51 protein-coding genes and 1 pseudogene (1 of these 52 only partly in view) are annotated in these 56,420 nt (G+C 63.3%); 19 read left to right on the forward strand and 33 right to left on the reverse strand.

What is annotated here, in order from left to right; genetic code table 11:
• Positions 1-26: 26 nt before the first annotated feature.
• The 9 genes from ACTJKT_RS13875 to ubiE form a co-directional block, all read right to left on the reverse strand.
• On the reverse strand, positions 27-734 hold the full coding sequence (locus ACTJKT_RS13875) for a 16S rRNA (uracil(1498)-N(3))-methyltransferase (RefSeq protein ID WP_440787499.1): 708 nt from the start codon (positions 732-734) through the stop codon (positions 27-29).
• Complete coding sequence (gene tatC, locus ACTJKT_RS13880; protein ID WP_440787500.1) at positions 731-1,525, reverse strand: twin-arginine translocase subunit TatC; 795 nt, start codon at positions 1,523-1,525, stop codon at positions 731-733. Before tatC ends, ACTJKT_RS13875 begins: the two co-directional genes overlap by 4 nt.
• A complete protein-coding gene (gene tatB, locus ACTJKT_RS13885; RefSeq protein ID WP_440787501.1) occupies positions 1,522-1,962 on the reverse strand; it encodes a Sec-independent protein translocase protein TatB in 441 nt (146 codons plus the stop codon). Before tatB ends, tatC begins: the two co-directional genes overlap by 4 nt.
• A gap of 10 nt (positions 1,963-1,972) precedes the next feature.
• Positions 1,973-2,251, reverse strand: coding sequence for a twin-arginine translocase TatA/TatE family subunit (locus ACTJKT_RS13890; RefSeq protein ID WP_440787502.1), 279 nt, complete (start codon positions 2,249-2,251; stop codon positions 1,973-1,975).
• Between the two features lie 25 nt (positions 2,252-2,276).
• Positions 2,277-2,609, reverse strand: a complete 333-nt coding sequence (locus ACTJKT_RS13895; protein ID WP_007925883.1) for a phosphoribosyl-ATP diphosphatase — start codon at positions 2,607-2,609, stop codon at positions 2,277-2,279.
• Positions 2,610-2,611: 2 nt separating this feature from the next.
• The gene (hisI, locus tag ACTJKT_RS13900) at positions 2,612-3,004 is read right to left on the reverse strand and encodes a phosphoribosyl-AMP cyclohydrolase (protein ID WP_007925882.1); all 393 of its coding nucleotides are present in this window, start codon (positions 3,002-3,004) and stop codon (positions 2,612-2,614) included.
• Positions 3,005-3,085: 81 nt separating this feature from the next.
• Complete coding sequence (ubiB, locus tag ACTJKT_RS13905) at positions 3,086-4,690, reverse strand: ubiquinone biosynthesis regulatory protein kinase UbiB (protein ID WP_440787503.1); 1,605 nt, start codon at positions 4,688-4,690, stop codon at positions 3,086-3,088.
• Positions 4,687-5,310, reverse strand: coding sequence for a ubiquinone biosynthesis accessory factor UbiJ (locus tag ACTJKT_RS13910; RefSeq protein ID WP_440787504.1), 624 nt, complete (start codon positions 5,308-5,310; stop codon positions 4,687-4,689). The genes ubiB and ACTJKT_RS13910 overlap by 4 nt, the downstream gene beginning before the upstream one ends.
• Positions 5,310-6,080 (reverse strand): bifunctional demethylmenaquinone methyltransferase/2-methoxy-6-polyprenyl-1,4-benzoquinol methylase UbiE, encoded by a 771-nt coding sequence (gene ubiE / locus ACTJKT_RS13915; RefSeq protein ID WP_007925879.1) that lies wholly within the window; start codon positions 6,078-6,080, stop codon positions 5,310-5,312. The genes ACTJKT_RS13910 and ubiE overlap by 1 nt, the downstream gene beginning before the upstream one ends.
• A gap of 155 nt (positions 6,081-6,235) precedes the next feature.
• Here ubiE and ACTJKT_RS13920 point away from each other — a divergent pair, with 155 nt between their 5' ends.
• From ACTJKT_RS13920 to ACTJKT_RS13930, 3 genes are all read left to right on the forward strand, one after another.
• Complete coding sequence (locus ACTJKT_RS13920) at positions 6,236-6,511, forward strand: polyhydroxyalkanoic acid system family protein (RefSeq protein ID WP_007925878.1); 276 nt, start codon at positions 6,236-6,238, stop codon at positions 6,509-6,511.
• A 209-nt stretch (positions 6,512-6,720) separates the two neighbouring features.
• Complete coding sequence (locus tag ACTJKT_RS13925; RefSeq protein WP_025808212.1) at positions 6,721-7,143, forward strand: phasin family protein; 423 nt, start codon at positions 6,721-6,723, stop codon at positions 7,141-7,143.
• A gap of 10 nt (positions 7,144-7,153) precedes the next feature.
• Positions 7,154-7,981: a phasin family protein gene (locus ACTJKT_RS13930; RefSeq protein WP_440787505.1), complete on the forward strand. Its 828-nt coding sequence runs from the start codon at positions 7,154-7,156 to the stop codon at positions 7,979-7,981.
• Between the two features lie 75 nt (positions 7,982-8,056).
• Here the strand turns inward: ACTJKT_RS13930 and ACTJKT_RS13935 are convergent, their stop codons facing one another.
• From ACTJKT_RS13935 to ACTJKT_RS13980, 10 genes and pseudogenes are all read right to left on the reverse strand, one after another.
• On the reverse strand, positions 8,057-8,677 hold the full coding sequence (locus tag ACTJKT_RS13935; RefSeq protein ID WP_440787506.1) for a TetR/AcrR family transcriptional regulator: 621 nt from the start codon (positions 8,675-8,677) through the stop codon (positions 8,057-8,059).
• 57 nt (positions 8,678-8,734) lie between these two features.
• Positions 8,735-10,417, reverse strand: a complete 1,683-nt coding sequence (phaC, locus tag ACTJKT_RS13940) for a class II poly(R)-hydroxyalkanoic acid synthase (protein ID WP_440787507.1) — start codon at positions 10,415-10,417, stop codon at positions 8,735-8,737.
• 108 nt (positions 10,418-10,525) lie between these two features.
• Positions 10,526-11,383, reverse strand: a complete 858-nt coding sequence (gene phaZ / locus ACTJKT_RS13945) for a poly(3-hydroxyalkanoate) depolymerase (protein WP_025808208.1) — start codon at positions 11,381-11,383, stop codon at positions 10,526-10,528.
• A 96-nt stretch (positions 11,384-11,479) separates the two neighbouring features.
• Positions 11,480-13,159 carry a class II poly(R)-hydroxyalkanoic acid synthase gene (gene phaC / locus ACTJKT_RS13950; protein WP_097305947.1) on the reverse strand — a complete coding sequence of 560 codons (1,680 nt, stop codon included), beginning with the start codon at positions 13,157-13,159 and terminating at the stop codon, positions 11,480-11,482.
• A 258-nt stretch (positions 13,160-13,417) separates the two neighbouring features.
• Positions 13,418-13,798: a gamma-butyrobetaine hydroxylase-like domain-containing protein gene (locus ACTJKT_RS13955; protein ID WP_009041814.1), complete on the reverse strand. Its 381-nt coding sequence runs from the start codon at positions 13,796-13,798 to the stop codon at positions 13,418-13,420.
• Between the two features lie 144 nt (positions 13,799-13,942).
• A complete protein-coding gene (gene hslU, locus ACTJKT_RS13960) occupies positions 13,943-15,283 on the reverse strand; it encodes an ATP-dependent protease ATPase subunit HslU (RefSeq protein WP_440787508.1) in 1,341 nt (446 codons plus the stop codon).
• A gap of 57 nt (positions 15,284-15,340) precedes the next feature.
• Positions 15,341-15,871: an ATP-dependent protease subunit HslV gene (gene hslV / locus ACTJKT_RS13965; RefSeq protein WP_025808204.1), complete on the reverse strand. Its 531-nt coding sequence runs from the start codon at positions 15,869-15,871 to the stop codon at positions 15,341-15,343.
• 187 nt (positions 15,872-16,058) lie between these two features.
• Positions 16,059-16,770 (reverse strand): annotated as a pseudogene (locus ACTJKT_RS13970) (SPOR domain-containing protein).
• Between the two features lies 1 nt (position 16,771).
• Positions 16,772-18,508, reverse strand: a complete 1,737-nt coding sequence (argS, locus tag ACTJKT_RS13975; protein WP_440787509.1) for an arginine--tRNA ligase — start codon at positions 18,506-18,508, stop codon at positions 16,772-16,774.
• Between the two features lie 181 nt (positions 18,509-18,689).
• Positions 18,690-20,909: a primosomal protein N' gene (locus ACTJKT_RS13980; RefSeq protein ID WP_440787510.1), complete on the reverse strand. Its 2,220-nt coding sequence runs from the start codon at positions 20,907-20,909 to the stop codon at positions 18,690-18,692.
• Between the two features lie 169 nt (positions 20,910-21,078).
• On the opposite strand from ACTJKT_RS13980, the gene rpmE reads away from it, so the two are divergent.
• The 3 genes from rpmE to ACTJKT_RS13995 all read left to right on the forward strand — a co-directional run bounded on the left by rpmE (position 21,079) and on the right by ACTJKT_RS13995 (position 23,574).
• Positions 21,079-21,297 (forward strand): 50S ribosomal protein L31, encoded by a 219-nt coding sequence (rpmE, locus tag ACTJKT_RS13985; RefSeq protein WP_007925855.1) that lies wholly within the window; start codon positions 21,079-21,081, stop codon positions 21,295-21,297.
• Positions 21,298-21,338: 41 nt separating this feature from the next.
• Positions 21,339-22,121, forward strand: coding sequence for a thermonuclease family protein (locus ACTJKT_RS13990; protein WP_440787511.1), 783 nt, complete (start codon positions 21,339-21,341; stop codon positions 22,119-22,121).
• A gap of 184 nt (positions 22,122-22,305) precedes the next feature.
• Positions 22,306-23,574 carry a malic enzyme-like NAD(P)-binding protein gene (locus tag ACTJKT_RS13995; protein WP_025808196.1) on the forward strand — a complete coding sequence of 423 codons (1,269 nt, stop codon included), beginning with the start codon at positions 22,306-22,308 and terminating at the stop codon, positions 23,572-23,574.
• A 136-nt stretch (positions 23,575-23,710) separates the two neighbouring features.
• On the opposite strand, the gene ACTJKT_RS14000 is transcribed toward ACTJKT_RS13995, so the two are convergent.
• Entirely contained in the window at positions 23,711-26,146 is a 2,436-nt protein-coding gene (locus ACTJKT_RS14000) for a penicillin-binding protein 1A (protein ID WP_440787631.1), read from the reverse strand.
• Between the two features lie 216 nt (positions 26,147-26,362).
• Here ACTJKT_RS14000 and ACTJKT_RS14005 point away from each other — a divergent pair, with 216 nt between their 5' ends.
• The 12 genes from ACTJKT_RS14005 to ACTJKT_RS14060 all read left to right on the forward strand — a co-directional run bounded on the left by ACTJKT_RS14005 (position 26,363) and on the right by ACTJKT_RS14060 (position 42,599).
• Positions 26,363-27,415, forward strand: coding sequence for a pilus assembly protein PilM (locus tag ACTJKT_RS14005; RefSeq protein ID WP_440787512.1), 1,053 nt, complete (start codon positions 26,363-26,365; stop codon positions 27,413-27,415).
• Positions 27,415-27,981 (forward strand): PilN domain-containing protein, encoded by a 567-nt coding sequence (locus ACTJKT_RS14010; protein ID WP_440787513.1) that lies wholly within the window; start codon positions 27,415-27,417, stop codon positions 27,979-27,981. The genes ACTJKT_RS14005 and ACTJKT_RS14010 overlap by 1 nt, the downstream gene beginning before the upstream one ends.
• On the forward strand, positions 27,978-28,595 hold the full coding sequence (locus ACTJKT_RS14015; protein WP_440787514.1) for a type 4a pilus biogenesis protein PilO: 618 nt from the start codon (positions 27,978-27,980) through the stop codon (positions 28,593-28,595). Before ACTJKT_RS14010 ends, ACTJKT_RS14015 begins: the two co-directional genes overlap by 4 nt.
• A complete protein-coding gene (locus ACTJKT_RS14020; protein ID WP_440787515.1) occupies positions 28,592-29,119 on the forward strand; it encodes a pilus assembly protein PilP in 528 nt (175 codons plus the stop codon). The genes ACTJKT_RS14015 and ACTJKT_RS14020 overlap by 4 nt, the downstream gene beginning before the upstream one ends.
• A 13-nt stretch (positions 29,120-29,132) precedes the next feature.
• Positions 29,133-31,205: a type IV pilus secretin PilQ gene (gene pilQ / locus ACTJKT_RS14025; RefSeq protein WP_440787516.1), complete on the forward strand. Its 2,073-nt coding sequence runs from the start codon at positions 29,133-29,135 to the stop codon at positions 31,203-31,205.
• Between the two features lie 4 nt (positions 31,206-31,209).
• Positions 31,210-31,728 carry a shikimate kinase AroK gene (gene aroK / locus ACTJKT_RS14030; protein WP_440787517.1) on the forward strand — a complete coding sequence of 173 codons (519 nt, stop codon included), beginning with the start codon at positions 31,210-31,212 and terminating at the stop codon, positions 31,726-31,728.
• Between the two features lie 148 nt (positions 31,729-31,876).
• Entirely contained in the window at positions 31,877-32,977 is a 1,101-nt protein-coding gene (gene aroB, locus ACTJKT_RS14035) for a 3-dehydroquinate synthase (protein ID WP_016704447.1), read from the forward strand.
• A gap of 10 nt (positions 32,978-32,987) precedes the next feature.
• Entirely contained in the window at positions 32,988-34,577 is a 1,590-nt protein-coding gene (locus ACTJKT_RS14040) for an SPOR domain-containing protein (protein ID WP_053277125.1), read from the forward strand.
• A gap of 350 nt (positions 34,578-34,927) precedes the next feature.
• Positions 34,928-39,373, forward strand: coding sequence for a glutamate synthase large subunit (gene gltB / locus ACTJKT_RS14045; protein WP_440787518.1), 4,446 nt, complete (start codon positions 34,928-34,930; stop codon positions 39,371-39,373).
• A 33-nt stretch (positions 39,374-39,406) separates the two neighbouring features.
• On the forward strand, positions 39,407-40,825 hold the full coding sequence (locus tag ACTJKT_RS14050; protein ID WP_007925837.1) for an FAD-dependent oxidoreductase: 1,419 nt from the start codon (positions 39,407-39,409) through the stop codon (positions 40,823-40,825).
• Between the two features lie 226 nt (positions 40,826-41,051).
• Positions 41,052-42,119 carry a uroporphyrinogen decarboxylase gene (hemE, locus tag ACTJKT_RS14055; protein WP_025808180.1) on the forward strand — a complete coding sequence of 356 codons (1,068 nt, stop codon included), beginning with the start codon at positions 41,052-41,054 and terminating at the stop codon, positions 42,117-42,119.
• A gap of 132 nt (positions 42,120-42,251) precedes the next feature.
• Positions 42,252-42,599, forward strand: coding sequence for a YgiW/YdeI family stress tolerance OB fold protein (locus ACTJKT_RS14060; RefSeq protein ID WP_440787519.1), 348 nt, complete (start codon positions 42,252-42,254; stop codon positions 42,597-42,599).
• A gap of 85 nt (positions 42,600-42,684) precedes the next feature.
• Here ACTJKT_RS14060 and ACTJKT_RS14065 read toward each other — a convergent pair whose 3' ends face one another.
• Positions 42,685-43,953 (reverse strand): MFS transporter, encoded by a 1,269-nt coding sequence (locus ACTJKT_RS14065; RefSeq protein ID WP_440787520.1) that lies wholly within the window; start codon positions 43,951-43,953, stop codon positions 42,685-42,687.
• 121 nt (positions 43,954-44,074) lie between these two features.
• Here ACTJKT_RS14065 and ACTJKT_RS14070 point away from each other — a divergent pair, with 121 nt between their 5' ends.
• Positions 44,075-44,968: a LysR family transcriptional regulator gene (locus ACTJKT_RS14070; protein WP_025808177.1), complete on the forward strand. Its 894-nt coding sequence runs from the start codon at positions 44,075-44,077 to the stop codon at positions 44,966-44,968.
• A 419-nt stretch (positions 44,969-45,387) separates the two neighbouring features.
• Here the strand turns inward: ACTJKT_RS14070 and ACTJKT_RS14075 are convergent, their stop codons facing one another.
• The 12 genes in view from ACTJKT_RS14075 to ACTJKT_RS14130 are tightly spaced (at most 40 nt apart) and all read right to left on the reverse strand, a layout consistent with a single transcriptional unit that may run on beyond the window.
• Positions 45,388-45,834 carry an excinuclease gene (locus ACTJKT_RS14075; protein ID WP_440787521.1) on the reverse strand — a complete coding sequence of 149 codons (447 nt, stop codon included), beginning with the start codon at positions 45,832-45,834 and terminating at the stop codon, positions 45,388-45,390.
• 40 nt (positions 45,835-45,874) lie between these two features.
• Entirely contained in the window at positions 45,875-46,321 is a 447-nt protein-coding gene (locus tag ACTJKT_RS14080) for a hypothetical protein (protein WP_025808173.1), read from the reverse strand.
• A 23-nt stretch (positions 46,322-46,344) separates the two neighbouring features.
• On the reverse strand, positions 46,345-47,574 hold the full coding sequence (locus tag ACTJKT_RS14085) for a beta-ketoacyl-ACP synthase (RefSeq protein WP_097305916.1): 1,230 nt from the start codon (positions 47,572-47,574) through the stop codon (positions 46,345-46,347).
• Positions 47,574-48,302, reverse strand: a complete 729-nt coding sequence (fabG, locus tag ACTJKT_RS14090) for a 3-oxoacyl-ACP reductase FabG (protein ID WP_038582689.1) — start codon at positions 48,300-48,302, stop codon at positions 47,574-47,576. Before fabG ends, ACTJKT_RS14085 begins: the two co-directional genes overlap by 1 nt.
• Positions 48,299-48,772 carry an ApeP family dehydratase gene (locus tag ACTJKT_RS14095; protein WP_440787522.1) on the reverse strand — a complete coding sequence of 158 codons (474 nt, stop codon included), beginning with the start codon at positions 48,770-48,772 and terminating at the stop codon, positions 48,299-48,301. Before ACTJKT_RS14095 ends, fabG begins: the two co-directional genes overlap by 4 nt.
• Positions 48,769-49,965, reverse strand: a complete 1,197-nt coding sequence (locus ACTJKT_RS14100; protein WP_440787523.1) for a beta-ketoacyl-[acyl-carrier-protein] synthase family protein — start codon at positions 49,963-49,965, stop codon at positions 48,769-48,771. The genes ACTJKT_RS14095 and ACTJKT_RS14100 overlap by 4 nt, the downstream gene beginning before the upstream one ends.
• Positions 49,962-50,447 carry a hypothetical protein gene (locus ACTJKT_RS14105; protein ID WP_440787524.1) on the reverse strand — a complete coding sequence of 162 codons (486 nt, stop codon included), beginning with the start codon at positions 50,445-50,447 and terminating at the stop codon, positions 49,962-49,964. Before ACTJKT_RS14105 ends, ACTJKT_RS14100 begins: the two co-directional genes overlap by 4 nt.
• Entirely contained in the window at positions 50,444-51,190 is a 747-nt protein-coding gene (locus tag ACTJKT_RS14110) for a class I SAM-dependent methyltransferase (protein ID WP_440787525.1), read from the reverse strand. The genes ACTJKT_RS14105 and ACTJKT_RS14110 overlap by 4 nt, the downstream gene beginning before the upstream one ends.
• Complete coding sequence (locus ACTJKT_RS14115) at positions 51,187-52,434, reverse strand: NAD(P)/FAD-dependent oxidoreductase (protein ID WP_440787526.1); 1,248 nt, start codon at positions 52,432-52,434, stop codon at positions 51,187-51,189. Before ACTJKT_RS14115 ends, ACTJKT_RS14110 begins: the two co-directional genes overlap by 4 nt.
• A complete protein-coding gene (locus ACTJKT_RS14120; RefSeq protein ID WP_440787527.1) occupies positions 52,421-53,596 on the reverse strand; it encodes a sodium:proton antiporter in 1,176 nt (391 codons plus the stop codon). The genes ACTJKT_RS14115 and ACTJKT_RS14120 overlap by 14 nt, the downstream gene beginning before the upstream one ends.
• Entirely contained in the window at positions 53,593-55,932 is a 2,340-nt protein-coding gene (locus tag ACTJKT_RS14125; protein ID WP_440787528.1) for an MMPL family transporter, read from the reverse strand. Before ACTJKT_RS14125 ends, ACTJKT_RS14120 begins: the two co-directional genes overlap by 4 nt.
• On the reverse strand, positions 55,916-56,420 hold the 3' portion of the coding sequence (locus ACTJKT_RS14130) for an outer membrane lipoprotein carrier protein LolA (protein ID WP_440787529.1). Its footprint extends 188 nt past the window's final position; the window shows 505 of its 693 coding nt (coding positions 189-693); the start codon falls outside the window, past its right edge; it ends in the stop codon at positions 55,916-55,918. Before ACTJKT_RS14130 ends, ACTJKT_RS14125 begins: the two co-directional genes overlap by 17 nt.

The following is a 56,420-nucleotide window of genomic DNA, read 5'->3' on the forward strand; positions in this document are numbered from 1 at the left end:
CGCTCCTACGGGAGTGGTGGGGCTGATTAGAAGAGGCGGGCGAGAAGGGCGGTGACAGCGGTTTCGACCCGCAGGATGCGCTCGCCGAGCTGCACCGGTTGCAGGCCGGACTTGCCCAGCAGGTCGATCTCGTAGGGGATCCAGCCGCCTTCCGGGCCAATGGCCAGGGTCACCGGCTCATCCAGGCCACGAGGGCAGGCCGGATACTGGCCGGGATGGCCGACCAGGCCGAGGGTGCCCTCGACCAGCGCTGGCAGACGGTCTTCGACGAAGGGTTTGAAGCGCTTTTCGATGACCACTTCCGGCAGCACGCTGTCGCGGGCCTGTTCCAGGCCGAGGATCAGTTGCTCGCGAATCGCCTCGGGTTCGAGGAAGGGGGTTTGCCAGAAGCTTTTCTCGACCCGGTAGCTGTTCACCAGCACCAGCCGGGGCACGCCCATGGCGGCGACGGTTTGCAGCACCCGCCGGAGCATTTTCGGGCGGGGCAGGGCCAGCACCAGGGTCAGGGGCAGCTTGGTCGGCGGTGGCTGGTCGAGGCTGACTTGCAGTTCGGCCTCCTGGGCTTCCAGGCGCAGCAGTTCGGCCGAGCCCATCAGGCCGCCGATACGGCCGACCCGCAGGCTGTCGCCCACCGCGGCACGATGGACTTCCTGCATGTGGGTCAGGCGGCGATCGCGCAGGATCACCCGGTCGGCCGCGATGAAGTCGGCCTCCTCGAGCAGCAGCAGGTTCACGCTTGGGTCGCTGGCGGCTGGTCGTTGTGGTCTTCGGCCGGCTGGTCGTCCGGATGGTCGCCGCGCTTTCTGATCAGGCTGCCGAACAGGATGCCGATCTCGAACAGCAGCCACATCGGTACTGCCAGCAAGGTCTGGGAGAAAATGTCCGGTGGGGTCAGGATCATGCCGACCACGAAGCAGCCGATGATCACGTACGGGCGGATCTTCTTCAGGTAGGCGACGTCGACCACGCCGATCCACACCAGCAGCACCACCGCCACCGGGATCTCGAACGCCACGCCGAAGGCGAAGAACAGGGTCATGACGAAGTCGAGGTAGCTGGTGATGTCGGTCATCATTTCCACGCCGGCCGGGGTGGCCGCGGCGAAGAACTTGAAGATCAGCGGGAACACCAGGAAGTAGGCGAAGGCCATACCGATGTAGAACAGCAGGATGCTGGAGACCAGCAGCGGTACGGCAATGCGCTTTTCATGCTTGTACAGGCCGGGGGCGATGAAGCCCCAGATCTGGTGCAGGATCACCGGGATCGCCAGGAACAGCGAGACCATCATCGTCAGCTTGAGCGGGGTCAGGAACGGCGACGCCACGTCGGTGGCGATCATCGTTGCGCCCGCCGGCAGGTACTGGCGCAGTGGCGTGGAGACGATGGTATAGATCTGCTGGGTGAAGGCGAACAGCCCGCCGAAGATCAGGAAGATCGCCGCCACGCAGCGCAGCAACCGGGTGCGCAACTCGGTGAGGTGCGACACCAGCGGCATATGTTGGTCGTTTTCCGGAATATCGCTCATGGGGCTCGCGGCGGCAAAGTAGGGTCGTGGGGGGCTGGCGTGACAGGCGTGGTCACGGGCGCAGCCGGTTCGGCCGGTGCAGTTGCGGCAGTGGAACTCGCCGTGGTCGCGCTGGCTGGCGCTTCAGGCGCCGCGGCGGGGGCATGAATGCTCTGCTCGGCCACGGGCTCGACCGGTGTCGGCTGTTGCTGGGTCGGATTGAGGATCTTCCGCGCTTCCTGTTCCAGCGACAGAATGTGTTCGTTGTGCAGTTGCCGACGAATGTCATCGGCACCGATTTCCCGTTCAACTTCCTGCTTGATCGCATTGAAGCTGCGCTTCAAGCGGCCGACCCACAGGCCTGCCGTGCGCGCGGCGCCCGGCAGACGCTCGGGGCCGAGCACCAGCAGGGCCACCAGGCCGACGAGCAGCAGTTCAGAGAAGCTGATACCAAACATTAGTCAGTGCTCACGAGTCTTTGCGGGTCGGCTCTTCGACTTTTTGCGCCTGCACGTCGATGGTGTGCGGCTGGTTCAGCGGAGCGCTTTGCGGCTGGACCGGCGGAGCAGGCTGGGCGGTTGGTGGCACGCCAGGCTCGGCGGGTTTTTCGTCGTCGTTCATGGCCTTGCGAAAGCCTTTGATCGATTCGCCGACGTCGGTGCCGAGGTTTTTCAGTTTCTTGGTGCCGAACACCAGTACCACGACAACCAGGATGACGACCCAGTGTTTCCAGTCAAAAATGCCCATGCTGCGTTTCCTCTCTAAATGATGTTCAGGCGGACGGACGCGAGGCTTTCTCGGCGTGTCCGGACAAACCGAAGCGCCGGTCCAGTTCATCGAGAACGGCCTGCGGATGCTGCCCCAGCTGGGCGAGCATGACCATGGTGTGGAACCACAGGTCGGCGGTTTCGTAGATCACATCGCTGCAGTCGCCGCTGTGGGCGGCGTCCTTGGCGGCGATGATGGTTTCCACCGATTCCTCGCCGACTTTTTCCAGAATCTTGTTCAGGCCCTTGTGGTACAGGCTGGCGACATAGGAAGTGTCGGCGGCGGCGCCTTTGCGCTCTTCCAGCACCTGGGCCAGACGGGTCAGGGTATCGCTCATGCTCAGTGTCCTGCTTGATATATTGCGTGCGGGTCTTTGAGTACCGGATCGACCGTTTTCCAGTCGCCGTTTTCATAGACACGGTAGAAACAGCTCTGGCGGCCTGTATGGCAGGCAATGTCGCCGATCTGTTCGACCATCAGGATGATGACGTCGGCATCACAGTCCAGGCGCATTTCATGAAGCTTTTGCACATGCCCGGACTCTTCTCCCTTGCGCCATAGCTTGCCACGCGAACGTGACCAGTAGATGGCACGGTTTTCGGCAGCGGTCAGGCTCAGCGCCTCGCGGTTCATCCAGGCCATCATCAGCACGCGCCCGGTCTTGTGATCCTGGGCGATGGCTGGCACCAGGCCGTCAGCGTCCCATTTGATCTCGTCCAGCCAATCTTTCATCTTCGACTCCGACAACAGGGCTCGACGCGCTCGTCGAGCCTCGGCGATGGGAAACAGTGTGCCAGCCGCTAGCCCGGCTGGCTATCGGCGCACGACCAGATACAAGCCCACGGCCATCATGATGCCGGCCGGCCAGTGACCCAGTTCGTTCAGCGGTCCGCCGGCCGCGAGGATAGCGCCACCACCCAGGTGCGCCGCGCCGAGAAGACGCAGGAACCAGTCGTCCTTGCGCCGTTTCCAGGGGGGCGAAGGGTCCTGGGCATGGGGCTGGGACATGCGTTCGAGCAGGTCGCGGGTCATGTTGGCCAGGTGCGGCAGTTGCTCGACCTGGCTGTGCAGGTTGCCCAGCAAGGCTTTCGGGCTGACGCGTTCGCGCATCCAGCGTTCGAGGAACGGCTGGGCGGTGTTCCACAGGTCCAGCTCCGGGTACAGCTGGCGGCCCAGGCCTTCGATGTTCAGCAGGGTCTTTTGCAGCAGCACCAGCTGCGGCTGCACTTCCATGTTGAAGCGGCGAGCGGTCTGGAACAGGCGCATCAGCACCTGGCCGAAGGAAATATCTTTTAACGGTTTTTCGAAGATCGGCTCGCACACGGTACGGATCGCCGCTTCGAATTCGTTGAGTTTGGTCTCTGCCGGCACCCAGCCCGAATCGATGTGCAACTGCGCCACGCGCCGGTAATCGCGCTTGAAGAAGGCGAACAGGTTGCGGGCCAGGTAGTCCTGGTCTTCCGGGGTCAGGCTGCCGACGATGCCGCAGTCGATGGCAATGTATTGCGGGCTCCAGGGCTGCAGGGTGCTGACGAAGATGTTGCCCGGGTGCATGTCGGCGTGGAAGAAGCTGTCGCGGAACACCTGGGTGAAGAAGATCTCCACGCCGCGCTCGGCGAGCATTTTCATGTCGGTGCGCTGGTCGGCCAGGGTGGCCAGGTCGGTCACCTGGATCCCGTAGATACGCTCCATGACCAGCACTTTCGGCCGGCACCAGTCCCAGTAGACCTGCGGCACGTAGAGCAGCGGCGAACCGTCGAAGTTGCGCTTGAGCTGGCTGGCGTTGGCCGCTTCGCGCAGCAGGTCGAGTTCGTCGTAGATGGTCTTTTCGTAATCGCTGACCACATCCACCGGGTGCAACAGGCGGGCGTCGGCCGAGACCTTTTCGGCGGCGCGGGCAAGGATGAACAGCCAGGCCAGGTCCTGGGCAATGACCGGCTTGAGGCCCGGGCGGATGACCTTGACCACCACTTCTTCGCCGCTCTTGAGCTGGGCGGCGTGGACTTGCGCCACCGAAGCGGAGGCCAGGGGCTCGATATCGAAGCGGCTGAACACATCGCTGATTTTCTTGCCCAGTTGCTCCTCGATCAGCGCCACCGATGTCTTCGAGTCGAAGGGCGGCACGCGGTCCTGCAGCAGCATCAGCTCGTCGGCGATGTCTTCGGGCAGCAGGTCGCGACGGGTCGAGAGAATCTGCCCGAACTTGATGAAGATCGGCCCCAGGTCCTGCAAGGCCAGGCGCAGACGGGCGCCGCGGGTCAGTTCCAGTTGCTTGCGCGGGAACCAGCGCCAGGGCAAGGCGTAGCGCAGTGCCAGGAGGAACCAGGGCAGGGGCAGGGCGAACAGCAGGTCATCGAGGCGGTAGCGGATCACGACGCGCTGGATGCGCAACAAACGGCGGACGGCAAGCAGCTTCATGCGTTATCGCTTGGGTCAAGGGATCGGGAAAGGCGCTCGAAGCGCGCCTCGAGGCGTTCCAGGTCGAGCTTGACCCGGTCCAGTTCACTGAAACGGGCTTCGGCTTCGCGTTGGCCCACCAGGGTGCGCGACTCTTCGGCCAGGTACTCGGCGAGGTTCTGGTTCAGGCTGGCGAAACCCTGGCGATACCAGCGTGCGCGGCTGCGTATATGGCCACTGAACAGCTGGGTGGCCACTGGGCCGAGCCAGCGCGAGAGTTCGTACTCCCAGTCCAGCTCCAGGTCCTGGAGGATGGCCGCCAGTTCCAGCAGCACACCGCTGTCGCCTTCCAGCTCGACTTCGGGACTGTGCAGCACTGAAGTCTTGTCCTGGCTCAGGGCCAGGCGCACCAGGCTCGAAGCCGGCGCCCGCAGGGTGCAGTTGGCGTCGGCGGCCCAATGCGTGGCGAGGGTCAGGCCCTCGTCACCGGGAATGACGAACAACTGCACGCTCGGGCTGCGGCAATCGACGGCGATGACCTTGCCGTTCAAATGCTGCAAGCGTGGCAAAGCCGTGCTGTCGAGACGCAGTACACGGTTGAGGCCGTGTTCGACGCTGGCAAGCAGGCCGCTGAACAACATCAGGGCTTGATGCCGCGGTGCAGGGCAACGATGCCCGCGGTCATGTTGTGGTAGGTCACACGATCGAAACCGGCCTCGACCATCATCGACTTCAGGGTTTCCTGGTTCGGGTGCATGCGGATCGATTCGGCCAGGTAGCGATAGCTTTCCGAGTCGTTGGTGATCAGCTTGCCGGCCAGCGGCATGAAGGCGAACGAGTAGGCGTCGTAGACCTTGGACATCAGCGCGTTGGTCGGTTTGGAGAACTCCAGCACCAGCAGACGGCCACCGGGCTTGAGCACCCGCAGCATCGAGCGCAGGGCATCTTCCTTGTGGGTCACGTTACGCAGGCCGAAGGCGATGGTCACGACGTCGAAATGGTTGTCCGGGAACGGCAGCTTTTCCGCGTCGGCCTGAACGAACTCGATGTTGCCGGCCACGCCCTTGTCGAGCAGACGGTCGCGACCGACCTTGAGCATGGAGGCGTTGATGTCCGCCAGCACCACCTGGCCGGTAGGGCCTACCAGGTGGGAGAACTTGCGGGTCAGGTCACCGGTGCCGCCGGCGATGTCCAGCACGCGATTGCCAGGGCGAACGCCGGACAATTCGATCGTGAAGCGTTTCCACAGGCGATGCATGCCACCGGACAGTACGTCGTTCATCAGGTCGTACTTGGCGGCTACCGAGTGGAACACCTCAGCGACTTTTTCCGCCTTCTGGCTTTCCGGAACGTTTTTGAAGCCGAAGTGAGTGGTGGGTTCGGCATCGCTGCCTTTGCGCTGATCAGTCATATCGCTGTCACCAAAAGAGAATGCGGGACATTCTAATCCCGGTGGCGGTCTTTGTCTTGGCAAGGCTGAATGTAAGATAGTGAAGCGCCGGGGCGTTTTGACGCAGCGCAGCTCAAGACGCTTCAGGCAAGTCCCGATAAAGCAGGAGTCATTCAATGGCCCGTATTAGTGTTGAGCGTGCCCACGGCCTGGGTAAGGAAGCAGCCCGCGAAAAGGCTGACCAGTTGGCGCAGAAACTGGCCGATCAGTATGGCCTGGAGCCGCAGTGGTCGGGCGATACCCTGAACCTCAAGCGTTCGGGGGTCAAAGGTGCGGTGCAGGTGGGCGACGATTCGATCAGAGTCGATGTCGAGCTGGGCCTGTTGATGTCCGCCATGAGCGGAATGATCAAGTCGGAAATCGAAAAGGCGCTGGATAAAGCCCTGGTCTGAACCGCTTTCACAGAAGTCGGCTTGCCGGTGATTTCGGGTGTGGTCATGACGCCTGGAAAAACATCGCTGGCGAGCCGGTTATCTCCAGTAACCCCTCCACCTTTTTATGACATTGGTTAGGGTGCCGATTCTAATTTTTCTCACTACTTTGTGCATGAGCCCACTTTCCTGCGGGCAGTTCCTCAAACCTTCTGCGCGTGAGGTGCACCATGGCCAAAGCAATTCTGAAGAAAAAAGTTGATGCTGCATCAACCACTCTGAGTGAAGTCAAATCCTATGCCCGCAAGATCTGGCTGGCAGGCCTGGGTGCCTACACCAAGGTCGGCCAGGAGGGCGGCGAGTACTTTCAAGAGCTCGTTAAAGCCGGTCAAACTGTTGAAAAGAAAGGCAAAAAAGTTGTGACTGAACAACTTGAGGCCGCCAACAGTCAGATTGATAGCGTGAAGGGGGATGTCACCAGTCTCAAAGGCAAAGTCGAAGTGCAGCTGGATAAAGTCGAGAAGGCTTTTGACACGCGCGTCGCAAGTGCCTTGAATCGCATCGGCATTCCGTCTAAACATGACGTTGAGACACTCTCTGCTAAGCTCGATGAGCTGACGGCATTGCTCGAACGTGTCGCGCGTAAACATTAAGGAGAACGGGATGGCTGGTAAAAAGAATACTGAAAAAGAAGGCAGCTCGTGGATCGGGAAGGTCGAAGACTACTCCCGTAAAATCTGGCTTGCTGGTTTAGGCGTGTACTCGAAAATCGACACTGACGGCAGCAAGCTTTTCGAGTCGCTGGTCAAGGATGGCGAGAAAGCCGAGAAGCTCACCAAAAGCGCTGTCGGCAAAACCGTCGACGCCGCCAAGGACTCCGCGAGCTCGGCTAAATCGCGCATCAGTGGTGTCAAGGACCGCGCGCTGGGCAAGTGGGACGAGCTGGAAGGTGCATTCGACAAGCGCTTGAACAGTGCCATTTCGCGTCTGGGCGTGCCTAGCCGCAATGAAGTGAAGGCGCTGCACAGCAAGGTCGACACTCTGACCAAACAGATCGAAAAACTCACAGGCGCCAAGGTGACTCCGATCGCGGCCAAGACTGCAGCGGCCAAACCGGCGGCCAAGCCTCTGGCTAAAGCAGCAGCCAAACCGGCAGCCAAGGCGCCGGCCAAAGCAGCAACCAAGCCTGCCGCGAAACCGGCAGCCAAAACTGCGGCGGCCAAGCCGGCTGCAAAACCTGCCGCCAAGCCAGTAGCCGCCAAGCCAGCGGCAAAACCAGCGGCCAAGCCCGCTGCGAAACCGGCGGCCAAACCGGCGGCGAAAAAACCAGCAGTGAAAAAACCGGCAGCACCCAAGGCCGCAGCACCGAAGCCAGTGGTTGCCGCCAAGCCGGCAGTACCGGTCAGCCCTGCGAACTCTGCAGTGGCGCCAACCCCTGCCGTTACCCCGACTGCCGCGCCAACACCAGCGACGCCAACCAGTCAGTCCTGAGTTTTTCGGGACATACAAAAACGCCCGGCCTGCAAAGGTCGGGCGTTTTTGTTTGTGGGGTTCTTGCGGCGCCGATCAATCCTGCTCGTCGAGGTAACGCAGGGCCATCTGTTCGGTGGCCAGTTTCGCCGGTGGCAGCAGGTGCGGCGCCACCAGCATCATGATCTGGTAGACCACCACCCGTACCTCGCCCTCGCGATCGAGAATGCGCTGGTAGTCCAGCGAGAACAGCAGGGTCATGGTGATCTGCTCCACCAGTTGCCCCAGCGCCTGGGTATCGCTGACCAGTTGTCCCGAAGCCTTGAGCCTGGCCAGCAGCGAGGCCAGGGTGCGCTTCAGGGCGTTGAGCAGGTTGCGAATCCCCTTGGCCAGTTTCGGCAGGCGTCCGGCCAGGTTGGACAGGTCCTGGAACAGGAAGCGGTAGTGCGCCAGGCGCTCGACGATCAGGTGCAGGAACAGCCAGTAGTCTTCGGGAGCCAGGTGTACATCGGCGGGTGGATCGAGCAGGGGCGTCAGCTCATTCTGGAAGCGCTCGAACAGCCCGAGGACCAGCGGCTCCTTGCCGTGAAAGTGGTAGTAGAGGTTGCCGGGGCTGATCCCCATTTCGTTGGCAACTTCCATGGTTGAGACATTGGGTTCGCCCTTGTGATTGAACAGCTGCAGGGCACATTCGAGTATCCGGTCGCGGGTTTTCATCCAGTCTTCTTGGTTGTTCAGTCAGGCCGCGACCCTTGGGCCGCGGCGCGGGGAAATTCAGCGGACGCGCACGTAGGTGCCAGGCGCCGCCTCCATCGGTGGGTAATTCTGGTTGCCCAGGGTCATCAGGGTTTCGCGCTGGGCGCCGGAACGCTCCTGGATCCACTCCAGCCATTGCGTCCACCAGCTGCCGTCGACGTGCTTGGCGTCGTAGTACCAGGCTCGCGGGTCGCTGCTGAGCTTGCCGTTTTCGACGTAGTTGGCCTTGGGGTTGCTCGGCGGGTTGAGGATGCTCTGCACGTGTCCGCTGTTGGACAGCACGAAGCGTTTTTCGCCGCCCAGCAGCAGGGTCGAGCGATACACCGCATCCCAGGGGGTGATGTGGTCGTTGATTCCGGCGACGCTGAAACTGTCGACCGTGACTTTTTGCAGGTCGATTGGCGTGCCGCACACTTCCAGGCCACCGGGATGACCCATAGGGTTGTGCTTGAAGAAGTCCAGCAGATCGCCATGAAAGGCTGCCGGCAGCCGGGTGTTGTCGTTGTTCCAGTAGAGGATGTCGAACGCCGGCGGCTCCTTGCCCAGCAGGTAGTTGTTGACCCAGTAATTCCAGATCAGGTCGTTGGGCCGCATCCAGGCGAACACCTTGGCCATGTCACGACCGTCGAGCACGCCCCGTTGATAGGAGCGGCGCTTGGCTGCCTCCAGGGTCTGTTCGTCGGCGAACAGGGTCGCCGGGCTGTCCAGCTGGCTATCCAGCAGGCTGACCAGGTAGGTGGCGCTGGAGATCCGGCGCAGTTGCCGCTTGGCTTGCAGGTGGCCTTGCAGGGCGGCAATGGTCAGGCCGCCGGCACAGGCTCCCATCAGGTTCACGTCACGACTGCCGGTGATCGCCCGGCAGACATTCATGGCTTCCTCCACGGCCTCGACGTAGCTCGACAGGCCCCATTCGCGATGCCGGACATCGGGATTGCGCCAGCTGATCATGAAGGCCTGCAGGCCGTTTTTCAGGGCGAACTGCACGAAGCTGTTGGCGGGGCTGAGGTCGAAGATATAGAACTTGTTGATCTGCGGCGGCACTATCAGCAGGGGCCGGGCGTACTGTTTTTCGCTCATCGGCTTGTACTGGATCAGTTCCAGCAGCTCGTTGCGAAACACTACCGAACCGGAGGAGGTGGCCAGGTTCCTGCCGACCTCGAAGGCCTGTTTGGTGACCTGGCTGGGCAGGCCATTGTTATGCAGCAGGTCGTCGACCAGATGACCGATGCCACGGATCACGCTGCTGCCGCCGGAGTTGAAGATTTCCTTGATCGCCAGCGGATTGAGCAGGGTGTTGGACGGTGCCACCGCATCGTTGAGCAGGTTGAAGGCAAAGTGCGCGCGGGCCCGGTCGTCCAGGCTCATGCCGCTGTCGTCGATCCAGCTTTTGATTTGCTTCTGCCAGCTGAGGTAGGCCTGCAGGCCGCGTCGGTAAAAGGGGTTCAGGCTCCAGGTCGGATCGGAGAACCGGCTGTCCTGAGGGTTGGGTTTGTGCAGTGTTTCACCCAGCAGTACACGGCCCAACTGGCCACCCAGCGCCACGGCATGGCGGGCACTGTGCACCGGGTTGCGCAGGCCGTAGGTAGCCACGCTGCGCAGAGTCGACAGCAAGTCACGGCCGCGCAGGCCGGTGATGGCGCTCTGGGCGGTGATGTAGGTGGAGGACGTGGGCAACGAGCCCGCCGTTGGTTTGTCTCGCATGCTTCAACACTCCTTCGTCAAGACATCAACAAGCACACCAAGACAAACACCATAGTCGGTCCTGAACCATCCTGCGCGCGCGACGATCCTGTCGGCAGACGCTTTTTGCTACGCACCGCTGAACGGTGTCGGATGCGGGTGCATCACTGCCCGTTGTCGCTCTTCCTCGAGGAATTTCATGATGATTGGCGCGACGGCTTCGGCCCGGGTAATCAGGAACAGATGCCCGTCGTCGATGATGTGCAGCTGGGCGTTGGGAATTCGCCACGCCAGCATGCGCATGTTGATCAGCGGGATCAGCGGGTCGTCGTCGCCGGCCAGCACCAGGGTCGGCTGATGAATCTTGTGCAGCCAGTGGATGCTGGTCCAGCCGAGGCCGGCGAACAGCTGCCAGTAGTAGCCCAGCTTGCCCGCTGAACGGACCTTGCTGGCATGCTCGGCGGCGAGGTTGGGATCGCGGCGGAACGAGCCGCCGTAGATCAGGGGGGCGATGCGGATCACATGGGAGGGCTGGATGTAGCGCCTCGGGCTGGCCATCATCCACAGCACCTTGGGTTTGCCCGGCACCATGAAGGCGCCTGCGGCGGTGGCGGCCAGCACCAGTTTCTTGCAGCGTTCGGGGTAGTCGTAGGCGAACTGCTGGGCCAGTGCCCCGCCCCAGGACACACCCACCACATTGACCTGCCCATAGTCGAGGTAGTCGAGCATGCGCGCGGTCAGCTTGGCCAGGCCGGGAAAACGGTAGGGGTGGCTCGGCGTCGAGGAGCCGCCAACGCCCGGTACGTCGAAGGCGATGACTTCCAGGTCCGGGTCCAGAGCCTGGACGAACGGAAACACCAGCTCCAGGTTGGCGCCGATACCATTGAAGATCAGCAAGGGTGTCAAGTGAGGCTTGCCGGGACGTACCGCAGTACGGATGGTCTGGCCATCCAGGTCGACGGTGCGGAAGATGAACGGTTGAGGCATGCCTTGGCCCTGTCGGTGGAATCGTTGCCTGCAGGAAAGAGTCGCTTGCGCAGCAGCATGATCGCAAGCGACTCGTTCCTACAGGCCTGCTATCGGTTAACGTTCATGGACATAAGTACCCGGCGCCGCCTCGGCCGCTGGGTACGCCTTGTTGCCGAGAATGCTCGGCGTCTTTTTCAGTTTGCCCGAGCGCTCCGCCTGCCAGGCCTGCCAGTGCAGCCACCAGGAGTCGGTGTGCTTGGTCGAGTTTTCCTGCCAGTCGTCGGCGTTGGCCGGCATCTCCTCGCTGGTCATGTAGCGCGCCTTGGGGTTGCCCGGCGGGTTGAGGATGCTCTGGATATGCCCGCTGTTGGACAGCAGGAACTCGATCTTGCCGCCGAACAGTTGGGCCGACTTGTAGCAGGACTTCCACGGGGTGATGTGGTCGTTGGTGCCGGCCACGGAGAAGATGTCGGCGGTGACCTGCTTCAGGTCGATCGGCGTGCCGCACACTTCCAGGGCGTTGGCGCGGATCAGTGGGTTGTTTTTGAACATTTCGATCAGGTCGCCGTGGAAGGCCGCGGGCAACCGGGTGGTGTCGTTGTTCCAGAACAGGATGTCGAACACCGGCGGTTCGTTACCCAGCAGGTAGTTGTTCACCCAGTAGTTCCAGATCAGGTCGTTGGGCCGCATCCAGGCGAACACCTTGGCCATGTCGCGGCCTTCCAGCACGCCAGCCTGATAGGAGTGACGCTTGGCGGCCTCCAGGGTCTGCTCGTCGACGAACAGCGCCACCTGGGTATCGAGGGTAGTGTCGAGCACGCTGACCAGCAGGGTCAGGGCGTTGACCTTCTTCTCGCCCAGGGCCGCGTAGTGCCCCAGCAGTGCGGTGCAGGTGATGCCGCCGGAGCAGGCACCGAGCATGTTCAAGTCCTTGCTGCCGGTGATGGCGATGACCACGTCGACCGCTTCTTTCAGCGCTTCGATGTAGGTCGACAGGCCCCACTCGCGCTGCGCCTTGGTCGGGTTGCGCCAACTGACGATAAAGGTCTGCACACTGTTGCGCAGGCAGAAACGCGCCAGGCTCTTGTCCGGGCTGAGGTCGAAGACGTAGAACTTGTTGATCTGTGGCGGGACCACCAGCAGCGGCCGCTCGTGCACCTGCTCGGTCACCGGGCGGTACTGGATCAGTTCCAGCACGTCGTTGCGAAACACCACCGCGCCTTCACTGGTGCCCAGGTTCTTGCCGATCTCGAAGGCGTCCATGTTGACCTGGCTCGGCATGCCGCCGTTGTGCACCAGGTCCTTGGCCAGATGGGAGAGGCCATCGAGCAGGCTTTTGCCGCCGGTCTCGAAGAAGCGTTTGACCGCTGCCGGGTTGGCGGCGGTGTTGGTCGGCGCCATGGCTTCGGTCATCAGGTTGATGACGAAGTGGGCGCGACTGATGTCCTGTTCGGAGAGGTTGCTGTGGCCGATCCAGTCGTGAAGCTCCTTGCGCCACGCCAGGTAGGTTTGCAGATAACGCTTGTACAGCGGGTTCTGGCTCCAGGCCGGATCGCTGAAGCGACGGTCATCGCTCTCCGGTTGCAGTGTCGATTTGCCGAACATCACGTTCTTCAATTCGACGCCGAAATGGGCCACATGTTTGGCGCTGTGCAGCGGTTGTTTGATGGCCTGGGTCAGCACCATACGAGCAGAGGTAAGCAGATCTTTCCGACGTAAACCGATGACAGGATTCAGGCCCAGAGTGTTTTCCGAGGCTTGGCGTTTCAGGTCATCGTTATTCTTGTTACTCATCTACGACGCTCCATTGTCCTGAGACGAGTACCGGACCTGCTGTGTAGTCACACAGCAAAGATGCCAGGTACTACTGCTCGGGTGACCGTTGATTCTGCATTACTGCTTTTTTGTTCAGAGAACACTGCAGGGAACTTGCCAGCTCCATTGGTTACCCGAGTTTAATTTTTTTCGCAAGCAGGCCAATCGTTGGCCATGCAGCCCAGCATTCAAACAGATGAATCTAGAAAATGCCCTCTAAAGCGTTAGAGGTCCGATCTAGAGCATCAGCTTGACGATAGACTCATTTGGGTCGCGGGACTTACCGGCGGCTTGAAGTTCAGCAAGATAATCCTTCCACAGATCGTCCTGACGCACCGCCAACTGGTACAGGTAGTCCCAGGTGAACAGGCCGCTGTCATGCCCGTCGTCGAAGGTCAGTTTCAGTGCGTACTGACCGGCCGGTTCGACCTTGGTCAGGCCGACGCCGATCTTGCCAAATTGCAGGATGGGTTTGCCGTGGCCCTGGACCTCGGCGGAGGGGGAGTGCACCCGCAGGAATTCGGCGGGCAGGTGATAGACCTCGTCTGGCGCGTAAGTCAGCGTCAGGGTCTTCGAGGCTTTGTGCAGGTTGATGGCGGTGGGAAGTCGAGTGGTCATGGGGCAGCCTGCGGTCCGTCTGTACAAGAAACCCTCTTGTGTAGGAGCGAGCTTGCTCGCGATGGATTCAAAGACGCCGCGTCCCTCCAGGGGCACGGNGATACCTATCGCGAGCAAGCTCGCTCCTACGCAGAGAAGTGCTCGTTACAGGATATAACGGGACAGGTCTTCGTTCTGCGCCAATTCGCCCAGGTGGCTGTTGACGTAGGCGGCGTCGATGCGGATCGGCTCTTCGTTGTGGGCGCTGGCCAGATCGCCGGCGCTGAACGACACCTCTTCGAGCAAGCGCTCGAGCAGGGTGTGCAGGCGACGGGCACCGATGTTCTCGGTCTTCTCGTTGACCTGCCAGGCAATCTCCGCCAGGCGCTTGATGCCGTCCGCCTGGAACTCGATGGTCAGGCCTTCGGTTTTCAGCAGTTCGCAGTATTGCTCGGTCAGGGAGGCGTGAGGCTCGCTGAGAATGCGCTCGAAGTCTTCCGGCGACAGCGCCTTGAGTTCGACGCGGATCGGCAGGCGGCCTTGCAGCTCGGGCACCAGGTCGCTCGGCTTGCTCAGGTGGAACGCGCCGGAAGCGATGAACAGGATGTGGTCGGTCTTGACCATGCCCAGCTTGGTGTTGACGGTGCAGCCTTCGATCAGCGGCAGCAGGTCGCGCTGCACGCCTTCGCGAGAGACGTCGACGCCACCGGAGTTGCCACGCTTGGCAACCTTGTCGATTTCGTCGATGAACACGATGCCGTGCTGTTCGACCGCTTCCAGGGCCTTGGCCTTGAGTTCTTCATCGTTGACCAGGCGGCTGGCTTCTTCGTCGCGGATCAGCTTGAGCGCGTCCTTGATCTTGAGCTTGCGGTTCTTGCGCTGGCCCTTGCCCATGTTGGCGAAGAGGCTCTGCAGCTGGTTGGTCATCTCTTCCATGCCCGGTGGAGCCGAGATGTCGACGCCGCTGATTTCAGCCACTTCGATCTCGATTTCCTTGTCGTCCAGCTGGCCTTCGCGCAGGCGCTTGCGGAACAGCTGGCGGGTGTTGGAGTCCTGGGCCGGGGCGGCGTCTTCGTTGCTGAAGCCCATGCGCGCCGGTGGCAGCAGGGCGTCGAGGATGCGTTCTTCGGCAGCGTCTTCGGCGCGGTGGCGGACGCGGGTCATTTCCTGTTCGCGGAACAGTTTGATCGCAGCGTCGGCCAGGTCGCGGATGATGGATTCAACGTCGCGGCCGACATAACCGACTTCGGTGAACTTGGTCGCTTCGACCTTGATGAACGGAGCGTTGGCCAGCTTGGCCAGGCGCCGGGCGATCTCGGTCTTGCCGACGCCGGTCGGGCCGATCATCAGGATGTTCTTCGGGGTCACTTCGACACGCAGCTCTTCAGGCAGCTGCATGCGGCGCCAGCGGTTACGCAGCGCGATGGCGACGGCGCGCTTGGCATCGTCCTGGCCGATGATATGGCGGTTGAGTTCGTGGACGATTTCGCGGGGAGTCATGGGCATAGTAATTGGCGGTCCTCAAGCAAGAATGAATGCCGTGGCGCGATGGCCGAAACAGGCTTATTCCGCGAGATCCTGCTCCTCAATGGTCTGGGTGTGGTTGGTGAATACGCAGATGTCGGCGGCGATGCCCAGGGCGGTTTCGACGATTTCGCGGGCCGACAGGTCGGTTTTCTTCAGCAGGGCGCTGGCCGCGGCCTGGGCGTAGGCGCCGCCGGAGCCCATGGCGATCAGGCCGTCTTCTGGTTCGACCACGTCACCGTTGCCGGTGATGATCAAGGATGCGTCCTTGTTGGCGACCGCGAGCATGGCTTCGAGGCGGCTGAGGGAGCGATCGGTGCGCCATTCCTTGGCCAGTTCGACGGCGGCGCGTACCAGGTGCCCCTGATGCTTCTCAAGCTGGCCTTCGAAACGTTCGAACAGGGTGAAGGCGTCAGCCGTGGCCCCGGCAAAGCCGGCGATGACCTGGCCGTGATACAGGCGACGAACCTTTTTCGCGTTGCCTTTCATCACGGTGTTGCCGAGGGAAACCTGGCCGTCGCCGCCCATGACGACTTTGCCGTGGCGGCGGACTGAAACGATGGTGGTCAAGGGGAGAGTCTCCACGCTGCGGGGCGAAAATGCCCTGATGGAAACTCATATGGGGGTGACGTGGGGTTTTTCAACTGCGGCGGGGGCTGTGGGACGAGCGGTCTTTGCTGCTGGGGGAGGCGCTGCCAATGAGGACGCCATCGCGAGCAAGCTCGCTCCTACAAGGCCTGNCTCGCGATCAGCCGCTTTAGCGGCTCTGGCGCTGTTGTAACAGCAGGTTGCTGAAGCCGGCGCCGGACAATTGCTTCTGCGCGGTGGTCAGCTGTTCGCGGTTGCTGAACGGGCCGACCAGTACGCGGTACCAGGTCTCGTCCTTGACGGTGCCGGACTCGACGGACACCGATTGCCCCAGCAGGATGATCTGCGCGCGGACCTTGTCGGCATCGGCCTGCTTGCGGAACGAACCGGCCTGCAGGAAGAACTTGGTTACCGGCGCGGCCTTCGCCACCTGCGCNCGCGGGCGGCGGGGTGATGCCGGCCAGGGCGGCCTGGGCCCGCGCGGTGTCGATCTTCGCCGCTTCCGCCGGGGTCACCGGCGTGGTCGGAACCACTGGCGCGGTCTGCGGCGTTGGCAGGGTTTTTTCCGGCACGGCTTCCGGCGGCACTATCACTTCCGATTCCGGCAGCAGGGTGTAGAAGTCGTACTTCGGCTTCACCGGTTGCTGCGGGCTCGGCGGGGTCTTGTTGGCCTCGGCGATCTTGGTGGTTTTCTGTTGCTCCAGCCGCTCGCGCTTGACGCTGTCACCGCCCTTGCCTGGCTCCAGCTTCATCAGGAACACGATGAAGGCGCCCACGGCCAGACCGATGGCCATCCACAACCAACCCGGGATCGGTTGCTTTGCAGGAGCTTGGTAACGGCTGGCGCCACGCTTGGGTGCAGGTTTTTTCTTGGCAGCCAACTTACATTTGCTCCAGAACTTTCAGGCCCAGCAACTCCAGACCTTGCTTGAGGGTACGACGGGTCAGCTCGGTGAGGCGCAAGCGGCTCTGCATCTGCGTCGGCGATTCGGCACTGAGGATCGGGCAGTTCTCGTAGAAGCTGGAGAACAGCCCGGCCACGTCGTACAGGTAGGTGCACAGGATGTGCGGCGTACCCTTGTCGGCCACGCCGTTCAGCACTTCGCCGAACTGCGCCAGCTTGGCCGCCAGTTCCAGCTCGTGGGCGGCTTCGAGGGTGATCTGGCCCTGTACTTCGCTGAAGTCCTTGCCCAGCTTGCGGAACACACCGGCGGCGCGGGTGTAGGCGTACAGCAGGTAAGGCGCGGTGTTGCCTTCGAAGTTCAGCATCAGGTCGAAGTTGAAGCTGTAGTCGCTGGTGCGGTGCTTGGACAGGTCGGCGTATTTCACCGAGTCGATGCCCACTACCTTGGCGATGTTGCGCAGATCGGCCTCGGCCAGCTCCGGGTTCTTTTCCTTGACCAGGCTGTAGGCGCGCTCTTCGGCTTCGGTCAGCAGGTCGATCAGCTTCACGGTGCCGCCGTCGCGGGTCTTGAATGGACGGCCGTCGGCGCCGTTCATGGTACCGAAGCCCATGTGTTCCATTTCCATCGGGTGGGTCACGAAGCCGGCCTTGCGGGCCACCGCGAACACTTGCTGGAAGTGCAGGGCCTGACGCTGGTCGACGAAGTACAGCGCGCGGTCGGCCTTGAGTTTGCCGCTGCGGTAGCGCACGGCGGCCAGGTCGGTGGTGGCGTACAGATAGCCGCCATCGGCTTTGACGATGATCACCGGCAGCGGCTCGCCTTCGGCGTTCTTGAACTCGTCGAGGAACACGCACTGGGCGCCGTTGCTCTCGACCAGCAGGCCCTTGGCCTTGAGATCCTTGACCACATTGATCAGGTCGTCGTTGTAGGCGCTTTCGCCCATCACGTCGGCCATGGTCAGTTTGACGTTCAGCAGTTCGTAGATCTTCTGGCAGTGGGACAGGGAGATGTCCTTGAACTTGGTCCACAGCTCCAGGCAGTCCGCGTCACCGGCCTGCAGCTTGACCACCAGGCCGCGGGCGCGGTCGGCGAACTCTTCGGATTCGTCGAAGCGCTGCTTGGCGGCGCGGTAGAAGTTCTCCAGGTCCGACAGCTCATCGCTGGTGATCGGGTTTTCCTGCAGGTAGGCCATCAGCATGCCGAACTGGGTGCCCCAGTCGCCCACGTGGTTCTGGCGGATCACTTCGTCGCCGAGGAACTCCAGGACCCGCGCCACGCCGTCGCCAATGATGGTCGAGCGCAGGTGGCCGACGTGCATCTCTTTGGCCAGGTTCGGTGCCGACAGGTCGACCACGGTGCGCTGCGACGCGCCGGCCTTGCGCACGCCGAGGTGGGCATCGGCCAGGGCGGCGTCCAGGCGGGTGGCCAGGGCCTGGGTGTTCTGGAAGAAGTTGATGAAGCCGGGGCCGGCGATCTCGGCCTTGCTGACCTGCTCGTCGGCGGGCAGGGCGGCGATGATTTTTTCCGCCAGGTCGCGCGGTTTCATGCCGGCCGGCTTGGCCAGCATCATGGCGATGTTGCTGGCGAAGTCGCCGTGGGTCTTGTCGCGGGAGTTTTCTACCTGGATCGCCGGCGTCAGGCCTTCTGGCAACACACCTTCGGTGACGAGTTGGGTGATGGCTTGCTGGATGAGCTGGCGAATGGTGTCTTTCATGGTCTTCTCTTTCAACCGCTGGCGCGGCGGCGCTTCGATGCGCAGGTGGAAAAACTGGGCATTATCCGTTGCGAAGACGGGCTTGCCAACTATAGCCGGCTGTGCGGTGGCTATTCGGGCCTTATCGCGGGCAAGCCTCGCTCCTACAGAAGTGTGCTGGCCCGAGATGGCGGTTTTTCTATCAATACAGGTCCACAGGGTCAACATCCAGCGACCAGCGTACCTGGCGCCCGCTGGGCATCTGTTCCAGGACCAGCAGCCAGTGACTCAGCAGCTTGTGCAGCGGCGCCCGGGCATTGGCCTGTAATAACAGTTGCGCGCGATAACGCCCGGCCCGGCGCTCCATGGGTGCCGGCACCGGCCCCAGCAACTCGATGCCGCCCAGGTTCATCTGGGCCAATAAACGCTCGGCCTCGCTGCAGGCTTCGTCGAGGAAACCTTCGGCCTGTCCCGGCTTGTGGGCCTCGGCGCGCAGCAGGGCCAGATGGGCGAACGGCGGCAGGCCGGCGGCGCGGCGCTCGCTCAAGGCCTGTTCGGCAAAGGCGAAGTAGCCCTGTTCGGTCAGCTGCACCAGCAGCGGATGGTCGGCCAGGTGGGTCTGGATGATCACCTTGCCCGGCTCTTCGGCCCGCCCGGCCCGGCCAGCCACCTGGACGATCAGCTGCGCCATGCGTTCGCTGGCGCGGAAGTCGCCGGAGAACAGGCCGCCGTCGGCATCGAGGATCGAGACCAGGGTCACCCGCGGGAAGTGGTGCCCCTTGGCGAGCATCTGGGTACCGACGAGGATGCAGGGCTGGCCCTTCTGGATAGTGGCGAACAACTGGTTCATCGCGTCTTTGCGCGAAGTGCTGTCGCGGTCGACCCGCAGTACCGGGTAGTCCGGGAACAGGATCGCCAGCCGTTCTTCGGCGCGCTCGGTACCGGCACCGACCGGGCGCAGGTCGACCTTGCCGCATTTCGGGCAATGCCGCGGCACGCGTTCGGAGTGGCCGCAATGGTGGCAGCGCAGCTCGCCATAGCGCTGGTGCACGGTCATCCGCGCGTCGCAGCGTTCGCACTCGGACATCCAGCCGCAGTCATGGCACAGCAGGGTCGGCGCGAAGCCGCGGCGGTTGAGGAACACCAGCACCTGCTGGCCTGCCGCCAGGGTCTGACCGATAGCTTGTTGCATGGGGCCGGAAATGCCGCTGTCCAACGGCCGGCTCTTCACGTCCAGGCGCAGGAAACGCGGCTGCTTGGCGCCGCCGGCCCGCTCGTTCAGGCGCAACAGGCCATAGCGACCGGTGTAGGCGTTGTGCAGGCTTTCCATCGACGGGGTGGCGGAGCCCAGCACGATGGGGATGTTTTCCTGGCGGGCGCGGACCAGGGCCAGGTCGCGGGCGTGGTAGCGCAGGCCTTCCTGCTGTTTATAGGAGCCGTCGTGCTCTTCATCGATGATGATCAGCCCGGGGTTCTTCATCGGCGTGAACAGCGCCGAGCGGGTACCGATAATAATGTCAGCCTCGCCGTCGCGGGCCGCCAGCCAGGCATCCAGGCGCTCGCGGTCGTTGACCGCCGAGTGCAGCAGGGCGATGCGCGCGTTGAAGCGTTGCTCGAAGCGCGCCAGGGTCTGCGGCCCGAGGTTGATCTCCGGGATCAGCACCAGCGCCTGCTTGCCGGCTTCCAGGGTTTCGCGGATCAGCTGCAGATAGACCTCGGTCTTGCCGCTGCCGGTGACCCCGGCCAGCAGGAACGCGTGATAACTGTCGAAGCCGGAGCGGATGGCCTCATAGGCGGCGCGTTGTTCGCTGTTGAGCGGCAGTTCCGGTTGGGCCAGCCAATGTTCGTGGCGCTCGCCGGGGGCATGCCGGCGGACTTCCACCTGTACCAGGTCCTTGGCCAGCAACAGGTCCAGGCTGTCCTTGCTCAGCATCAGCTTGCTCAGCAATTGGTGGGCGACGCCGTGAGGATGCTGGGCCAGGGTTGCCAGGGCTTCGCGCTGGCGCGGGGCGCGGGCGATGCGTGGGTCGTCGAGGCGGGCGCCGGGGCTGACCGACCAGAAGCGTTCTTGCCGGGCCTCGGCCGGTTCGCCCTGGCGCAGCAGGACCGGAAGCGCCCAGCTCAGGGTGTCGCCGAGGCTGTGCTGGTAGTACTGCGCGGTCCACAGGCACAGCTTGAACAGCGTGGACGGCAGCGGCGGGGTGGCGTCCAGCAGGGCCAGTGCCGGTTTGAGTTTCTCGGCGGGGACTTCGCTGCTGTCCGTGACTTCGACCAGGATGCCGATCATCTCCCGGCGACCGAACGGCACTCGCAGGCGCATGCCCGGATGCAGTTGGGTACGCCGCACGCCGGCCGGGGCCCGGTAGTCGAATAGGCGGCGCAGGGGCGAGGGCAGGGCGAGGCGCAGAATGGCGTCGGGCACGCGGGGAAATCTCATTGAACAGGCGGTAAAGAAGGCCCGGAGCCTAGCAGACGGTCGGTGCGAGGGACAGCTTGCGTGATTGCAAAGGTCTGGTAGAATCCGCGGCCTAATTACGTGCGGTATTCAACAATAGTGTTGGGTGGCGGCACGCTAGCCTGAGGAAGACACCATGAAAGCCGATATCCATCCAGAATACCCAGCAGTTGCCGTAACCTGCAGCTGCGGCAACAAGTTCGAAACTCGTTCGACCTTCGCTAAGCCGCTGGCGATCGACGTTTGCAACGAATGCCACCCGTTCTACACCGGTAAGCAGAAGACTCTGGACACCGGCGGCCGCGTTCAGAAGTTCGCCGACCGTTTCGGCGCTTTCGGCGCGAAAAAGGCCTAAGGCTGATCGGTCTGGAAAGCTGTTTCAGCTTCTCCTCGCTGATGAAAAAGGCGTCCCTTGCGGGCGCCTTTTTTATGTCCGCGATTTGGTTCTCCAGCGCCCAGGCATTCTGCCCGGCGCCGGTTGGGCTGGCCTCCGTACAGGTCCAGCGGGTGGTCGATGGCGACACCTTGCGTCTCGCCGATGGTCGCAGCGTGCGCATGATCGGCCTCAATGCGCCGGAACTGGGTAAAAAAGGCCGCACCGACGAGCCCTTCGCGGTTGCCGCCCGCCAGCGTCTGCAGGCACTGGTGAAGGCCAGCAACGGCCGGGTTGGCCTGCTCCCCGGTCGGGAAAGCAAAGATCACTATGGGCGGACCCTGGCCCATGTCTATGGCGCCGATGGCGCCAACCTTGAAGCGCAATTGCTTGCCGAAGGCCTGGGATACCAGGTGGCGGTAGCGCCGAACGTCGATTTGTTCAGTTGCCAGCAAGCCGCCGAGCGTAGCGCTCGTCAGGCCCGGCTGGGGTTGTGGCGGCAATCGTCTGTACTGAAAGCGGATCAGATAAACACCTCCGGGTTTGCGCTGCTCAGTGGCCGGGTGAGCAAGGTGCAACGCAATCGGGGCGGCGTCTGGATCGAATTGCAGGATTCGGTTGTATTGCGCATTGCACCCAATCTGCTTGGCCAATTCGATGTTGCGCAGCTGGATCGCCTGCCGGGGCAGCAGATCGAGGCACGCGGCTGGGTGCTCGACCGTTCACGCAAGGGCGGTTTGAAATCGGGCCAGGCACGCTGGATGTTGCCGTTGACCCATCCCGGAATGTTCCAGCTGGTTCAATAAATAAAAAATTGTAGACATTTTTTATTTCGATTGTGAACAGTCTACCCCTTGTGTTCCGTGGCTCTTGGCCCAAAGTCGTAGCCCGCGGGCCTTGACAGGGGTGACTGGTCAGTCTTGTAGGGACTTTGCGACACGCGTATCCTCGGCGGTCCGTCTGTCCAACAGTAAAAAGCGGAATGCCCACATGTCTGATCTGAAAACTGCCGCTCTCGAATATCACGCCAATCCCCGTCCAGGGAAACTGAGTGTCGAGCTCACCAAGGCCACCGCTACCGCCCGCGACCTGTCGCTGGCCTACAGCCCCGGCGTAGCCGAACCAGTACGCGAAATCGCCCGCGATCCTGAACTGGCCTACAAATACACCGGCAAGGGCAACCTGGTTGCAGTCATTTCCGATGGCACCGCGATTCTCGGCCTGGGTAACCTCGGCCCGCTGGCTTCCAAGCCGGTGATGGAAGGCAAGGGCGTGCTGTTCAAGCGCTTCGCCGGCATCGACGTATTCGACATCGAAGTCGACTCCGAAAGCCCGCAAGCCTTCATCGACACCGTCAAGCGCATCTCCATCACCTTCGGTGGCATCAACCTGGAAGACATCAAGGCGCCAGAGTGCTTCGAGATCGAGCGCGCCCTGATCGAGCAGTGCGACATTCCGGTATTCCACGATGACCAGCACGGCACCGCTATCGTGACCGCGGCCGGCATGATCAACGCCCTGGAAATCGCTGGCAAAACCCTGCCGGACGCGAAGATCGTCTGCCTGGGCGCCGGCGCCGCCGCCATCTCCTGCATGAAGCTGCTGGTGAGCATGGGCGCGCGGATCGAAAACATCTTCATGGTCGACCGTACCGGCGTGATTCACTCCGGCCGCGACGACCTGAACCAGTACAAGGCGGTCTTCGCCCACACCACTGACAAGCGCACCCTGGCTGACGCCCTGAAAGGCGCGGACGTGTTCGTTGGCCTGTCCGGCCCGAACCTGCTGAGCGCCGAAGGCCTGAGCTCCATGGCGGCCAACCCGATCGTGTTCGCCTGCTCGAACCCTGATCCGGAAATCGCCCCGGAACTGGCGCACGCCACCCGTAGCGACGTGATCATGGCTACCGGCCGTTCGGACTACCCGAACCAGGTCAACAACGTGCTGGGCTTCCCGTTCATCTTCCGTGGTGCCCTGGACGTTCGCGCCAAGCGCATCAACGAAGAAATGAAAGTGGCCGCGGCCAACGCCCTGCGCGAACTGGCCAAGCTGCCGGTGCCTCAGGAAGTGTGCGACGCCTACGGCGGCATCAAGCTGGAATTCGGCCGTGAGTACATCATTCCGAAGCCAATGGATGCCCGTCTGATCACCGTGATCTCCGACGCCGTGGCCAAGGCCGCGATCGAGACCGGCGTGGCGACCCTGCCGTATCCGAAGAACTACCCGCTGAAAAGCGTGGATGACGTGTTCAACGGCTAAGCCGAAGACGCGTTGAACAAAAAAAGCCCCGGCTCGCGAGAGTCGGGGCTTTTTTGTGGGTATTGCCGTAGATTGGAGTGATCCATGGCGGCCTCGTCGNNNNCCCGCGATTGGCTGCGCTGCGGTTATCAGGCGGTCAGAACAGATCGATCGGCGCCGACTCGTCCGCCGGCAGTGGGCTGCCAGGGGCGTAGCCATTGCCCAGCTCGTTGACCGAAGGCGGTGTGTCTTCGCTCTTGAACAGTTCGAAGTAGGCGTTCGGCGTGCCCGGCGTCGCGGCGCGGCCGCTGACCGGATCGACCCGCAGGCTGAGAATGCCTTCCGGCTCGGCCTGGGTATGGGCCGGCTTGTCCTTGAGGGCTGCGCCCATGTAGTTCATCCAGATCGGCAGGGCTACGGTGCCGCCGTATTCGCGGCGACCCAGGCTCTCCGGCTGGTCGAAACCGGTCCAGACCGTGGTCACGTAGTCGGCGTTGTAGCCGGAGAACCAGGCGTCCTTGGATTCGTTGGTGGTCCCGGTCTTGCCGGCCAGGTCGGTACGGCCCAGGGCCAGGGCGCGTCGCCCGGTACCGAGCTTGATCACGTCTTCCAGCATGCTGTTGAGGATGTAGGTGGTGCGGCCGTCGATGATGCGTTCGGCCACCGCGGGTGCCTGCACAGGGGCCTGGCTCGGGGTTTCGCCAGGGACGCTGTTCACCGTGAAGCTCTGTTCTGTCGGTACCGCGATCCCGCTGCTGGCCGTGTCGCCAACCGGTACGCTCGGCGGGTTGGCGGTGAACAGGGTTTCGCCGTTGCGGCTTTCGATCTTGTCGATGATGTACGGCGTGACCTTGTAGCCGCCGTTGGCGAACACGCTCCAGCCGGTGGCGATTTCCATCGGGGTCAGGGTTGCGGTGCCCAGGGCCAGCGACAGGTTGCGCGGCAGGTCCTGTTTGTTGAAGCCGAACTTGCTGATGTAGTCGATGGTGCGGTCCACGCCCAGGCTTTGCAGGAGGCGGATCGAAACCAGGTTGCGCGACTTGTACAGCGCCTCGCGCATGCGGATCGGGCCGAGGAAGGTGTTGGTGTCGTTTTTCGGACGCCAGACCTTGTCCAGGTACTCGTCGACGAACACGATTGGCGCATCGTTCACCAGGCTGGCGGCGGTGTAGCCATTATCCAGAGCGGCGCTATAGACGAAGGGCTTGAAGCTCGAACCGGGTTGGCGCTTGGCCTGCAGCGCCCGGTTGTAGTTGCTCTGCTCGAAGGCGAAACCGCCCACCAGCGAGCGAATGGCGCCGTTTTGCGGATCGAGGGACACCAGCGCGCCCTGAACGACCGGGATCTGGCGGAACTTGAGCGAGTTGTCCGCCTGGCGCTGCACGCGAATCAGGTCGCCGACCTGGGCGACATCGCTCGGCTGCTTGGGCGCGGCGCCCATGCTGTTGGTGTTCAGGAACGGGCGCGCCCATTTCATGCTGTCCCAGCCCACGTGCTCTTCGCCGGTGCGGGTCAGTACCTGCAGGCCATTCTTGTCGACCTGGGTGACGATCGCCGGCTCCAGGCCGCTGATGCTGCGTTGCTTGGTCAGTTCCTGGGCCCAGGCGGCGTGGGTCTTGCCGGGCAGGCGCGACTCGGGGCCGCGGTAGCCATGGCGCTGGTCGTAGGTGATCAGGCCTTCATGGACGGCGGTGTTGGCCAGTTCCTGCAGGTCGCTGGGTACCGTGGTGGTGACGCGGAAACCTTCGGTGTAGGCGTCACTGCCGTAACGGCCGACCATCTCGGCACGGGCCATTTCGGCGATATACGGCGCGCTCACTTCCGGCGTCGGTACGTGATAGCTGGCGTTCAGCGGCTCGGCCACGGCGGCCTGGTAATCGGCCTCGCTGATCTTGCCGAGCTTGTACATGCGCCCGAGGATCCAGTCGCGACGCTCCTTGCTGCGCGCCGGGTTGGCCAGCGGGTTGAAGCGCGACGGGGCCTTGGGCAGGCCGGCGATCATGGCCATCTGCGCCAGGCTGACATCGCGAATCGACTTGCCGTAGTACACCTGGGCTGCGGCTTCGATGCCGTAGGCGCGGTTACCCAGGTAGATCTTGTTGACGTACAGCTCGAGGATCTCGTCCTTGGTCAGTTGGCGCTCGATTTGCAGGGCCAGGAGGATCTCGGTGGTCTTGCGCGAGAAGCTGCGTTCGCTGCTCAGGAAGAAGTTCTTCGCCACCTGCATGGTGATGGTGCTGCCGCCGGACTGGATGTGCCCGCTTTTGACCAGTTGGGTCGCGGCCCGCATCAGGCTGCTGGGATCGACGCCGTAGTGGTTGGCGAAATTGTCGTCTTCAGCACTTAGTAACGCATTGATGAAGTTGGGGGGAATGTCGGCGAAACGGATCGGAGTGCGGCGCATTTCACCGAATTCTGCGATCAACTTGCCGTCGCTGCTGTACACCCGCAGGGGAATCTGCAACTGGATACTTCTGAGCGCCTCTACCGACGGTAACCCAGGACTAAGATAGAGAAACGCGCCGGAGAGAGCGAGGAGCAGCCCGCAGAACACAGCGACGATGGACCACCCGAAAAACTTCAGCAGACGAATCAAGGCTTTTGGATTTCCAGAGAAAGGAATGAATTAGGCGTCAGGTATTCACAGTCAGGAATCGGCTCACGCAGCAGATAAATCGCGGAAAAATCGCTGGGCATTATAAGCATTTTTCCGTCGAGAGCGTCATTTGCCCGTCTGTCAAGACGTGGCGATTGAACGCAATGGATATTCCAGAGTCCGTAAGTCACGGATAGTCATAGGGAATTGGTAGTGCTAGGACTCTTCAGCAAAAAGGCGAGTTCCCTTCTGGGGATCGATATCAGCTCCACCTCGGTCAAGCTTCTTGAGTTGAGCCGGGTCGGCAACCGCTTTCGGGTCGAGGCCTATGGGGTGGAGCCGTTGCCGGCCAACGCCGTGGTCGAAAAAAACATCGTCGAGCCCGAAGGGGTGGGGCATGCCCTGTCTCGCCTGCTGGCCAGGGCCCGGCCGGGAGCGAAGCACGCGGCGCTGGCGATGGCCGGTTCGGCGGTGATCAGCAAGGTCATCGAGATGGAGGCCGGACTTTCCGATGACGATCGGGAGAGCCAGCTCAAGGTCGACGCCGACCAGTACATTCCCTATCCGCTGGAGGAGGCCGCCATCGATTTCGACGTCCTCGGCTATTCGGCGCGTAATCCCGAGCGGGTCGATGTGCTGTTGGCGGCCTGCCGCAAGGAGCACATCGAAGTTCGCGAGGCGGCGCTCGAGCTCGCCGGGCTGACGGCGCGGGTGGTGGACCTGGAAGCCTGCGCGCTGGAGCGCTCGTTTGCCCTGGCGGCCGGGTCGCCGGTTGCCCGGACCGTGGCGCTGGTCGATATCGGAGCCACCCTGACCACTCTGAGCGTTGTGCATGAAGGGCAGATCATCTATTCCCGCGAGCAGCTGTTTGGCGGGCACCAGTTGACCGAACACATCCAGCGTCGTTACGGGCTGTCGAAAGAAGAGGCCGGCCTGGCGAAAAAGCAGGGCGGCCTGCCGGACGACTATGCCAGTGAGGTGCTGCAACCCTTTCAGGAGGCGGTCGTGCAGCAGGTTTCGCGCTCGTTGCAGTTTTTCCAGGCCTCCGGACCGCAGCGCCAGGTCGATTCCATCCTGTTGGCGGGTGGCAGCGCCTCGGTTCCGGGGCTTGCGCCGTTGATCGAGCAGCGCCTGGGCTTGCCCGTGCTGATTGCCAACCCCTTCGCTGGCATGAGCATCGGCGGCAAGGTCGATGCCGCGGCCCTGGCCAGCGAGGCTCCGTCCCTGATGATCGCCTGTGGCCTGGCCTTGCGGAGTTTCGACTGATGGCGCGGATCAATCTTCTTCCCTGGCGCGAGGCGCGGCGTGAACAGCGGCGTCGGCACTTTCTCCTGGCCCTGGCGGCTGCGGCGGCGGTGGCCCTGGGGGCGCTGTTTGCCGGCGACAGGATCATCGACCGGGCGATCGACAGGCAACTGGCGCGCAACAACCACGTTGGGGCGCAGATCACCTTGCTCGATCAGCGAATCGCCAAGATCGGCGAGCTGAAGCTGCATCGCGAGCAACTGGTGGAACGGATGAAGATCATCCAGGACCTGCAAGGCAATCGCTCCACCAGCGCGCGGGTGTTCGACCAGTTGGCCCGCACCCTGCCGGACGGGGTGTATTTCACCGATGTGAGGATGAGCGGGCAGACCCTCTCCATCACCGGGGCGGCGGAATCGAACCATCGTGTTTCCGACCTGATGCGCAACCTGGACGCCTCCGACTGGTTCGACGCGCCGAGCCTCACGGAGGTTAAGGCCGCCGGGGCGGACAACGCCGACCAGGTCAATGTGTTTCAGTTGACCGTCCATCAGACCCGGCCTGCCATGGGCGAGGATGGGCAATGAGCCTGTCCGACGGCTGGGCGCAAATGCGCCGGATCGATCTCGGCGAACTGGAAATGAGCAACATGGGGGCGTGGCCGGCGCTGGTCAAAGGCGTGATCGCGGCGCTGGTCATGCTGCTGGTGCTGGCCCTCGGCTACAACCTGTACCTCAAGGATCTGTTGCTGCAACTCGACCAGCGCCGGGCGGACGAGGCCGTGCTGAAACAGCAGTTCGCCAGTAAGGCGCGCCTGGTGGCCAACCTGGGGCCCTACACCGAACAGATGAAGGCCATGGAAACCGCCTTTGACCTCATGCTGCGCCAGTTGCCCAGCGATACCGAAGTGCCAGGCCTGCTTGAAGACATCAGTCGCACCGGGCTTGGCAGCGGGCTGGAATTCGAAGAGATCAAGTTGTTGCCGGAGCTGGTCCAGCCGTTTTACGTCGAATTGCCGATCCTGATCACGGTCACTGGCGGCTATCACGAACTGGCGACTTTTGTCAGTGGCGTGGCCGGCTTGCCGCGAATCGTCACCCTGCATGATTTCGAGATCAAACCGGTCACGCCGGAAGTCGCTTCCAAGCTGCGCATGAACATTCTGGCCCGGACTTACCGCTACAAGGTGCCCCGTCCATGAAGTGTCTTCGCGGCTTGTCGCTTGGGCTGATCCTTGTCGGGTTGGCCGGTTGTGGCGGCGATGACGACTTCAGCGATCTGGATGCCTACATGAACGAGGTGCGGTTACGGCCGCCCGGTGAGATTGAACCAATGCCGGCATTCGGGTCTTACCCAAGGTTCACCTATAACGCCGCACCCTTGCGCAGCCCGTTCCAGCCTGCGGTCCGAGTCGACCTGGCGGGACGCCGGGCAGGCTCGCCCGCGGTCAAGCCGGATCCGAACCGCAGCAAGCAGTATCTCGAGGGCTTCAGCATCGAGCAGTTCGAGATGGTGGGCACTCTTTCCAACGCCTCCGGCTTCTTTGCGCTGTTGCGCGGTGCCAGTGGCGTGCATCGGCTGAAGGTCGGCGACTACCTGGGGCGTAACGATGGGCGGATTGTCGCGATCAGCGATTCACAGGTCGAGGTGGTCGAGATTGTTCCCGATGGAGCGGGAGCGTGGCTGGAGCGACCACGGACCATTCCATTAAAAGAGCATTCATAGTGGAACTCGCATCATGAACAGGATCTTTTCAGCCTTCGGTATTGCGCTATGGATGGCGCTGCTTTCACCGATGGCCATGGCGGCCAGCCTCAAGGCCCTGGATGTCGCGGCACTGCCGGGGGATCGCCTGGAGTTGAAGCTCACCTTCGATGGCCCGGTGCCCGAGCCGCGGGGTTATACCACCGACCAGCCGGCGCGGATTGCCCTCGATCTGCCGGGTGTCGTCAGCCAGCTGGCGAACAAGAGCCGCGATCTGGGCAATGGCAATGCGCGCAGCGTGACGGTGGTCGAGTCGGGGCAGCGTACCCGGGTGGTGGTCAATCTGGTCGCGCTGGCGCCCTACAGCACCCGGGTCGCCGGCAATCAACTGTTTGTGGTGATCGGCCAGGGGGCGACGGCGGCGCAGAGTGCACCGGGGCTGCCCGCTGTCGCGTCCGGGCCGGCCAAGGCCGCGGCTTCCGTAGGGCGGTCGATTCGCAGTGTGGATTTCCAGCGCGGCGAGCAGGGCGAGGGCAATGTGCTGATCGACCTCTCCGATTCGGGAATGAGCCCGGATATACAGGAGCGCGACGGCAAGCTCGTCCTCACCTTCGCCAAGGCCCGCCTGCCAGAGCCCTTGCGGGTCAGGCTGGACGTCAAGGATTTCGCCACGCCGGTGCAGTTCGTCAGTGCCCGGGCGGAGTCCGGCAAGGCCATCATCAGCATCGAGCCCGGCGGTACCTTCGATTACTCGACCTACCAGACGGACAACAAGCTTACGGTGAGCGTCAGGCCGATGACTTCGGGCGATCTGCAGACGCGCAACGCCGAGCGCTCGGCCTATAACGGCGAAAAGCTCTCGCTGAACTTCCAGGACATCGAGGTTCGCTCGGTGCTGCAACTGATCGCCGACTTCACCAACCTCAACCTGGTGGCCAGCGATACGGTGCAGGGCGGCATTACCTTGCGCCTGCAGAATGTGCCGTGGGACCAGGCCCTCGATCTGGTGCTCAAGACCAAGGGGCTGGACAAGCGCAAGGTGGGCAATGTGTTGCTGGTGGCGCCGGCCGATGAAATCGCCGCCCGCGAACGCCAGGAACTGGAGTCGCAGAAGCAGATAGCCGACCTGGAGCCGCTGCGGCGCGAACTGCTGCAGGTCAACTACGCCAAGGCCGCGGAGATCGCCAAGTTGTTCCAGTCGGTCACCCGCGCCGAGGACAAGTCAGACGAGCGTGGTTCGATCACCGTCGATGAACGGACCAATAACATCATTGCCTACCAGACCCGGGAGCGCCTGGACGAGCTGCGGCGGATTGTCAGCCAGCTGGATATCCCGGTGCGCCAGGTGATGATCGAGGCGCGGATCGTCGAGGCCAACGTCGACTACGACAAAAGCCTGGGCGTGCGCTGGGGCGGTTCGATCCAGAACCAGGGCAACTGGAATGCCTCGGGAGTCAGCAATGGCACCAACGGCTCTTCCACCATAGGCACGCCGGGCAGTACCAGCAGCAATTCACCCTTCGTCGATCTGGGCACCACCGCCAATACCTCCGGCCTGGGTATCGCCTTCATCACCGACAACGTGTTGCTGGACCTTGAACTGACGGCCATGGAAAAGACCGGTAACGGGGAGATCGTCTCCCAGCCCAAGGTCGTCACGTCCGACAAGGAGACGGCGAAGATCCTCAAGGGCACGGAAATCCCCTATCAGGAAGCCGCTTCCAGTGGGGCGACCTCGGTGTCCTTCAAGGAGGCCTCGCTGTCTTTGGAGGTGACGCCGCAGATCACCCCGGATAACCGCATCATCATGGAGGTCAAGGTCACCAAGGACGAGCCGGACTACCTGAACAAGGTCCAGGACGTGCCGCCAATCAAGAAAAACGAGGTCAACGCCAAGGTCCTGATCAACGACGGAGAAACCATCGTCATCGGTGGAGTTTTCTCCAATACGCAAAGCAAGGTTGTAGATAAGGTGCCATTTCTCGGCGATGTGCCGTATCTTGGCCGACTTTTCCGGCGTGACGTGGTGTCGGAGAAAAAATCCGAGCTGCTGGTATTTCTCACTCCGCGTATCATGAACAACCAGGCGATTGCTGTGAGTCATTGATTCTGTGCGAAATTTGATTCTTGTTGGGCCAATGGGGGCTGGAAAAAGCACCATTGGTCGCTTGCTGGCCAAAGAGCTGCGCCTGCCATTCAAAGATTCCGATAAGGAAATTGAGTTGCGCACGGGCGCCAATATCCCGTGGATCTTCGATAAGGAAGGTGAGCTGGGCTTTCGTGATCGGGAACAGGCCATGATCGCCGAGCTGTGCTCCGCCGATGGCGTGGTCCTGGCGACCGGTGGCGGCGCGGTGATGCGTGAAGCCAACCGCCTGGCGCTGCATGCCGGGGGGCGTGTGGTCTATCTGCATGCCTCGGTGGAGCAGCAGGTCGGTCGTACCGCCCGGGATCGCAATCGACCGTTGCTGCGCACGGCCGATCCGGCGAAGACCCTGCGGGACCTGTTGGCGATTCGCGATCCGCTTTATCGGGAAATCGCCGACCTGGTGGTTGAAACCGATGAACGGCCACCGCGCATGGTGGTGCTGGACATACTGGACCGCCTGCAGCAACTGCCTCCCCGTTAATGCGCAGCGTGAAATGCGCTATTCTCGGCGCCTTGCCATGATCGCTTGCGGTTGTGGCGCATGGCTATTGCGCAGCGTCAGAAAACCAGGCGATGCCAGTCGTTAACGTAAGGCAGGACACCAGCTTCCATCTTCACTGTGGGGACACATGCAGACACTTAAGGTCGATCTAGGCGAGCGTAGCTACCCGATTCATATTGGCGAAGGTTTGTTGGACCGGCCCGAGTTGCTGGCTCCCCACATCGCCGGGCGGCAAGTGGCGATCGTTTCCAATGAAACCGTAGCGCCGCTGTACCTTGAGCGTCTGAAACGCAGCCTTGCGCAGTTCTCGGTGATCTCGGTGGTTCTGCCCGACGGCGAAGCGTTCAAGAACTGGGAAACCCTGCAGCTCATTTTCGATGGCCTGCTGACCGCACGGCACGACCGCCGGACCACGATCATCGCCCTCGGTGGCGGTGTGATCGGCGACATGGCCGGTTTTGCCGCGGCCTGCTACCAGCGCGGCGTCGATTTCATCCAGATTCCTACCACCTTGCTGTCCCAGGTCGATTCGTCGGTGGGTGGCAAGACCGGTATCAACCATCCGCTGGGCAAGAACATGGTGGGCGCTTTCTATCAGCCGAACGTGGTGCTGATCGATACCGCCTCGCTCAATACCCTGCCGGCTCGCGAGCTGTCGGCAGGCCTGGCGGAAGTCATCAAGTACGGTCTGATCTGCGACGAGCCCTTCCTTACCTGGCTTGAAGACAACGTCGACCGCTTGCGAGCCCTGGACCAGCAGGCGCTGACCTATGCCATCGAACGCTCCTGCGCGGCCAAGGCGGCCGTGGTCGGCGCCGACGAGCGTGAGTCCGGCGTACGCGCCACGCTGAACCTGGGGCATACCTTCGGCCACGCCATCGAAACCCACATGGGCTATGGTGTCTGGCTGCATGGTGAAGCGGTCGCTGCTGGCACCGTAATGGCGCTGGAGATGTCCGCACGCCTTGGCTGGATCACCGCCGAGGAGCGTGACCGCGGTATTCGCCTGTTCCAGCGCGCAGGCTTGCCGGTCATTCCGCCTGAGGAAATGACCGAAGCGGATTTTCTCGAACACATGGCAATTGACAAGAAAGTGATCGATGGTCGTTTGCGTCTGGTGCTGTTGCGCCGCATGGGCGAAGCCGTAGTGACCGACGATTATCCGAAAGAGGTTTTACAGGCCACGCTGGGAGCGGATTACCGCGCCCTGGCTCAGCTTAAAGGTTAATAAGATCCCCATGACTAGTTTGCATGCCGACGAGGCCTTCCTCGGCCATTATCAGTTGAGCCATGACCCTTTCGCTCCACGGGTGCCTGGCTTCAAGTTTTTCCCCGCCCAGCGCAAGCCGGTGCTGGGGCAGCTGCACCACCTGGCGCGCTACAGCCAACTGCTGCTGGTGGTGACCGGCCCGCAGGGCAGCGGCAAGACGCTGCTGCGCCAGGCGCTGGTCGCCAGCACCAACAAGCAATCGGTACAGAGCGTGGTGGTTTCCGCCCGTGGTGCCGGCGACGCGGCAGGCGTGCTGCGCCAAGTGGCCCAGGCGCTGAACGTCGAGCAGGCCGAGATCGGCCCGATCCTGGCGCAAGTGGTGCAACTGGCGCTGACCGGCCAGGAAGTCTATCTGCTGGTGGATGACGCCGAGCAGCTCGACGAGTCGGCGCTCGAAGCGCTGCTGGCGCTCGCCGCCGGCGCACCGGAAGGTCGTCCGCACGTGTTCCTGTTCGGCGAGTCGTCGCTGATTGCCGGCCTGGAGCTGCTGAGCGCGGAAGAAGAGCGCTTCCATGTCATCGAACTGCAGCCCTACACCGAAGAAGAAACCCGTGAATACCTGGCGCAGCGTCTCGAAGGCGCAGGGCGTGGTATCGAACTTTTCTCCGCGGATCAGATCAGTGATATTCACGAAGGCTCCGATGGCTGGCCTGGCAACATCAACCAGGTCGCCCGGGATGCAATGATCGAAGCCATGATTGCCAGCCGCTCAGCGGTCAAGCGTCCAAGTATGGGGTTCAATATGCCGAAGAAACACGTATTGGCGATATCCGCAGTGGTAGTGGTAGCCGTTGCCGCTGCCTGGCTGATGCCGGGTCGCAGCAAGGCACCAAGCACTGCTGGTGCGCCAGCCAACGAACAGGCTCAGCTACCACTGGGCCAGACGCCGCAACCGAACAGCAATGGCAGCCCGGCTGTCGAGTTCGCCGGTTCTTCCCAGCCAATGCCGCTGCCATTGGTCGGTCAGTCGCAACCGGTGATGCGCGGTCCTCTGGCCGAAGCCGCCGGTGGGATCACCGAGGGTGACGATGGCGTGCCGGTGGAGGGCTCCAGCGCCACGCCGCCAACCGTGACCACCATCGCGCCACCAGCGGGCGTGCCGGCTGGTCCGGCGCCAACCCCTGAGGTTCGTCCGACCCCTGCACCGACCCAGGTCGCTGCCGCCAAGCCGGCTCCGGTGGTCAAGCCTGCTCCTGCTCCGGTCAGCAAGCCGGCTGCACCGGCCGCCAAGCCAGCCGAGAAGCCTGTCACCGTGGCCAAGGCCGCTACCGGCGGTAGCTGGTACGCCGGTCAGGCGCCAGGCAACTACGTCGTGCAGATCCTTGGCACCAGTTCTGAAGCGACCGCGCAGAACTTCGTCAAGGAGCAGGGCGCTCAGTACCGTTATTTCAAGAAAGTCCTCAACGGCAAACCGCTGTATGTGATCACTTATGGCAGCTTCAGCAGCCGTGATGCAGCCGTTACCGCTATCAAGGCCTTGCCAGCGAAGGTTCAGGCTGGTAAACCTTGGCCTCGCACTGTCGCCAGCGTCCAACAGGAACTGGCAGCAACTCGCTGAAGATTCGGCGGCCTTACCCAGGCCGCCTCTCCCAGCACCTCAAAAAAATCCGCATGCGCATGCTGCCTTCAAGGCCGCGTGCCTTGTGGTGTCTGCGTCACAGTAGCTTTTGAGTCGTCGCGGTCCGAACTAAAAAAGTTTTGACTAGCACAGCATATCGCTTTAAACCTTTCATGAATGCGACATAGATTTGCGACATTTCGTCGTCAAATTTGTGGGCGTCTGTGTCGGTGTGTACAATGACCTCCCTTTTGCCCCCGCAAAGCCGGCGTACGTTCGGCGCGGATGGTAACTGGTTGAATTGAAAAGAAATTTGTCTCGATAAGAGGCAGCCTGGTGAGAAAGTGTCTATGAAAGCAGGTCTGTACCAACCAGATGAATTCAAGGATAACTGCGGTTTCGGTCTGATAGCCCATATGCAGGGCGAACCCAGTCATACCCTTTTGCAAACGGCCATCGAGGCCCTGACCTGCATGACCCACCGCGGTGGGATCAACGCGGACGGCAAGACCGGCGACGGTTGCGGTCTGCTGATTCAGAAGCCTGACGCGTTCCTGCGAGCCATTGCCCAGGAAACCTTCAGTGTCGAATTGCCCAAGCAATATGCCGTGGGCATGGTCTTCTTCAACCAGGATCCGGCCAAGGCCGAAGCCGCTCGCGAGAACATGAACCGCGAGATCCTGGCCGAAGGCCTGCAACTGATCGGCTGGCGCAAAGTGCCGATCGATACCAGCGTTCTCGGCCGTCTGGCCCTGGAGCGCCTGCCGCAGATCGAACAAATCTACATCGGCGGCGAAGGTCTGAGTGACCAGGACATGGCGGTCAAGCTGTTCAGTGCCCGTCGTCGTTCGTCGGTGGCCAACGCCGCCGATACCGACCACTACATCTGCAGCTTTTCCCACAAGACCATCATCTATAAAGGCCTGATGATGCCGGCCGACCTGGCCGCCTTCTATCCGGACCTGGGCGATGCGCGCCTGCAAACCGCGATCTGCGTGTTTCACCAGCGCTTTTCCACCAACACCCTGCCGAAATGGCCGCTGGCGCAGCCGTTCCGCTTCCTCGCCCACAACGGCGAGATCAACACCATCACCGGCAACCGCAACTGGGCCCAGGCCCGGCGCACCAAGTTCACCAACGACCTGATGGATCTGGAAGAACTCGGCCCGCTGGTCAACCGCGTGGGTTCCGACTCCTCGAGCATGGACAACATGCTGGAGCTGATGGTCACCGGCGGCATCGACCTGTTCCGTGGCGTGCGGATGATCATTCCGCCAGCGTGGCAGAACGTCGAGACCATGGACGCCGACCTGCGCGCGTTCTATGAATACAACTCCATGCACATGGAACCGTGGGACGGCCCCGCGGGCGTGGTCATGACCGATGGCCGCTACGCCGTCTGCCTGCTCGACCGTAACGGCCTGCGCCCGGCGCGCTGGGTTACCACCAAGAACGGTTTCATCACCCTGGCTTCGGAAATCGGCGTCTGGAACTACCAGCCCGAAGACGTGATCGCCAAGGGCCGTGTCGGCCCGGGCCAGATCTTCGCCGTGGACACCGAAACCGGGCAGATCCTCGATACCGACGCCATCGACAACCGCCTGAAGTCTCGTCATCCGTACAAGCAATGGCTGCGCAAGAATGCCCTGCGCATCCAGGCGACCATGGAAGACAACGACCATGGTTCGGCGTTCTACGACGTCGACCAGCTCAAGCAGTACATGAAGATGTACCAGGTCACTTTCGAGGAGCGTGACCAGGTGCTGCGTCCTCTGGGCGAGCAAGGCTACGAGGCGGTCGGCTCCATGGGCGACGACACGCCGATGGCCGTGCTGTCCCAGCGTGTGCGCACGCCGTACGACTACTTCCGCCAGCAGTTCGCCCAGGTCACCAACCCGCCGATCGACCCGCTGCGCGAAGCTATCGTCATGTCCCTGGAGATCTGCCTCGGTGCCGAGCGCAACATCTTCCAGGAATCGCCTGAGCATGCTTCCCGCGTGATCCTCAGCTCGCCAGTGATCTCGCCCGCCAAGTGGCGCTCGCTGATGAACCTCGACCGTCCGGGCTTCGAGCGTCAGGTCATCGACCTGAACTACGAGGAAAGCCTCGGCCTGGAAGCGGCGATCCGCAACGTGGCGGACCAGGCGGAAGAAGCCGTGCGCGCCGGTCGCACCCAGATCGTGCTCAGCGACCGCCATATCGCCCCGGGCAAGCTGCCGATCCACGCTTCCCTGGCCACCGGCGCGGTGCACCACCGCCTGACCGAGAAGGGCCTGCGCTGCGACTCCAACATCCTGGTGGAAACCGCCACCGCGCGCGATCCGCATCACTTCGCGGTGCTGATCGGTTTCGGTGCCTCGGCGGTCTATCCGTTCCTGGCCTACGAAGTGCTGGGCGACCTGATCCGCACCGGCGAGGTGCTGGGCGACCTCTACGAGGTGTTCAAGAACTACCGCAAGGGCATCACCAAGGGCCTGCTGAAGATCCTGTCGAAGATGGGTATCTCGACCATCGCGTCCTACCGCGGTGCGCAGCTGTTCGAAGCCATCGGCCTGTCCGAGGAAGTCTGCGAGCTGAGCTTCCGTGGCGTGCCGAGCCGCATCAAGGGCGCGCGTTTCGTCGACATCGAAGCCGAGCAGAAAGCCCTGGCGACCGAAGCCTGGAGCCCGCGCAAGCCGATCCAGCAAGGCGGCCTGCTGAAGTTCGTCCACGGTGGCGAATACCACGCCTACAACCCGGACGTGGTCAACACCCTGCAAGCCGCCGTGCAGCAGGGCGACTACGCCAAGTTCAAGGAATACACCGCGCTGGTGGACAACCGCCCGGTGTCGATGATCCGCGACCTGTTCAAGGTGAAGACCCTGGACACGCCGATGGACATCAGCGAAGTCGAGCCGCTGGAATCTATCCTCAAGCGTTTCGACTCCGCCGGTATCTCCCTGGGCGCGCTGTCGCCGGAAGCCCACGAAGCCCTGGCCGAAGCCATGAACCGCCTGGGTGCGCGTTCCAACTCCGGCGAAGGCGGCGAAGACCCGGCGCGCTACGGCACCATCAAGAGTTCGAAAATCAAGCAGGTGGCCACCGGCCGTTTCGGCGTGACCCCGGAATACCTGGTCAACGCCGAAGTGCTGCAGATCAAGGTGGCTCAGGGCGCCAAGCCCGGCGAAGGCGGCCAGCTGCCTGGCGGCAAGGTCAACGGCCTGATCGCCAAGCTGCGTTACGCGGTACCTGGCGTGACCCTGATTTCGCCACCGCCGCACCACGATATCTATTCCATCGAAGACTTGTCGCAGCTGATCTTCGACCTGAAACAGGTCAACCCGCAGGCGCTGGTCTCGGTGAAACTGGTGGCGGAAGCCGGCGTCGGCACCATCGCCGCTGGCGTGGCCAAGGCCTACGCCGACCTGATCACCATCTCCGGCTACGACGGTGGCACCGGCGCCTCGCCGCTGACCTCGATCAAGTACGCCGGTGCGCCGTGGGAACTGGGCCTGGCGGAAACCCACCAGACCCTGCGCGGCAACGACCTGCGCGGCAAGGTCCGGGTGCAGACCGACGGCGGCCTGAAAACCGGCCTCGACGTGATCAAGGCGGCAATCCTCGGCGCCGAAAGCTTCGGCTTCGGCACCGCGCCGATGATTGCCCTGGGTTGCAAATACCTGCGTATCTGCCACCTGAACAACTGCGCCACCGGCGTCGCGACTCAGAATGAGAAGCTGCGCAAGGACCACTACATCGGTACCGTCGAGATGGTGGTGAACTTCTTCACCTACGTCGCCGAAGAAACCCGTGAGTGGCTGGCCAAGCTGGGTGTGCGTTCGCTGGAAGAGTTGATCGGTCGCACCGATCTGCTGGAAATCCTCGAAGGCCAGACCGCCAAGCAGCACCACCTGGACCTGACCCCGCTGCTGGGCAGTGACCATATCCCGGCGGACAAGCCGCAGTTCTGCCAGGTCGATCGCAACCCGCCATTCGACCAGGGCCTGCTGGCCGAGAAAATGGTCGCCATGGCCAAGCCTGCGATCAACGACCTCAGCGGTGCCGAGTTCGCGCTCGACATCTGCAACTGCGACCGTTCCATCGGTGCGCGGATCTCCGGCGAAATCGCCAAGGTCCACGGCAACCAGGGCATGGCCAAGGCGCCAATCACCTTCCGCTTCAAGGGCACTGCCGGTCAGAGCTTCGGTGTGTGGAACGCCGGCGGCCTGAACCTCTACCTCGAAGGCGACGCCAACGACTACGTGGGCAAGGGCATGACCGGCGGCAAGCTGGTGATAGTTCCGCCGCAAGGCAGCGCCTACAAGACTCAGGACAGCGCGATTATCGGCAACACCTGCCTGTACGGCGCCACCGGCGGCAAGCTGTTCGCCGCCGGTACCGCAGGCGAGCGTTTCGCCGTGCGCAACTCCGGTGCCCACACCGTGGTGGAAGGCACTGGCGATCACTGCTGCGAATACATGACCGGTGGTTTCGTCTGCGTGCTGGGCAAGACCGGTTATAACTTCGGCTCAGGCATGACCGGCGGTTTCGCCTACGTGCTCGACCAGGACAACACCTTCGTTGACCGGGTCAACCACGAGCTGGTGGAAATCCAGCGGATCAGCGGCGAAGCGATGGAAGCCTATCGCAGCCACCTGCAGCGCGTGCTGGACGAATACGTCGAGGAAACCGGTAGCGAGTGGGGCCGTAACCTGGCCGAGAACCTCGATGACTACCTGCGTCGTTTCTGGTTGGTCAAGCCGAAGGCTGCCAGCTTGAAATCGTTGCTTTCCAGCACCCGTGCCAACCCGCAGTGATATGCGCCTGAAGAGTTTGATGAGGTTTTAACTATGGCTGAACGTCTGAATAATGACTTCCAGTTCATCGAGGTCGGGCGCAAGGATCCGAAGAAGAAACTGTTGCGTCAACGCAAGAAAGAGTTCGTGGAAATCTACGAACCCTTCAAACCCCAGCAGTCGGCCGACCAGGCCCACCGCTGCCTGGGTTGCGGTAACCCGTACTGCGAATGGAAGTGCCCGGTGCACAACTTCATTCCCAACTGGCTCAAGCTGGTGGCCGAGGGCAACATCCTCGCCGCTGCCGAGCTGTCGCACCAGACCAACACCCTGCCGGAAGTCTGCGGCCGGGTGTGCCCGCAGGACCGTCTGTGCGAGGGTGCCTGCACCCTCAACGACGGCTTCGGCGCGGTGACCATCGGTTCGGTGGAGAAGTACATCACCGACACCGCCTTCGCCATGGGCTGGCGTCCGGACATGTCCAAGGTCAAGCCGACCGGCAAGCGTGTCGCGGTGATCGGCGCGGGCCCGGCGGGCCTGGGCTGCGCCGATGTGCTGGTTCGCGGTGGCGTGACCCCGGTGGTGTTCGACAAGAACCCGGAAATCGGCGGCCTGCTGACCTTCGGTATCCCCGAGTTCAAGCTGGAAAAGACCGTGCTGAGCAATCGTCGCGAAGTCTTCAGCGGCATGGGCATCGAGTTCCGCCTCAACACCGAGGTGGGCAAGGACGTGACCATGGAGCAACTGCTTGAAGAATACGATGCCGTGTTCATGGGCATGGGCACCTACACCTACATGAAGGGTGGTTTTGCCGGTGAGGACCTGCCGGGCGTGCACGACGCGCTGGACTTCCTGATCGCCAACGTCAACCGCAACCTGGGCTTTGAAAAGTCGCCGGAAGATTTCGTCGACATGAAGGGCAAGAAGGTGGTGGTCCTAGGTGGCGGCGACACGGCGATGGACTGCAACCGCACGTCGATCCGCCAGGGCGCCAAGGCGGTGACCTGCGCTTATCGTCGTGACGAGGCGAACATGCCGGGCTCGCGCAAAGAGGTGAAGAACGCCAAGGAAGAAGGCGTGAAGTTCCTCTACAACCGCCAGCCGATCGCCATCGTCGGCGAAGACAAGGTCGAAGGCGTGAAGGTGGTCGAGACCCGTCTCGGCGAGCCGGATGCCCGTGGCCGTCGCAGCCCCGAGCCGATCCCGGGTTCCGAAGAGGTCATCCCGGCCGACGCCGTGGTCATCGCCTTCGGTTTCCGCCCGAGCCCGGCGCCGTGGTTCGAGCAGTTCAGCATCCAGACCGACAGCCAGGGCCGCGTCGTGGCGCCGGAGCAAGGCCAGTACAAGCACCAGACCAGCAACCCGAAGATTTTCGCCGGTGGCGACATGGTGCGCGGTTCCGACTTGGTGGTGACGGCGATCTTCGAAGGCCGCAACGCCGCCGAAGGTATCCTCGACTACCTGGGCGTCTGATTCTTGCCGCCTTTGTAGGAGCGAAGCTTGCTCGCGATCAAGGTGTGTCAGGCAACATGGNCACCGCTATCGCGAGCAAGCTTCGCTCCTACAGGTCCGCTATAGCCCTTGTGTTTCGAGGGTTGTGGCGCGACAAATTGACCCGATAGACAAAAGGCACGGCTCTCGCCGTGCCTTTTGCGTCGCGCTCTGAGAAAATGCCCGCACTTTTTTTCCGGATGCCGACATGACTGCCCTGAAGAACGACCGTTTCCTTCGTGCCCTGCTCAAGCAACCCGTAGACGTCACCCCGGTGTGGATGATGCGTCAGGCTGGGCGCTACCTGCCTGAATACCGCGCCAGCCGTGCCAACGCCGGTGACTTCATGAGCCTGTGCATGAACCCGGAGTTCGCCTGCGAAGTCACCCTGCAACCGCTGGACCGTTATCCACAGCTGGATGCGGCCATCCTTTTCTCCGACATCCTGACCATCCCCGACGCCATGGGCCAGGGCCTGTACTTCGAAACCGGCGAAGGCCCGCGTTTCAAGAAGGTCGTCAGCACCCTGGCCGACATCGAGGCCCTGCCGATCCCGGATCCGCACAAGGACCTGGGCTACGTGATGGACGCGGTCAGCACCATCCGCCGCGAACTCAACGGTCGTGTGCCGCTGATCGGCTTCTCCGGCAGCCCCTGGACCCTGGCCACCTACATGGTCGAAGGCGGCTCCTCGAAGGACTTCCGCAAGACCAAGGCGATGCTCTACGACAACCCGCAAGCCATGCACCTGCTGCTGGACAAGCTGGCGCAGTCGGTCACCAGCTACCTCAACGGCCAGATCAAGGCCGGCGCGCAAGCGGTGCAGATCTTCGACACCTGGGGCGGCAACCTGTCGGCGGCGGCCTACCAGGAGTTCTCCCTGGCCTACATGCGCAAGATCGTCAGCGGGCTGATCCGCGAGCACGAAGGGCGCAAGGTGCCGGTAATCCTGTTCACCAAGAACGGCGGCCTGTGGCTGGAAAGCATTGCCGACGCCGGTGCCGACGCCCTGGGCCTGGACTGGACCTGCGACCTCGGCGAGGCGCGCCAACGGGTCGGCAACAAGGTCGCGCTGCAAGGCAACATGGACCCGACCGTGCTCTACGCCAAGCCGGAAGCGATCCGTGCCGAAGTCGGGCGTATTCTCGCCAGCTACGGCAAGGGCAGCGGCCATGTGTTCAACCTCGGCCACGGCATCACCCCGGAAGTCGACCCGGAACACGCTGGCGCCTTCCTGCGCGCGGTGCACGAACTGTCGGCGCAGTATCACCAGTGATCGCGACCCGATAATCAGGCCCGGCATTCGCCGGGCTTTTTTTTGCGCCTGGGATACGGCCTGGCGGATTAAGTTTCAATTCAGCCTGACTGGTTAATCTGGCGCTATCGAAACCCACATTGGATCACTGCCATGAAAACCCGTTACCTCGTTCTGTTGCTCGCTCCGCTGTTCAGCACCGCCGCCCTGGCTGTCGGCTACACCGGTCCTGGCGCCCAGGCCGTCACCACCGTCGCGGCGGCCAACGACGCCTCGGACGATACGCCGGTGGTGCTGCAGGGCCATGTGATCAAGAAGCTGAACAACGACGACAAGTACGAATTCAAGGATGCCAGCGGCACCATCACCGTCGAGATCGACGACGAAGACCTGCCGCCGGTGGCATTCAACGAGAAGACTCAGGTCAGGCTGACCGGTGAGGTCGAGAAGGGGCTGATGAAGCGCGAGATCGACGTCGACCTGGTGGAAATCGTCAAGTAAGCCGATCGACAGCTATCGCCCATGCCGGCGACCGGACCCCGCATATGGATCGCGGGGGCTGGTCGCCGGCATGTTGGTTTAGCAACTACTGAGTGGCCAGCGGCGGCAGCTTGGCCAGCTTCAACGCCACCAGCAGCGCCACCACCAGCAGGGCGCTGATAAACAGGCCGATGCCGTTCCACCCGGCCATGTGCCAGAACACCCCGCCCGCCGTCCCGGCGATGCTCGACCCGGCGTAATAGCTGAACAGATACAGCGATGAGGCCTGGCCCTTGGCCTTGAGGGCGCGCCGGCCGATCCAGCTGCTGGCGACCGAGTGGGCGCCGAAGAAGCCGAACGTGAAGATCAGCATGCCGATGATCACCACCGGCAACGAGCTGAGCATGGTCAGGGCGAGGCCGGCGAGCATCAGCGAAATGGTGGCCCAGAGCATTTTGCGGCGGCCGAGGCGGTCGGCCAGGGCGCCGATTTTCGCCGAGCTGTAGATCCCCGACAGGTACACCACCGACAGCAGGCCGACGAAGGCCTGATCCATGTGATACGGCTCGGCCAGCAGGCGATAGCCGATGTAGTTGAACAGCGTGACGAACGCGCCCATCAGCACGAAGGCTTCGAGGAACAGCAGCGGCAGGCCGGCATCGCGAAAGTGCATGGTGAAGCCGTCCAGCAGGCTGCGTGGGTGCAGCGAGCGGGCGCGGAAATTGCGCGATTCGGGGAGGATTTTCCAGAACACCGCCGCGGCGATCAGCGCCAGGCCACCTATCACCAACATCGCCGTGTGCCAGCTGACGAAGTCGATCAGCACCCCGGTGATCAGGCGGCCGCTCATGCCGCCAATGGCGTTGCCGCCGATGTACAGGCCCATGGCCAGGCCGATGTGCTGCGGATGGATCTCCTCGCTCAGGTAGGTCATCGCCACCGCCGCCAGGCCGCTCAGGGACAGCCCCACCAGCGCGCGCATCAGCAGCACGCCGTGCCAGCTCGGCATCAGGGCGCTGGCGATGGTGCACAGCGCGGCGGCGAACAGGGCGGTCACCATCACCGGCTTGCGGCCGATGCGGTCGGAAATCGGCCCGGTGACCAGCAGACCGATGGCCAGCAGGCCGGTGGCGACCGAGAGGATCAGGCTGCTCTGCGCGGCGTTGATGGAAAATTCCCGGGACAGCAGCGGCATCATCGGTTGCACGCAGTAGAGCAGGGCGAAGGTGGCGAAACCGCCGGAGAACAGCGCCAGCACCGTGCGCATGAACATCGGCGTGCCTTTTTCGATGTAGACCTCGTTCAGTTGCGCGACGACCTCATCGAGGGCGGTGGGAGGGAGTTCGTGGGCGAGTGGAGCGACAGCGGTTTTCACGGGGGACCTCGGGGGGAGCGCAGCCGGTCAGGCAATGGAAAAAAGCATATAGCTGGCTAATGTTTCTTTCCAATATATTGTTCGACCTGATTGATATGTTTTACGACCTAATGAGGCGTTCATGGAATTGCGTCATCTGCGTTACTTCATCGCGGTGGCCGAAGAGCTGCATTTCGGCCGCGCCGCCCAGGCCCTGGGCATCTCCCAGCCGCCCTTGAGCCAGCAGATCCAGGTGCTGGAGCAGGAGGTGGGTGCGCGGCTGTTCGAGCGTACCAATCGTCGGGTCGAGCTCAGCGAGGCCGGCAGGCTGTTCCTCGACGAGGCACGACAGGTGCTGGCCCAGGTCGACAAGGCCGCGGATGTGGCCCGGCGGGCGCAACGGGGGGAACTGGGCGAACTGAAAATCGGCTTCACCTCGTCGGCACCCTTCAATTCGAGCATTCCCCAGGCGATCTTTGCCTTTCGCCAGCGTTTTCCCGACGTGCACCTGAAGCTGCGGGAAATGAGCAGCACCCAGGTGGCCGAGGCGCTGCTGGACGAGTCGATCCAGGTCGGCATCATGCGGCCGTTGCCGCTGCCGGATTCCCTGAGCGTGGTGGAGTTGCTGCGTGAACCGCTGGTAGCGGTGCTCGGTTCCAAGCACCCGCTGGTGGCCGGCAGCGAAGCCGGCCTGGCGTTGTCGGCCCTGGCCCATGAGCCCTTCGTGTTCTTCCCGCGCAGCTACGGCAGCGGCCTGTATGCGCAGCTGCTGACCCTGGCCCGGGATGTCGGTTTCACCCCGCATTTTGCCCAGGAGGCAGGCGAGGCCATGACCATCATCGGCCTGGTGGCGGCGGGGCTGGGTGTCTCGGTGTTGCCGGCGTCCTACCAGCGCATGCGCATCGACGGCGTGGTCTATCGACCGCTGCTCGACCCCGAAGCGGTCTCGGCGGTGTGGCTGGCGCAGCGCACCGATCAGCGCTCGCCAATGGCCAAGGCCTTTGTCGAACTGCTGACCCGCAAGGCGGAGCTGTAACGGTCTGCTGGGCAAAATGCGACATGCTTGCCACGGTCGGCTTGCCGCGACTCGATCGGATCAGGCGCAAAGACCGTCATGGCCGACGAGTTTACGAAGTCTTGCAACTTACGGACGAAGAGTTCGCTGCCGTCAAAGCCGCTGTACGCAAGGCTTTGGGGATCTGAAGTCGACCCTTTTCGAGGAAAGGGCAATTGGCCACGGTTGCCGGACGGCAGGCTTCGAGCGACACTGCGTGCGTACCCGAAAGGGACTTGTGAGACTCTGAGGATCCTGGGCAACCAGCCATCGCAGAGCCAGACAGGCAGAGCGCGATGACAAGCCAGCCTGTTTGTGAAAGGGCGCCGAAAGGCGCCCTTTGTCGTTTCCGGGGGACGGAAACCGTGGATCAGGTCATGCCGATCTCGCCGGCAGGCGCCTTACTGCACCTTCGCCAGATCGCCGCGCAGCGCCACACCGGCGATGAGCGCGCCTGCATGGCATTCGTAGGTTTTCGCGTCCTTGCGCTCGTTGCTCTTGTAGAAGCTGGCGATGTCGGTCACGGCATTGGCGCCGACTTTCTTGGCGGCCTGGTGCAGGGTGATCAGCGCCGATTGCAGGGCCCATTCGCAGGCCACTTCGTCGCTCTTGTTGAAGGCGTTGGTCTTCTTGTTGGTGACCGCGCCCGCGCTGACCACCGTGACCTTGCCGGCCGGCTTGTTGCCGGCCAGGTAGAACTTCACGCTGCCGTCGATCTTGCCGGTGCTGATGGCTTCGGCGACCACCTTGTCGAACGGCAGGTACAGCGCGGTATCACGGGCCTGGCTGACGCCGGGCAGGGTGCAGAGCAGCAGGGTGGCGGCAGCGGCCAGGGTCTTCAATTGCATGGTGGTCTCCTTGACGTAGAAAGCGGGCGGCGGCTGGCGCTCAATTAGGCGCGGCAATCGCCTGGGCCGAGCTGGACAGCTGTTGCGCGGTCCGTTCGTTCTGGTTGTCCTTCAGCTCGCGCAGGATGCCCTTGTCCAGCAGGCGCACCCAGCGGATGTAGTTCTTGTGGATCTTGCCGTCCGCGTAGCTCATGCCACGGCTGTCGCGGTAGAGGATCTTGTAGTGGGTCGGCGTGTACTGGATGTCGATTTCCACGTGGTATTGCTCGCGCACGGTGATCTCGGCCTGGATCAGCTCCGGGCTGATGCGCTGCACGGTCCATTTGCGGGCGACCAGGTTTTTCAGGATCGCCTGTTTCATTTCCTCATGGTCGGCCTTGATGGTGGCGGGCAGGACCCGGTCCGGGGTGTACATGCGCTTGCTGGTGCACGAGACGCAGGTCAGCAGGGCCAGCACGATCAGGCATGCGCGAAGCAGGGAGGGCATTCCATTTTCTCCAGGGGGTAACGTCATTGAGGCCAGCGGCGGAAGATCAGCGAAGTGTTGACGCCGCCAAAGGCAAAGTTGTTGTTCATCACGTACTCGCAGCTCATCTGCCGGAACTCGCCACGCAGGTAATCCAGCTCGCCGCAACGCGGGTCCACCGTATCGAGGTTGAGGGTGTGCACGTAGAGGTCGTGGTTGAGCATCTCGATGCTGAACCAGGACTCCAGCGCGCCACAGGCCCCCAGGGTGTGGCCGAGGAAACTCTTCTGCGAACTGATGGGCATCCGGCTGCCGAACAGGCTGCTGGTGGCCAGTGTTTCGGCAATGTCGCCCTGTTCTGTAGCGGTGCCGTGGCCATTGACGTAGCCGATGGCCGAAGGCTCGAGGCCGGCGTCTTCCAGGGCCAGCTCCATGGCCCGGCGCATGGTGGCCTGCTCCGGACGGGTGGTGTGCTGGCCGTCGGCGTTGCTGCCGAAGCCGACGATCTCGGCATGGATATGCGCGCCACGGGCCAGTGCGTGTTCCAGCTCTTCGAGCACCAGCATGCCGCCGCCCTCGCCGATCACCAGGCCGTCGCGGTCGCTGTCGTAGGGCCGCGGGCTGGTGTGCGGGGCATCGTTTTTCAGGCTGGTGGCGTAGAGCGCGTCGAACACCATGGCTTCGGTCGGGCACAGCTCTTCGGCACCGCCGGCGAGCATCAGCGGCAGGCGGCCGAACTTGATCGCCTCGTAGGCGTAGCCGATGCCCTGGCTGCCGCTGGTGCAGGCGCTGGACGTCGGGATCAGCCGGCCGGTGAGGCCGAAGAAGATGCTGATATTGGCCGCGGTGGTGTGCGGCATCATGCGCACGTAGGAGTTGGCGTTGAGGCCTTCGGCGACCGAGTTCAGCAACATGTTGCCGAACGCCTTGATCTCGTCGGTGCTGCCGGTGGACGAGCCACAGGCCACGCCCATGCGCCCGTCCTTGATCGATTCGTCACCCAGCAGGCCGGCATCGGCCAGGGCTTGCTCGGCAGCGCCCACGGCGAGCCGCGACACCCGGCCCATGCTGCGCAGCTGCTTGCGGGTCCAGTGCTCCGGCACCTTGAAGTCGTCCACGGGGCCGGCCAGGCGGGTATTGAGTTCGCTGAAGCGATCCCACTCGTCCATCCGGCGAATGCCGCTGCGGTTGGCGCTGAAGTTGGCGGCGATGGTGTCCCAGTCGCTGCCCAGCGAAGTGATGCCGGCCATGCCGGTGACGACCACACGTTTCATCAGACCAGGCCTCCGTTGACCGCCAGCACCTGGCGGGTGATGTAGGCGGCCTCGGCGGACATCAGGAAGTTCACCGCGCCGGCGACTTCTTCCGGGGTGCCCATGCGCTGGGCCGGGATCATCTTCAGCAGCTCGTCCACCGGCACGTTCTCGTCGAGCATGGCGGTGTCGATCAGGCCTGGCGCCACGCAGTTGACGGTGATCTTGCGTTTGCCCAGCTCGATGGCCAGGGCCTTGGCGGCGCCGATCAGGCCGGCCTTGGAAGCGCTGTAGTTGACCTGGCCGCGGTTGCCGACCTGCCCGGACACCGAGGCGATGCAGACGATACGCCCGGCGGCGCGGCGTCGGATCATCGGCATCATCACCGGGTGCAGCACGTTGTAGAAACCGTCGAGGTTGGTGCGCAGCACGGTGTCCCAGTCGTCTTCGCTCAGGGCCGGGAAGGCGCCGTCGCGGGTCAGGCCGGCGTTGAGCACCACGCCGTAGTAGGCGCCGTGGGCTTCCACGTCGGCTTCGAGAACGGCCTTGCAGCTGGCGCGGTCAGTCACATCGAATTGCAGGATGCGCGCCTGGCGCCCCAGGGCCTCGACTTCGGCCTGCACGGCCTCGGCTTCGCTGCGGCCACTGCGGCAATGCAGGATCAGGTCATAGCCGCCCTGGGCCAGGCGCAGGGCGATGGCGCGGCCGATACCACGGCTGGAGCCGGTGACCAATATGGATTCAGTCATGGCTGGACTCCTGTTGATAAAGCGGGTGATTCGTTCAGGTAGCTGTCCGCCTGTGGCGGACAGAACACGTTGAGGCGGGCGACGGCCTGGATGCCGGGGGCACTCAGGTGGCATTCGAATACGCCCATGCCGTTGTCGTCTTGCAGGGAGCGCAAGGCGTGAATCTGCAGTTCGCTGCCGACCGGGAAATGCTCCACGTTGCATTCGAACTTGCGTGTGCCGAGCAGGAACCCCAGCTCGACGGCCTGGCCTTTCTGGCGCGCATGGCAACCGGCGTAGGCGGCGACGCTCTGGGCCATCAGCTCGATGCCGACCCAGGCCGGCAGGCTGCCGTCGGCACGGTTGAACAGGCCGCCGGGGCGGACAGTGAGGCGGGTGTGGATCTGCTCTTCATCGAACCCCAGGACCTGATCGATCAGGATCATGTCGCCCGCGTGGGGCAGCAGTTCGGCGAGCGGCCAGTCAATCATGGGGCGTCTCCGATAATCAGGCTGACGTTATTGCCGCCGAAGGCAAAGGAGTTGCTCATCAGGCAGCGCGGAGCGTTCTGCTCCAGACGTGTGGTGGCGGTGACCCAATGCAGCGGCGGCAGTTGCGGGTCGGCCTGGGCGTCCCAGACATGGGGCGGCAGGGCGTGCGCGCTGTTCGCGGCGGACAGGCTCAACCAGCAGAACGCCGCTTCCAGGGCACCGGCGGCGCCCAGGGTGTGGCCGCTCATGGGTTTGGTCGACGAGCAGGGCACGCCGGCCGGGAACAACTGGTTGACCGCCAGGCTTTCCATGGCGTCGTTGTGCTGGGTGGCCGTGCCATGCAGGTTCAGGTAACCGATCTGCTCGGCTTGCAGGCCGGCGTTGTGCAAGGCCTTCTGCATGGCTTGCAGGGCGCCGCGCCCGCTGGGTTCGGGGGCGGAAATATGGTGCGCGTCGGAGCTGGCGCCGCCGCCGAGCAAGGCGATCGGTTGCGCGCCGAGGGTTTCCTTGCTCATCAGGAACAGCACGGCGGCTTCGCCGATGTTGATGCCATCGCGGTTGACCGAGAACGGATTGCAGCGCTGCGCGGAAACCGCTTCCAGGGCCGAGAAACCGTTGAGGGTCAGCTTGCACAGGCTGTCGACGCCGCCGCACAGCACCGCGTCGCACAGGCCCAGGTCGAGCAGGCGGCGGGCGCTCATCAGCGCCCGGGCGCTGGAGGTGCAGGCGGTGGAAATCACATAGGCCGGGCCACTGAGGTCGAGCCAGTCGGCGAGAAAGTTCGCCGGCGCGGCCAGTTCTTGCTGTCGGTAGTCGTAGTCGGCCGGGAAGTGCCGGTCGCGCAGGTAATGGGCGATGCCGCGGCTGGCTTCGTCGATGCCCGAGGTGCTGGTGCCGAGGACGATGCCGATGCGGCTGTGGCCGTAGCGGACGATGGCCTGGTCGATGTCGCCACGGATCTGCAGGGCGGCCTCCAGCAGCAGCTGGTTGTTGCGGCTGCTCTGCTGCCCCAGCTCCGCTGGAATGCTCGCCAGCGGCCCCTGGACGGCGGCCACCGGCACGCTGCGCTCCGGCACCCAGCCGGCTGCGGCGCGCATGCCGGAGCAGTCGCCGGCAAACAGGCTGCGGGCCACTTGCTGCTTGTCGCGCCCAAGGGCACAGATCACCCCGAGGGCATTCAGGTAGGCCGTCATGAGGCGTTCTCGGCGGTCAGCGGGCTGATGTGGTAGTACAAGCCCTGGGGCAGCTCCAGGCGGAAATCCAGGGCCTGGCGATAGCGGACCTGCCAGTGCGGGGCGAGATCACGCTGCGCGCCGTGCTGCCGGGCGGCTGGATAATTATCTCGCAGTTCGCCCGCGGGCGTGAGGGCAAACAGCAGTGCGGCGAACAGTTCGCGGGCCTCCGTGTTCGGCGGCAGCAGGCCATCGGCCTGCCAGCGACCCTCGATCAGTTGCTGGCGCGCCAGGGGAATGCCCAGCGGGTCGAGCAGCGACCAGCGGATGCCCGGCCCTTCGGCCTGGATCACCAGCAGCCAGTCCTGGCGTTGCCCGGCCTGTTGCCGCTCGATATGCAGTTGCAGCGGCAGGGCCAGGCTCGGGGTTTTCTCGGGCAGCGGCGGCTGGCTGGCGCAGGCGCTCAGCAACAGCAGGCAGCCGACGAGCAGGGCACGGATCATCCGGCGGCACCTTCGGGCAAGGGTTTGCGGGCGACCACATTGACCAGGGTTTCTTCCCGTTGGCCAAAGGGTTTCGGGCGGCGCAGGCCGAAGCGTTCGAGCAGCCCGAAATCCTTGGCCCGGCTCCACCACAGATAGGGATAAGACACATTGCGCGGGGTAAATTCAAAACCCTGTCGTCGGATCATTTCCAGGTACTGCGCCGCGCTTTTCTGCACATGCATCGGGTGGCGGAACAGCCAGCGGATCACCCAGGTGTCGATGTAGGCCTCGGTGGATTCGGCGAACAGCAGGTAACCGCCCGGCTTGAGCACGCGATAGAACTCGGCCAGGGCTTTTTCCTGTTCCACCAGGTGGTGGAAGGTCTGGTGGCAGAACAGCAGGTCGACGCTGGCATCGGCCACGTTTAGGGTCGCGCAGTCGCTGCCGATCAGCTCGACCTGCAGGCCCTGGCGCGCCGCCTCTTCACTGCTGAGCCTGAGGCTGTGCGGGTCGGCGTCCAGGCCGATCAGGCGCTGCGGGGCGAACACCTGGCGCAGGTACTGGAACGACTTGCCCTGGCCGCAGCCGGCATCCAGCAGCACCGGGTTGGCCGGCGGTTCCTTGTCGAACAGGCGGCGCAGGTCGTTGATCGCCACCCGCAGCACATGGTGCTGCCAGGTATGGCTGCGCAGGAACCAGAAACCGAAGCGGGTTTCCTCGACGTAGCTGGCGCTCAAGTATTGTGGCTGGGCGTCGTTCATGGAGCCTCCATGGCGCAGATTTCCGAAAGCATGCGCAGCCGGCGCTTGGGTTCGCTGACGAACGGGTTGCGTTCGTCCCAGGCATAACCGGCGAGGATCGAACTGATCATCCGGCGAATCTCCGGCGAGCTGCCCGGGTGGTAGATCACGTCCTGGAAGGTGCCGGCGTACCAGCCTTCGACGTAGCAGCGGAAGGTGTCGACGCCGCGCTTGAGGGGGATGGCGAATTCTGTTTCCCAATCCACGCTTTCGCCCTGCAACTGCCGATGCAGCACGGCGGCGGCCATGCTCGCCGAACGCATGGCGATGGTCACGCCGGAGGAGAACACCGGGTCGAGGAATTCCGCGGCGTTGCCCAGCAGCGCGAAGCCCGGGCCGTGCAAAGTCTTGACGTTGGCCGAGTAGCCGCCGATGGCCCGCGCCGGGGTGTCCCAGACGGCGTTGTGCAGGACCTTGGCCAGGCTTGGGGTTTCCTCGATGAAACCGCGCAGGCATTGGTCCAGGTCGTCGTCACGGCCGTCGAAGTGCTCCTTGGCCGCGACCACGCCGATCGAGCAGCGCCCGTTGCTGAACGGGATGGTCCAGAACCACACATCGCGTTTGCTCGGGTGAGTGGTGATGAGGATCTTTTCCCGCTCGAAAGCCGGGCTGTCGATATGGTCTTCGATATGGGTGAACACCGCCTGGCGGACCGGGAAGTTCGAGGGCGCCTCCAGGTCCAGCAGGCGTGGCAGCACGCGGCCGTAGCCGCTGGCGTCGAGGACGAAGTCGGCCTCCACGCGGTACTCGCTGCCGTCTTCGCGCAGCACCTGCAACTGCGGCCTGGCCAGGCTGAAGTCGGCGCTGACGATGGCTTCGCCATAACGCACTTCAACCCCTTGCAGGGCGGCCTGATCGGCCAGCAGCTTGTCGAAGTCGGCGCGTTGCACCTGAAAGGTGGTGGGCTTGCCCTCGCTGAAGGTGTCGCCGAAATCGAAGGCGCTGTAACGCTCGCCCCAGGCGAACGCGGCGCCGTTCTTCAACTGGAAGCCCGCAGCCTTGACCGCCTCGAGCATGCCGGCCTCTTCGACGAAGTCCAGGCAGTGGGACAGCAGGCTTTCACCGATCGAAAACCGTGGGAAATGCTGGCGCTCGACGATCAGCACGTCGTGGCCTTTGCCCTTGAGCAGCGCGGCGGCGATGGCGCCCGACGGGCCAGCGCCGATCACCACAATCCGGCGGCGTTCCATTTCAACTGTTGGCACTGGGGCTCCTTGCCGGTTCGGCGATGTTCAGGTTCGAAGGGACCAAAGGTGTTCGGTGCAGCCCGGCCAGGGCCGGCATCAGGGTGGCGATCAGGCCCATGAGCATCAGCGCGAAGTACAGCGCCGGGCTGATCAGCTGTTGTTGCAGCAGCAGGTTGAGAAAGACGATCTCGCTCAGCCCGCGAATGTTCAACAGCAGGCTTTCCCGCCAGCGGCTGGCACCCTTGAAGGAGGCGCCGGCCCAGCCCAGGCCGAGCCAGTTGCCGAGCAACTTGCTGGCAATCGGCAACAGCAGCAAGGCCCCCAACTGCACCCAGCCGAGGCTGTCCATGGCGCTGTGCACATTGATCTGCACGATGCCGAACGTGAGGATCAGCGGGATGGCGATAAAGGTCTGCAAACGGCTCATCCAGGCTGCCTTTAACGGCAGCACCAGCGGCACCTTGAGGGCGGTCATGCACAGCAGGTAGCCGATGCCGAAAATCAGCGCGTTGAGCTTGTAGTGTTCGGCCACCACCAGCAGGCCGAAGAAGCCCAGGCTATGCAACAGCGGCTGGCGCAGGCCGAAACCGCGCAGGAGCAGCGGCAGGCAGGCTCCGGCCAGCGGCAGCAGCAGGCTGCTCAGGTGCAGGCTGCCCTGGGCGACGCCGAACAGGGTCCAGCAGCCGAGGTCGATGAGGATCGCGGTCTGCACCAGGCGCCGGGTGGCCGGCGGCGGGTAGTCGATGTGCCGCAGGTAGAGGTACAGCACCGGGATTGCGGTAATGGCGAACAGCAAACCGACCGCCAGGGAACTCAGCCAGGGTTGCGCCGGCAACAGCCAGACTGCGGTAGCTAGGCCGCAGGCGAAGGGAATGGCGAAGCTCGGCAGGGCGATCTTCAGGCTCTGGCGGTCCAGGCGCAGGTCGATCACGTCGCTGAGGATGTGCCCCAGCAGCAGGGCGAAACTCAAGCCGTACAGGTTCTTCAGCCAGACCGGTGAGACCAGCTGGACGCCACTCAACTGCCAGTGCGGTTCGATCCAGAACAGCATCAGCAGCGGCAGGCCGAAGGTCGCCAGCAGCAACTGGCTGACGATCGGGATCAGGCCGAAACGGCTGCCGATGCGGGTGGCGAGCGCGAACAGCAGCAGCGCCATGAGCCAGAACAGGGCAACCATCACAGGACGGGCTCCGTAACGGGCTGGCGATGGCGCTGGCGACCGGCCCAGGGCGCCAGGATAAAACTGAAGGCCAGGCCCAGGCTCACCGACAGGCCGAAGTTGCTGACCGCCGGGGTGCTGGAAATCGCCAGCAGGCCGAACGACAGCCAGGTGGTCACCGCTGCAAGCAAGGTGCCGAGCAGGCTCACGGCGGCCCCGCCGACCTGTTCACGCATGAGGATGGCGTAGTCGACGCTGATGGCGGTCACCAGCAACAGGCCGAACAGGCTGAACAGGGTCAGCGGCTGCCCCAGCCAGCCCAGGCTGGCGAGGCTGCACAGGGCCGCCAGCAGCGGCAGGGCGACGAGGCGCAGGGCGCCGCCGAGGCCGAACGGCAGGATCAGCAGCAAGACGATCAGCACGCAGGACGCGAGCTTGAGCTCGGCGGCGCTGATCTGGGTGGCGGCGAACACCTGGTTCAGATCGCCCAGGCGGTCCACCAGTTGCACCCCCGGCAGATCCTGCGCCTGGATCCGCAGCAGCTGTGGGTTGTTCAGCCCCTGCAGGCTGACCATGGCCGCCACGCCGTTGTCGGTGGGGCCCAGCCATAGGGTGCGGTAAGGCTCGGCCAGCGGGCCTTGCAGGGCGCTGTCGATGTCTTCGTCGGGCAGTGCCCGCAATTGCGCGAGTTCCGCGTTCAGGGCCGTGACCGGGACTCCGAGATCCAGCAGCGGCTGCCAGTGCCGCGGCAGCGCGTCCAGGGCCTGGCGCAGGCGCTGTTGCTCGCTGGGCAGGCTTACCAGCTGATTGAGCGACAGGTAGCCCTGGAGTTTCTCCAGGTTGACCAGTTGCTCCAGGCGCTCGCTCAGGGCGCCGAGGCGTTCGAGCAGTTGTTGCTGATCGGCGCCGCGCACCAGGAAGAACTGGCTGGTGGGCTGGTAGCCGGTGATCCGCGCGATGGTCTGGGCTTCGTTGAGCAGTTGCGGCGGCGCGCCGATCCACTGGCGGATATCGTTTTTGCTGTCGAGCTGCCACAGGCCACCGGCGCAGAAGGCGATCACCAGCGCCAGCAGCCAGGAGCTGGACACGCGTTTGAGCAACTGGGTGCGCAGGTTCAGCAGCCACTCGGCGACACGCAGCGGCCATTGCGCCGGTTGCAGCTCGACGCCGCGCAGCAGCGACGGCAGCAGGCACACCGCGCTCAGGTAAGCACCCAGCAACCCGGCGGCGGAGAACACGGCGATCTGGGTCAGGGCCGGGAAGGGTGTCCAGGCCAATGCCAGGTAGCCGATGCAACTGGTGGCCAGGCTCAGGCTCAGTCCCGGCAGGGTCAGGCGCAGGGCCGGCCAGCTGTGCCAGGGGCGCAGGCTCCAGCTTTTGGACAGGTAGTGCAGCGGGTAGTCGACGGCGACGCCGATCAGGCTCGAACCCAGCACCAGGGTCATCACGTGCATGTGGCCGAAGAAGGCCACGCAGGCCACCGCGCCGAACAGCATGCCCACCAGCACTGGCACGAACGCCAGCAACACTCGCCAGCGACGGAAGGCCAGCAACAGCAGCAAGAGGATGCCGACAGTGGCGCCGCCGCCAACCCAGGTGATCTCGCGGGAGGCCTGCTGCTGGCCGTTGGCGGCGTAGAGCAGGCCGCTGGCGGCCAGCAGCTGGACGTCGGCCTGGGCGGCCTGTTCGCGGCTGTGCTGGAGCAAGGCCGCTACCTGCAGCGGTAGCTGCATGTCGAAGGCGTTGCCGGTGGTGCGCGCCCGCAGCAGCACCCAGCTCTTGCCGTCGGCATCGGCGATCAGGGTGCCGCTGCCGATGTCCAGTTGCACCGCGCCACGTTGCGGCTGGCTGTTCTGGATGCGCCCGGTCAGGCCCAGCCAGTCGTCCTGGCTCGGCACCAGGCTGAAACCGCTGAAGGGGTCGAACAGCGCCTGTACGCGCTGCTGGATAAAGGCGTCAGGGTGCTCGATCAGTTGCTGGCGGTCGGCGGCAGAAAGCATCGCCAGGCGTCCTTGCAGCAATTGCCTGCGCAACGCCGGCAGGTCGGCCTGCAGGTTCCACTGGACCTTCTCGAACAGCCCGCTGGCCTGCCATTGCTCACCCAGGCGCTGTGCCATGGCGATGGCCTGCTGGCGCTCGGCGTGGCCCACCAGCACCAGCATTTCGCGGTTCAGAGGCTCCTGCATGCGCTGCTCGGCCTTGAGCTCCAGGGCATCGGGGTCGGTGCCTGGCACCAGCTCCATGAGGTTGGCCGACAGCGGCGCGCCATGGCGCCATTGCCAGCCGGCCAGGGCCAGCACGGCCACTAGCAGGAGCAGGAACAGGCGCGGCCACCAGCGTTCACTCGGCAAAGTCATGTTGCTCCGCGTCGCTCAAGGGCTGGTTGCTGATGCTGTCATGCATCTTCAGCAGGGTGCTGTCGCCCTGGGTTTCCAGCAGCTCGATACGCTGCACCAGCTCGCCGCCGTCGATGTTGATCTGGTTGAACACCTGCTTGAGCAGCAGCGAACGCGGGGTCAGGGTCAGTTTCCAGGCCTTGGCGTCGCCGCTCAGGGCCAGCTCGAAGTCCCGTTGCAGGCCACTGCTGTCGCCTTGCAGCACGGCGAGGAACAGGCGGTTCTGTTCGGCCCCGGCGCTCTTGTTCGGCAGCATTTGCCAGCCGCTGCCATCCCGGCGGGCGATGCCTTTGCCGGTGATGCGGTAGTCCTGTTGCAGCGGTGTTTTCAGCAGCCACAGCAGGCCATGGTTCTTCGCCAGGACGAAACTGCCCTTGCTGGTCAGCGGCTGGGGCAGGGCGCGCAGGTGTTTCTCCTGGACGAAGCTGCCGTGGATCACCTCGGGTTTG

Source organism: Pseudomonas sp. 22526 (assembly GCF_052044735.1).
Classification (GTDB): domain Bacteria; phylum Pseudomonadota; class Gammaproteobacteria; order Pseudomonadales; family Pseudomonadaceae; genus Aquipseudomonas; species Aquipseudomonas piscium.

Coding starts and splice junctions, on each gene's coding strand:
- tatC (WP_440787500.1), bottom strand. CDS start 1,525: ATGAGCGATATTCCGGAAAACGACCAACATATGCCGCTGGTGTCGCAC.
- tatB (WP_440787501.1), bottom strand. CDS start 1,962: ATGTTTGGTATCAGCTTCTCTGAACTGCTGCTCGTCGGCCTGGTGGCC.
- ACTJKT_RS13890 (WP_440787502.1), bottom strand. CDS start 2,251: ATGGGCATTTTTGACTGGAAACACTGGGTCGTCATCCTGGTTGTCGTG.
- ACTJKT_RS13895 (WP_007925883.1), bottom strand. CDS start 2,609: ATGAGCGATACCCTGACCCGTCTGGCCCAGGTGCTGGAAGAGCGCAAA.
- hisI (WP_007925882.1), bottom strand. CDS start 3,004: ATGAAAGATTGGCTGGACGAGATCAAATGGGACGCTGACGGCCTGGTG.
- ubiB (WP_440787503.1), bottom strand. CDS start 4,690: ATGAAGCTGCTTGCCGTCCGCCGTTTGTTGCGCATCCAGCGCGTCGTG.
- ACTJKT_RS13910 (WP_440787504.1), bottom strand. CDS start 5,310: ATGTTGTTCAGCGGCCTGCTTGCCAGCGTCGAACACGGCCTCAACCGT.
- ubiE (WP_007925879.1), bottom strand. CDS start 6,080: ATGACTGATCAGCGCAAAGGCAGCGATGCCGAACCCACCACTCACTTC.
- ACTJKT_RS13920 (WP_007925878.1), top strand. CDS start 6,236: ATGGCCCGTATTAGTGTTGAGCGTGCCCACGGCCTGGGTAAGGAAGCA.
- ACTJKT_RS13925 (WP_025808212.1), top strand. CDS start 6,721: ATGGCCAAAGCAATTCTGAAGAAAAAAGTTGATGCTGCATCAACCACT.
- ACTJKT_RS13930 (WP_440787505.1), top strand. CDS start 7,154: ATGGCTGGTAAAAAGAATACTGAAAAAGAAGGCAGCTCGTGGATCGGG.
- ACTJKT_RS13935 (WP_440787506.1), bottom strand. CDS start 8,677: ATGAAAACCCGCGACCGGATACTCGAATGTGCCCTGCAGCTGTTCAAT.
- phaC (WP_440787507.1), bottom strand. CDS start 10,417: ATGCGAGACAAACCAACGGCGGGCTCGTTGCCCACGTCCTCCACCTAC.
- phaZ (WP_025808208.1), bottom strand. CDS start 11,383: ATGCCTCAACCGTTCATCTTCCGCACCGTCGACCTGGATGGCCAGACC.
- phaC (WP_097305947.1), bottom strand. CDS start 13,159: ATGAGTAACAAGAATAACGATGACCTGAAACGCCAAGCCTCGGAAAAC.
- ACTJKT_RS13955 (WP_009041814.1), bottom strand. CDS start 13,798: ATGACCACTCGACTTCCCACCGCCATCAACCTGCACAAAGCCTCGAAG.
- hslU (WP_440787508.1), bottom strand. CDS start 15,283: ATGCCCATGACTCCCCGCGAAATCGTCCACGAACTCAACCGCCATATC.
- argS (WP_440787509.1), bottom strand. CDS start 18,508: ATGAAAGACACCATTCGCCAGCTCATCCAGCAAGCCATCACCCAACTC.
- rpmE (WP_007925855.1), top strand. CDS start 21,079: ATGAAAGCCGATATCCATCCAGAATACCCAGCAGTTGCCGTAACCTGC.
- ACTJKT_RS13990 (WP_440787511.1), top strand. CDS start 21,339: ATGAAAAAGGCGTCCCTTGCGGGCGCCTTTTTTATGTCCGCGATTTGG.
- ACTJKT_RS13995 (WP_025808196.1), top strand. CDS start 22,306: ATGTCTGATCTGAAAACTGCCGCTCTCGAATATCACGCCAATCCCCGT.
- ACTJKT_RS14010 (WP_440787513.1), top strand. CDS start 27,415: ATGGCGCGGATCAATCTTCTTCCCTGGCGCGAGGCGCGGCGTGAACAG.
- ACTJKT_RS14015 (WP_440787514.1), top strand. CDS start 27,978: ATGAGCCTGTCCGACGGCTGGGCGCAAATGCGCCGGATCGATCTCGGC.
- ACTJKT_RS14020 (WP_440787515.1), top strand. CDS start 28,592: ATGAAGTGTCTTCGCGGCTTGTCGCTTGGGCTGATCCTTGTCGGGTTG.
- pilQ (WP_440787516.1), top strand. CDS start 29,133: ATGAACAGGATCTTTTCAGCCTTCGGTATTGCGCTATGGATGGCGCTG.
- aroB (WP_016704447.1), top strand. CDS start 31,877: ATGCAGACACTTAAGGTCGATCTAGGCGAGCGTAGCTACCCGATTCAT.
- ACTJKT_RS14040 (WP_053277125.1), top strand. CDS start 32,988: ATGACTAGTTTGCATGCCGACGAGGCCTTCCTCGGCCATTATCAGTTG.
- gltB (WP_440787518.1), top strand. CDS start 34,928: ATGAAAGCAGGTCTGTACCAACCAGATGAATTCAAGGATAACTGCGGT.
- ACTJKT_RS14050 (WP_007925837.1), top strand. CDS start 39,407: ATGGCTGAACGTCTGAATAATGACTTCCAGTTCATCGAGGTCGGGCGC.
- hemE (WP_025808180.1), top strand. CDS start 41,052: ATGACTGCCCTGAAGAACGACCGTTTCCTTCGTGCCCTGCTCAAGCAA.
- ACTJKT_RS14060 (WP_440787519.1), top strand. CDS start 42,252: ATGAAAACCCGTTACCTCGTTCTGTTGCTCGCTCCGCTGTTCAGCACC.
- ACTJKT_RS14070 (WP_025808177.1), top strand. CDS start 44,075: ATGGAATTGCGTCATCTGCGTTACTTCATCGCGGTGGCCGAAGAGCTG.
- ACTJKT_RS14075 (WP_440787521.1), bottom strand. CDS start 45,834: ATGCAATTGAAGACCCTGGCCGCTGCCGCCACCCTGCTGCTCTGCACC.
- ACTJKT_RS14080 (WP_025808173.1), bottom strand. CDS start 46,321: ATGCCCTCCCTGCTTCGCGCATGCCTGATCGTGCTGGCCCTGCTGACC.
- ACTJKT_RS14085 (WP_097305916.1), bottom strand. CDS start 47,574: ATGAAACGTGTGGTCGTCACCGGCATGGCCGGCATCACTTCGCTGGGC.
- fabG (WP_038582689.1), bottom strand. CDS start 48,302: ATGACTGAATCCATATTGGTCACCGGCTCCAGCCGTGGTATCGGCCGC.
- ACTJKT_RS14095 (WP_440787522.1), bottom strand. CDS start 48,772: ATGATTGACTGGCCGCTCGCCGAACTGCTGCCCCACGCGGGCGACATG.
- ACTJKT_RS14100 (WP_440787523.1), bottom strand. CDS start 49,965: ATGACGGCCTACCTGAATGCCCTCGGGGTGATCTGTGCCCTTGGGCGC.
- ACTJKT_RS14105 (WP_440787524.1), bottom strand. CDS start 50,447: ATGATCCGTGCCCTGCTCGTCGGCTGCCTGCTGTTGCTGAGCGCCTGC.
- ACTJKT_RS14110 (WP_440787525.1), bottom strand. CDS start 51,190: ATGAACGACGCCCAGCCACAATACTTGAGCGCCAGCTACGTCGAGGAA.
- ACTJKT_RS14125 (WP_440787528.1), bottom strand. CDS start 55,932: ATGACTTTGCCGAGTGAACGCTGGTGGCCGCGCCTGTTCCTGCTCCTG.